The organism is Lawsonibacter hominis, assembly GCF_014287895.1.
Lineage (GTDB): Bacteria > Bacillota > Clostridia > Oscillospirales > Oscillospiraceae > Lawsonibacter_A > Lawsonibacter_A hominis.
This window is the reverse complement of sequence record NZ_JACOPP010000015.1, coordinates 1-57,087: the sequence shown is the minus strand read 5'-3', so window position 1 is coordinate 57,087 and position 57,087 is coordinate 1. Positions and strand designations below refer to the sequence as shown.

At 63.8% G+C, this 57,087-nt stretch carries 49 protein-coding genes and 1 pseudogene (1 of these 50 only partly in view); 22 read left to right on the top strand and 28 right to left on the bottom strand.

All coding sequences use genetic code 11. The annotated features are described in order from the left end of the window. The 6 genes from H8S57_RS11235 to recJ all read right to left on the bottom strand — a co-directional run. Positions 1-1,211: the 5' portion of a Mur ligase family protein gene (locus H8S57_RS11235; protein ID WP_243204795.1), read on the bottom strand. Its footprint begins 343 nt before the window's first position; 1,211 of the gene's 1,554 nt are visible here — the first part of the coding sequence; its start codon is at positions 1,209-1,211; its stop codon lies beyond the left edge, outside the window. Positions 1,212-1,234: 23 nt separating this feature from the next. Next, on the bottom strand, positions 1,235-1,939 hold the full coding sequence (gene cuyB / locus H8S57_RS11230) for a cysteate racemase (RefSeq protein WP_186908183.1): 705 nt from the start codon (positions 1,937-1,939) through the stop codon (positions 1,235-1,237). Further along, positions 1,936-3,144: a carboxylate--amine ligase gene (locus H8S57_RS11225; RefSeq protein WP_186908182.1), complete on the bottom strand. Its 1,209-nt coding sequence runs from the start codon at positions 3,142-3,144 to the stop codon at positions 1,936-1,938. Before H8S57_RS11225 ends, cuyB begins: the two co-directional genes overlap by 4 nt. After that, on the bottom strand, positions 3,134-3,346 hold the full coding sequence (locus H8S57_RS11220) for a hypothetical protein (RefSeq protein ID WP_186908181.1): 213 nt from the start codon (positions 3,344-3,346) through the stop codon (positions 3,134-3,136). The genes H8S57_RS11225 and H8S57_RS11220 overlap by 11 nt, the downstream gene beginning before the upstream one ends. Positions 3,347-3,474: 128 nt before the next feature. Beyond that, complete coding sequence (locus tag H8S57_RS11215; protein ID WP_186908180.1) at positions 3,475-5,700, bottom strand: RelA/SpoT family protein; 2,226 nt, start codon at positions 5,698-5,700, stop codon at positions 3,475-3,477. A 46-nt stretch (positions 5,701-5,746) separates the two neighbouring features. Continuing rightward, positions 5,747-7,816, bottom strand: coding sequence for a single-stranded-DNA-specific exonuclease RecJ (gene recJ, locus H8S57_RS11210; RefSeq protein WP_186908179.1), 2,070 nt, complete (start codon positions 7,814-7,816; stop codon positions 5,747-5,749). Positions 7,817-7,896: 80 nt separating this feature from the next. On the opposite strand from recJ, the gene H8S57_RS11205 reads away from it, so the two are divergent. Beyond that, positions 7,897-8,226, top strand: a complete 330-nt coding sequence (locus H8S57_RS11205; protein WP_207723774.1) for an integrase core domain-containing protein — start codon at positions 7,897-7,899, stop codon at positions 8,224-8,226. Between the two features lie 91 nt (positions 8,227-8,317). On the opposite strand, the gene ftsH is transcribed toward H8S57_RS11205, so the two are convergent. Further along, a complete protein-coding gene (gene ftsH / locus H8S57_RS11200) occupies positions 8,318-10,393 on the bottom strand; it encodes an ATP-dependent zinc metalloprotease FtsH (protein WP_186908178.1) in 2,076 nt (691 codons plus the stop codon). Between the two features lie 305 nt (positions 10,394-10,698). Here ftsH and rlmB point away from each other — a divergent pair, with 305 nt between their 5' ends. Next, positions 10,699-11,466 (top strand): 23S rRNA (guanosine(2251)-2'-O)-methyltransferase RlmB, encoded by a 768-nt coding sequence (gene rlmB / locus H8S57_RS11195; RefSeq protein WP_186908177.1) that lies wholly within the window; start codon positions 10,699-10,701, stop codon positions 11,464-11,466. A gap of 73 nt (positions 11,467-11,539) precedes the next feature. Continuing rightward, positions 11,540-13,705 (top strand): hypothetical protein, encoded by a 2,166-nt coding sequence (locus H8S57_RS11190; RefSeq protein WP_186908176.1) that lies wholly within the window; start codon positions 11,540-11,542, stop codon positions 13,703-13,705. A gap of 180 nt (positions 13,706-13,885) precedes the next feature. On the opposite strand, the gene H8S57_RS11185 is transcribed toward H8S57_RS11190, so the two are convergent. Both H8S57_RS11185 and ybaK read right to left on the bottom strand, forming a co-directional pair. Beyond that, positions 13,886-14,728: a DUF4358 domain-containing protein gene (locus tag H8S57_RS11185; RefSeq protein ID WP_186908175.1), complete on the bottom strand. Its 843-nt coding sequence runs from the start codon at positions 14,726-14,728 to the stop codon at positions 13,886-13,888. 90 nt (positions 14,729-14,818) lie between these two features. Beyond that, complete coding sequence (gene ybaK / locus H8S57_RS11180; RefSeq protein WP_186908174.1) at positions 14,819-15,295, bottom strand: Cys-tRNA(Pro) deacylase; 477 nt, start codon at positions 15,293-15,295, stop codon at positions 14,819-14,821. Between the two features lie 81 nt (positions 15,296-15,376). On the opposite strand from ybaK, the gene H8S57_RS11175 reads away from it, so the two are divergent. Then, on the top strand, positions 15,377-16,414 hold the full coding sequence (locus H8S57_RS11175; protein ID WP_186908173.1) for a M42 family metallopeptidase: 1,038 nt from the start codon (positions 15,377-15,379) through the stop codon (positions 16,412-16,414). 459 nt (positions 16,415-16,873) lie between these two features. Continuing rightward, positions 16,874-17,713: a cell wall hydrolase gene (locus tag H8S57_RS11170; RefSeq protein ID WP_186908172.1), complete on the top strand. Its 840-nt coding sequence runs from the start codon at positions 16,874-16,876 to the stop codon at positions 17,711-17,713. Between the two features lie 79 nt (positions 17,714-17,792). Here the strand turns inward: H8S57_RS11170 and H8S57_RS11165 are convergent, their stop codons facing one another. Beyond that, positions 17,793-18,710: a DDE-type integrase/transposase/recombinase gene (locus H8S57_RS11165; protein ID WP_186908171.1), complete on the bottom strand. Its 918-nt coding sequence runs from the start codon at positions 18,708-18,710 to the stop codon at positions 17,793-17,795. Positions 18,711-19,025: 315 nt separating this feature from the next. On the opposite strand from H8S57_RS11165, the gene rny reads away from it, so the two are divergent. Continuing rightward, positions 19,026-20,573 (top strand): ribonuclease Y, encoded by a 1,548-nt coding sequence (gene rny / locus H8S57_RS11160; RefSeq protein ID WP_186908170.1) that lies wholly within the window; start codon positions 19,026-19,028, stop codon positions 20,571-20,573. A gap of 212 nt (positions 20,574-20,785) precedes the next feature. Further along, positions 20,786-21,337: a signal peptidase I gene (gene lepB / locus H8S57_RS11155; RefSeq protein WP_186908169.1), complete on the top strand. Its 552-nt coding sequence runs from the start codon at positions 20,786-20,788 to the stop codon at positions 21,335-21,337. Positions 21,338-21,427: 90 nt separating this feature from the next. Here lepB and H8S57_RS11150 read toward each other — a convergent pair whose 3' ends face one another. Together H8S57_RS11150 and H8S57_RS11145 are read right to left on the bottom strand one after the other, a co-directional pair. Continuing rightward, positions 21,428-22,471: a PTS sugar transporter subunit IIC gene (locus H8S57_RS11150; protein WP_186908168.1), complete on the bottom strand. Its 1,044-nt coding sequence runs from the start codon at positions 22,469-22,471 to the stop codon at positions 21,428-21,430. A gap of 271 nt (positions 22,472-22,742) precedes the next feature. Next, positions 22,743-23,729: a biotin--[acetyl-CoA-carboxylase] ligase gene (locus H8S57_RS11145; protein WP_186908167.1), complete on the bottom strand. Its 987-nt coding sequence runs from the start codon at positions 23,727-23,729 to the stop codon at positions 22,743-22,745. A 131-nt stretch (positions 23,730-23,860) separates the two neighbouring features. On the opposite strand from H8S57_RS11145, the gene H8S57_RS11140 reads away from it, so the two are divergent. From H8S57_RS11140 to H8S57_RS11125, 5 genes and pseudogenes are all read left to right on the top strand, one after another. Then, on the top strand, positions 23,861-24,406 hold the full coding sequence (locus tag H8S57_RS11140) for a biotin transporter BioY (protein ID WP_243204794.1): 546 nt from the start codon (positions 23,861-23,863) through the stop codon (positions 24,404-24,406). Between the two features lie 63 nt (positions 24,407-24,469). Further along, on the top strand, positions 24,470-24,760 hold the full coding sequence (gene yabP / locus H8S57_RS11135; protein ID WP_186908165.1) for a sporulation protein YabP: 291 nt from the start codon (positions 24,470-24,472) through the stop codon (positions 24,758-24,760). Position 24,761: 1 nt separating this feature from the next. Next, positions 24,762-25,022, top strand: a pseudogene (gene yabQ, locus H8S57_RS18045) (spore cortex biosynthesis protein YabQ); the annotation flags it as partial. Between the two features lie 232 nt (positions 25,023-25,254). After that, positions 25,255-25,530, top strand: coding sequence for a septum formation initiator family protein (locus H8S57_RS11130; protein ID WP_186908164.1), 276 nt, complete (start codon positions 25,255-25,257; stop codon positions 25,528-25,530). Between the two features lie 44 nt (positions 25,531-25,574). Next, complete coding sequence (locus H8S57_RS11125; RefSeq protein WP_186908163.1) at positions 25,575-26,012, top strand: S1 RNA-binding domain-containing protein; 438 nt, start codon at positions 25,575-25,577, stop codon at positions 26,010-26,012. 97 nt (positions 26,013-26,109) lie between these two features. Here H8S57_RS11125 and H8S57_RS11120 read toward each other — a convergent pair whose 3' ends face one another. The 3 genes from H8S57_RS11120 to H8S57_RS11110 form a co-directional block, all read right to left on the bottom strand. Beyond that, the gene (locus H8S57_RS11120; protein ID WP_186908162.1) at positions 26,110-27,480 is read right to left on the bottom strand and encodes a penicillin-binding transpeptidase domain-containing protein; all 1,371 of its coding nucleotides are present in this window, start codon (positions 27,478-27,480) and stop codon (positions 26,110-26,112) included. Further along, positions 27,467-29,281 (bottom strand): FtsW/RodA/SpoVE family cell cycle protein, encoded by a 1,815-nt coding sequence (locus H8S57_RS11115; RefSeq protein WP_352408628.1) that lies wholly within the window; start codon positions 29,279-29,281, stop codon positions 27,467-27,469. The genes H8S57_RS11120 and H8S57_RS11115 overlap by 14 nt, the downstream gene beginning before the upstream one ends. A 166-nt stretch (positions 29,282-29,447) precedes the next feature. Then, the gene (locus H8S57_RS11110) at positions 29,448-30,335 is read right to left on the bottom strand and encodes a LysR family transcriptional regulator (RefSeq protein ID WP_186908161.1); all 888 of its coding nucleotides are present in this window, start codon (positions 30,333-30,335) and stop codon (positions 29,448-29,450) included. A 351-nt stretch (positions 30,336-30,686) separates the two neighbouring features. On the opposite strand from H8S57_RS11110, the gene H8S57_RS11105 reads away from it, so the two are divergent. From H8S57_RS11105 to H8S57_RS11095, 3 genes are all read left to right on the top strand, one after another. Beyond that, positions 30,687-31,961, top strand: a complete 1,275-nt coding sequence (locus tag H8S57_RS11105) for an MFS transporter (protein WP_186908160.1) — start codon at positions 30,687-30,689, stop codon at positions 31,959-31,961. A gap of 130 nt (positions 31,962-32,091) precedes the next feature. After that, a complete protein-coding gene (yedF, locus tag H8S57_RS11100; protein ID WP_186908193.1) occupies positions 32,092-32,682 on the top strand; it encodes a sulfurtransferase-like selenium metabolism protein YedF in 591 nt (196 codons plus the stop codon). Continuing rightward, complete coding sequence (locus H8S57_RS11095; protein ID WP_186908159.1) at positions 32,682-32,948, top strand: putative Se/S carrier protein; 267 nt, start codon at positions 32,682-32,684, stop codon at positions 32,946-32,948. Before yedF ends, H8S57_RS11095 begins: the two co-directional genes overlap by 1 nt. A gap of 40 nt (positions 32,949-32,988) precedes the next feature. Here the strand turns inward: H8S57_RS11095 and H8S57_RS11090 are convergent, their stop codons facing one another. The 10 genes from H8S57_RS11090 to H8S57_RS11045 form a co-directional block, all read right to left on the bottom strand. Next, complete coding sequence (locus H8S57_RS11090; protein WP_186908158.1) at positions 32,989-34,137, bottom strand: MFS transporter; 1,149 nt, start codon at positions 34,135-34,137, stop codon at positions 32,989-32,991. A gap of 123 nt (positions 34,138-34,260) precedes the next feature. Then, positions 34,261-36,117, bottom strand: a complete 1,857-nt coding sequence (locus tag H8S57_RS11085) for a glycoside hydrolase family 13 protein (RefSeq protein ID WP_186908157.1) — start codon at positions 36,115-36,117, stop codon at positions 34,261-34,263. Positions 36,118-36,131: 14 nt separating this feature from the next. Next, positions 36,132-38,282 (bottom strand): penicillin-binding transpeptidase domain-containing protein, encoded by a 2,151-nt coding sequence (locus H8S57_RS11080; RefSeq protein ID WP_186908156.1) that lies wholly within the window; start codon positions 38,280-38,282, stop codon positions 36,132-36,134. A gap of 33 nt (positions 38,283-38,315) precedes the next feature. Then, the gene (mreD, locus tag H8S57_RS11075) at positions 38,316-38,828 is read right to left on the bottom strand and encodes a rod shape-determining protein MreD (RefSeq protein ID WP_186908155.1); all 513 of its coding nucleotides are present in this window, start codon (positions 38,826-38,828) and stop codon (positions 38,316-38,318) included. A gap of 311 nt (positions 38,829-39,139) precedes the next feature. Further along, complete coding sequence (gene mreC, locus H8S57_RS11070) at positions 39,140-39,982, bottom strand: rod shape-determining protein MreC (RefSeq protein WP_186908154.1); 843 nt, start codon at positions 39,980-39,982, stop codon at positions 39,140-39,142. Between the two features lie 22 nt (positions 39,983-40,004). After that, complete coding sequence (locus H8S57_RS11065; RefSeq protein WP_186908153.1) at positions 40,005-40,595, bottom strand: Maf family protein; 591 nt, start codon at positions 40,593-40,595, stop codon at positions 40,005-40,007. Between the two features lie 5 nt (positions 40,596-40,600). Continuing rightward, complete coding sequence (gene dut / locus H8S57_RS11060) at positions 40,601-41,038, bottom strand: dUTP diphosphatase (RefSeq protein ID WP_207723776.1); 438 nt, start codon at positions 41,036-41,038, stop codon at positions 40,601-40,603. Between the two features lie 19 nt (positions 41,039-41,057). After that, complete coding sequence (locus H8S57_RS11055; protein ID WP_186908151.1) at positions 41,058-43,139, bottom strand: U32 family peptidase; 2,082 nt, start codon at positions 43,137-43,139, stop codon at positions 41,058-41,060. 234 nt (positions 43,140-43,373) lie between these two features. Next, positions 43,374-43,694 (bottom strand): cell division protein ZapA, encoded by a 321-nt coding sequence (locus H8S57_RS11050; protein WP_186908150.1) that lies wholly within the window; start codon positions 43,692-43,694, stop codon positions 43,374-43,376. A 391-nt stretch (positions 43,695-44,085) separates the two neighbouring features. Next, the gene (locus H8S57_RS11045) at positions 44,086-44,526 is read right to left on the bottom strand and encodes an Hsp20/alpha crystallin family protein (RefSeq protein WP_186908149.1); all 441 of its coding nucleotides are present in this window, start codon (positions 44,524-44,526) and stop codon (positions 44,086-44,088) included. A gap of 277 nt (positions 44,527-44,803) precedes the next feature. Between H8S57_RS11045 and H8S57_RS11040 the strand changes: the two genes are divergently transcribed. From H8S57_RS11040 to H8S57_RS11030, 3 genes are all read left to right on the top strand, one after another. Next, entirely contained in the window at positions 44,804-45,466 is a 663-nt protein-coding gene (locus H8S57_RS11040) for a peroxiredoxin (RefSeq protein WP_186908148.1), read from the top strand. Between the two features lie 101 nt (positions 45,467-45,567). Further along, complete coding sequence (locus tag H8S57_RS11035; protein WP_256174435.1) at positions 45,568-46,545, top strand: DnaD domain protein; 978 nt, start codon at positions 45,568-45,570, stop codon at positions 46,543-46,545. Positions 46,546-46,548: 3 nt separating this feature from the next. Further along, entirely contained in the window at positions 46,549-47,553 is a 1,005-nt protein-coding gene (locus H8S57_RS11030; RefSeq protein WP_186908147.1) for an ATP-binding protein, read from the top strand. A gap of 657 nt (positions 47,554-48,210) precedes the next feature. On the opposite strand, the gene H8S57_RS11025 is transcribed toward H8S57_RS11030, so the two are convergent. Continuing rightward, a complete protein-coding gene (locus tag H8S57_RS11025; protein WP_186908146.1) occupies positions 48,211-48,372 on the bottom strand; it encodes a hypothetical protein in 162 nt (53 codons plus the stop codon). Positions 48,373-48,986: 614 nt separating this feature from the next. Here H8S57_RS11025 and H8S57_RS11020 point away from each other — a divergent pair. Beyond that, positions 48,987-49,871: a LysR family transcriptional regulator gene (locus tag H8S57_RS11020; protein ID WP_186908145.1), complete on the top strand. Its 885-nt coding sequence runs from the start codon at positions 48,987-48,989 to the stop codon at positions 49,869-49,871. 77 nt (positions 49,872-49,948) lie between these two features. On the opposite strand, the gene H8S57_RS11015 is transcribed toward H8S57_RS11020, so the two are convergent. Continuing rightward, entirely contained in the window at positions 49,949-51,196 is a 1,248-nt protein-coding gene (locus H8S57_RS11015) for a M16 family metallopeptidase (protein ID WP_186908144.1), read from the bottom strand. Between the two features lie 576 nt (positions 51,197-51,772). Here H8S57_RS11015 and H8S57_RS11010 point away from each other — a divergent pair. Together H8S57_RS11010 and H8S57_RS11005 are read left to right on the top strand one after the other, a co-directional pair. Then, a complete protein-coding gene (locus H8S57_RS11010) occupies positions 51,773-53,140 on the top strand; it encodes an LVIVD repeat-containing protein (RefSeq protein ID WP_186908143.1) in 1,368 nt (455 codons plus the stop codon). A 35-nt stretch (positions 53,141-53,175) separates the two neighbouring features. Beyond that, a complete protein-coding gene (locus H8S57_RS11005; RefSeq protein ID WP_186908142.1) occupies positions 53,176-54,495 on the top strand; it encodes a GntP family permease in 1,320 nt (439 codons plus the stop codon). A 284-nt stretch (positions 54,496-54,779) separates the two neighbouring features. Here the strand turns inward: H8S57_RS11005 and H8S57_RS11000 are convergent, their stop codons facing one another. Further along, complete coding sequence (locus H8S57_RS11000; RefSeq protein WP_186908141.1) at positions 54,780-55,670, bottom strand: LysR family transcriptional regulator; 891 nt, start codon at positions 55,668-55,670, stop codon at positions 54,780-54,782. A gap of 348 nt (positions 55,671-56,018) precedes the next feature. Between H8S57_RS11000 and H8S57_RS10995 the strand changes: the two genes are divergently transcribed. Further along, positions 56,019-56,948 (top strand): AEC family transporter, encoded by a 930-nt coding sequence (locus H8S57_RS10995; RefSeq protein ID WP_186908140.1) that lies wholly within the window; start codon positions 56,019-56,021, stop codon positions 56,946-56,948. The last annotated feature ends 139 nt before the right edge of the window (positions 56,949-57,087 follow it).

The window sequence follows — 57,087 nt, the reverse complement described above, 5'->3', positions numbered from 1 at the left end:
CAGCCGAAGAGCACCGTCAGCTCCCGGCCGGGGTATTCCTGGCGCACGGAGGAGAGGGCGTTGCGCAGGCTCATGCCGTTGTGGGAGTAGTCTACGATGACGGAGATGGCCCCGTCGGCGCTCTGGTAATGCTCCATGCGCCCGGGCACGAAGGCGCGCAGCAGTCCCCCGGCCACCGCGTCCTCCGGGACGCCGTAGACCTGGCACGCCGCCACGGCGGCCAGGGCGTTGTCCACGTTGAACAGCCCCGGCGTGGAGATGGCCAGCTCCCGCTCATAAGAGGGGGTGCGCACGCGGAAGACGATGCGCCCGCCCTGCTTGCGGATCTGGTCGGCGTACACGTCGGCGGAGGGAAACTTCCGCGAGAAGGTGATCACGCTGGGGCAGGCCCGGGCGGCCGCCCAGATGCGGTCGGCCTTGTCGCTGTCCAGATTCACGCAGGCGGCGGCGGCCTGCCGGAAAATGAGCAGCTTGGAATTCAGATAATCCTCCAGATCAGGGTGCTCCACCGGGGAGATGTGGTCCTCCCCGATATTGAGGAAGACCGCGCAGGCCAGCTCCACACCGATGACCCGGCCGTATTTCAGCGCCTGGCTGGACACCTCCATGGTCAAATAGTCCGCCTCCGCCGAGGCGGCGTTCCACAGGTGGCGCTGCAGGTCCAGCGGTTCCGGCGTGGTGAGCTTGGCGGGACGGCGCTCTACGCCGTCGTCGGTGACGATGGTGGACAGCAGGGCGCTGGCCCGGCGGCCCTGGCCCTCCAGCCAAATATCCAAAATGGACTTGAGGTAATAGGCCGTGGTGGTTTTGCCCTTGGTACCGGTAATGCCGGTGATGCGCAGCTGTCCGGAGGGATGGCCGTAGGCGGCGTCGGCCAGCAGCCCCATGGCCTGCCGGATGTCCGTGACCTGGATGCAGGGCAGGGGAACGTCCGGATAGGGGGTTTGGCTGACGTAGGCGAACGCCCCCTGCTCCAGCGCGGAGCGGAGGTATTCCGCTTTGAATCGCGCGCCCTTGCAGAGAAAGAGCGTGCCGGGGATGACCCGCTTGGAGTCGCAGGACACCAGAGCCACGGGGCGGGTCAGGTCGGCGGCCAGGGGGGAATCGCCGCAGAGCAGGCCGCGGCGCTGGAGCAGCTGATAATAGCCGCCGAGCGGCAGACGGGGCCGGTCCATCATGTACGTCACCACCAGTTGAAAGAATGATCGCATGGGCGGGGAGGGCGCCGCAGCGCCTATACCATGCGCAATTTATAGCCGCAGGCGGTGATGCACCGCTCGGCCAGCACGTCCATGGCGTCCAGATAATAATCGGGCAGGCTGTGATAGGTGCGGTAGACGGACAGCTCCGTGCAGGCGAGGATGGCACTGTCGCACCCGGCGCCGCGCAGCCAGCGGTCGATGACGGCAAATTTCTCCCGGCTGCCCTTCTCGCCCCGCTTGATCTCATCGTAGATGATGCCCATGACCAGCTTCTGCACCTCGGGCGGGGGAGCGACGGCGAGGATGCCCTGCGCGGCGCATTCCTTCTGATAGACCCCGGTCTGCACGGTGCCGTCGGTGGCCAGGACGCCCACCTTCCGCTTCCCCGACCGGGCCAGTACGGCCACGGTCTCCCGGGGCATGTGGATCAGGGGCGCCTCCAGCTCCTTCTGGAGCCGGTCGGCAAAAAAATGGGAGGTGTTGCAGGGGATGGCCAGCACGGTGCAGCCGCTGCGCTCCAGCAGACGGGCGTCGGCCAAAAGCCGCTGATAGCAGCCCTCCGCATCCCCGCCCAGGATGGCGGTGGTGCGATCGGGCATACCGGTGTCGCTGAGGATCAGGGTGGGCAGGTGTTCCTGGTCGCAGGCGGCGTCGGTGCGGTCCAGGATGCGCTGGTAAAAATCCTGGGTGGCCTGGGGTCCCATGCCGCCTAAAATGCCAAGGCGCTGTTCGCTCATTTCGCCTTCTCCATACTGGAGGCGTACCAGCCCACATAGCGGCGCTGCCCCTTGAGGATGCGCAGCTTATGGAAGAAGCCCCGGTCGGCAGGATAGAACAGCGGATTGACGGAGGCGCCCGCCTGATCCAGGCTGCGCATCTCCCCGTGGTAAGCCGGGTTCACGTAGTCGTAGGCCACCGCCTTGGGAATGACCCACCAGAGATGGCGGTTTTCCACTACCGTCAGGGGCGCGCTGGTGTGCTCAATGCGGTCCTCCACCAGGTACCTGGCCAGGTTGTACCCCGCGCCGGTGACGTAATAGTTGCTGCGGCCCTGGCGGCAGTTGATCTCAAAGGCCTTGAATTTTCCGTCCCGCTGGTCGTACTTGATATCGAAGTTGGAGAAGCCGGTAAAGCGGATCGCCTCCAGGAACGCCCGCAGCTTTTCACACAGCTCCGGCGAGCGCTCGGTGATGATGACGGCGTGGTTGCCGATGGCATGGTCGGTATGCTCCTCCAGCAGCACATGGCCCACGCACATCAGGCGGACCTTGCCGTCCGCGCCGGAGTAGTTGGTGACCACCCGCATAAAGCTGTCGTCTCCGGGGATAAAGTCCTGGAGGATCAGGGAATCCTCATACCCCGCCCCGTAGATGTCGTCGATGACCTGATCCACCTCCGCGCGGGTCTGGAGCACGTAGGCCTTCTTCTGGGTGGGGAAGGGATGCTTCCAGTAGGTGTCCGACTCGGCGGGCTTGACTACAAAGGGGCCGTCGAAGGGCAGGGTGAAGTCGTGACCCATGCCCTTGTGATAGACCACGGTGTCGGGATAATCGATGCCGTACTGCTCGCAGAGCTGATAAAAGCGCTCCTTGTGGATGAGCGTCTCCAGCAGGTCCAGCGGCACATAGGGCGCCACGACGTTGCCCGGAAAGCGGGGCAGGTTGGCGGAGATGGCGTTGAGGTAGTTATCCCCGCAGCCCAGCACCAGAATGGTTTTGTCCGGGTGCGCCCCGGCCACCTCGGTGACGTTCTCCAGCACCGTGTCCGCCCGGTCGTTGTGCGCGCGCACCCGGTAGTCGATGATGGTGCTGCCGGCGCAGACGCTGGCCGGGTACATGCCGTATACCACGCTTTGGATGCCGTAGGCCTCGTGGAAGGCGCGGGCCATGCTGTAGGCGTTGATATCGGAGCCGAGCAGCACGGGGATGAATTCAGTTGCCATGTTGGAATGCCCCCTGAAAGGTGATTTCATACCAGCTGCCGCCCATGGGGCGCACCCGGCTGGCGGGGTAGGCCTGCTCCAGCGCCTGGGCCTCCCCTTCCTGGAGCCGCAGCTCCCGGCGGCAGATCTCGCCGCCGGAAAAGCAGTCGGAGATCAGGCGCTCCAGGCGCTGCCCCTCCGGCTTTCTCTCTATTGTAGTCATGTTCCGATCTCCTTAGTAGGAATTTCGCTCTGAAATCGTCTCCCGCGCCGCTGGAAAACCGTACGGCGCCCAGGGGGAGGCGGCGGGCGTTCTGCCGCGCGGCGGGCGCAGCGTGCGCTTCCGGTCGGTCATCCCGCGGCCCGCTTCACCTGGTAGACCCCCTGGATCTGCCCCAGCTTGTTGATGACGGCGGAGAGCTCCTCCTGGTTCTTGACCTCCAGGACGATATTGACGCTGGCGTAGCCGTCTGGCATGGAGCGGGCGGAGAGGCTGGTGGTCTTCACCTTGGCGGCGGAGAGCGCCATGGCCACGTCCAGGGTGAGCCCGTCCCGGTCCTTGGCCGAGATCTCCAGGGAGGTCTGATAGCTGGCCAGCTCCCCCGCCGCCCAGGACACCCGGATCCAGCGCCCCGCCTCCTCGGGCTTGCGGCGCTCGGCGGCGGCGTTGGGGCAGTCCTGCCGGTGGACGGACACGCCGAAGCCGCGGGTGATAAAGCCCACCACGGGGTCCCCGGGCACGGGCGTGCAGCACTTGGCGAACTTCACCAGACAGTTGTCCAGGCCCTCCACGATGATACCCGATTCGCTCTTCCGGCCCGCTCTGGGGGGCGGGGCGGAGGCGGCGCCGGTGGCGGGATGGATCGCCTCCTGGGCGGCGCGCTCGGCGGCCTGCTGCTCCGCCTGGACGCGGCCCAGACGGGCGATCTCGTCCTTGATGCGCACCACCGCCTTCTGGGCGGACATGCCGCCGTAGCCGATGGCGGCGTACAGCTCGTCCAGAGTGCCGAAGCGCGCCTTTTTCAGCACGAAGGGCAGCACGTCCTCGGCGGTGATGGCCGCCAGGGAGAGGCCGGCGTGCTTCAGTTCCGATTCGAAGCAGGCGCGGCCGGTGGCGATGTTCTCCTCCCGGCGTTCCTTTTTGAACCACTGGCGGATCTTGTTGCGGGCCTCGTTGGATTTGCAGATTTTCATCCAGTCCCGGCTGGGGCCGTGGGCGGACTTGGAGGTGATGACCTCTACGATATCGCCGTTTTTCAGGGCGGTGTCAAAGGGCACCATGCGGCCGTTGACCTTGGCGCCCGTCATGTGGTTGCCCACCGCGGAATGGATGTTGTAGGCAAAGTCGATGGGGGTGGCCCCGGCGGGCAGGTTGATCACGTCGCCCCGGGGGGTGAACACGAACACCTCGTCGGCGAACAGGTCCACCCGCATGGTGCGCACGAATTCCTCCGCGTCGATGTCCTGCTGGCTTTCCAAAAGCTTGCGCACCCACTCGAAGGCCTCCTCGGTGCCCAGCTTCTCGTTGGCCATGCCCTGCTTGTACTTCCAGTGGGCGGCGATGCCGTATTCCGCCGTGTGGTGCATTTCCCAGGTGCGGATCTGTACCTCGAAGGGCAGCCCCTCCCGGCCGATGACGGTGGTGTGCAGGCTCTGGTAGCCGTTGGGCTTGGGGGTGCCGATATAGTCCTTGAAGCGGCCCAGCACCGGCTTGTAGAGATCGTGGATGACGCCCAGCACATTGTAGCAGTCGGGGATATCATCCACGATGACCCGGAACGCGTACAGGTCGAAGATCTCGTCCATGGTCTTGTTCTGGGCGTACATCTTGCGGTAGATGGAGTAGATGTGCTTGACCCGGCCGTAAATGGTGCAGCGGATGCCCTCCTCGTCCAGCCGCTCCTGGATGCGCTTTTGGATGCCGGAGAGGAATTCCTCATGGGCGGAGGAGCGGGCGGCCAGTTCGTCGGCGATCTCCTGGTAGCCGATGGGGTCCAGATATTTCAGGGAGGTGTCCTCCAGCTCCCATTTGATGCGCTGCATGCCCAGACGGTGCGCGATGGGGGCGTAGATCTCCATGGTCTCCAGGGCCTTCTCCTTCTGCTTGCGGGGGGTCTGGTAGGCCATGGTGCGCATGTTGTGCAGCCGGTCGCAGATCTTGATGAGGATCACCCGGATGTCCTTGGCCATGGCCATGAGCATCTTGCGCAGGTTCTCCATCTGCTCCTCTTCCTTGGAGGTGTACTGCACCCGCGTCAGCTTGGTGACCCCCTCCACCAGATCGGCCACGGTGATGCCGAAGAGCTTGGCGATCCCTTCGTGCGTGACGCCGGTGTCCTCGATGCAGTCGTGGAGCAGGGCGGCAATGATGGAGTCGGTGTCCAGCTCCAGCTCGGCCACAATCTCCGCTACCGCCAGGGGGTGGGTGATATAGGCAGAGCCGTCCTTGCGCAGCTGTCCGGCGTGGGCGTTATCGGCGTAATTGAACGCGTTGAACAGGCGCTGGGTGTCCAGCGCCGGGTTATAGGTCTTGATCTTGTCTTCCAGGGCGTGATAGCGCTCCAGGATGGGGTCCATAACAGGCCACCTCCGGCGAACGCGTTGCGCAGACGCGCGGGACGCGTTAAGGTTCCAGAATGCTGCGCAGCTTGCGCATGATGACGGACTGCTCCAGGTCCACCTTGCCGTCCACAGCCGTCAGGCCGATCTGCAGGTGGTCGGTGGTGCGCTCCAGACGGATCAGGCCCCGCTCGTCGAAGACCTCCAGGCACACCAGGGTGCGCATCACCGTCTCCCGCTGTCCGCAGGCACGGGCAATGTTCCGGGCCAGCCGGGGTGCGGTCTCCTCCAGCGGGCCGTGAGCGGTGTGCCCCTTCAGGTAGCGCCACAGGGAGACGAAGTCCTCCCGGCTGGGCAGCAGGGCGGCGGCCTCCGAGCGGGAGAGCGGCTCCCCCCGGCGAAATTTCTCATAGAGGGCCCGCTCGGCCTGGGCCCGGGTCAGAGCGGGGCGCAGGTCGCACAGCTGCAGCTGCACGGTGCGCCAGCCCCGGTACTCGTTGACCTGGGGGGTAAAGGCCACGTCCACCCGGTCCCCGCAGGACAGACCCGCCTGGGCCAGAGTGGCGGAAAAAAAGATGGCGTCGAAGCTCCTGCCGCCGCAGGCGAGCTTGAGCTTCAGGTGCCGTCCGCCGCCCACCTCGCTGGCGGCGGAGACGGTGCAGCCCGACAGGGAAAACACCGGCTTGGGGTTGCCCGCGCCGTAGGGCTCCAGCAGATCCAGACCCTCCACCCCATCCAGGGTGAGCGCGCCCGCGTCCTCGATCTCCGCGTCGATCTCCAGCGTGGAGACCATCTCCGCTCCGCCGGTCCGCAGGCGTACATACTCCGCCATGCACGCGGCAAAGGCGGGGATCTGTTCCTCCCGGATGGTAAAGCCCGCCGCCAGGGCGTGGCCGCCGAAGCCCTCCAGCAGGCCGGCGCAGTGCTCCAGCGCGGCAAACAGGTTGAAGCCCCCGAAGGAGCGGCAGGAGCCCTTGCCCCGGCCGTCCTGCAGGCAGATCATAAAGGTGGGACAGGAGTATTTTTCCGCCAGACGGGAGGCCACAATGCCCACGACCCCCTGGTGCCACGCCTCGCCGGAGAGCACCAGCGCGTACCGCTCCTCGCCGGGCAGGGCCTCCACCCGGGCGACGCATTCGGCATAGATGGCGGCCTCGATGGCCTGGCGCTCCCGATTGAGCTGGCACAGCTGCGCAGCCAGAAGAGCGGCCCGACCCGGGTCTTCGGTGAGCAGCAGCTCGCCCGCCAGGCTCGCGCAGCCCATCCGCCCGGAGGCGTTGATGCGGGGGGCGAGCACGTAGCCCACGGACATGGAGCTGATGGACTTTTCCTCCAGTCCGGCCTCGTGGAGCAGGGAGCGCAGGCCGGGACGCCTGGTGTGCTGCAGGGCCTCCAGGCCCAGGCGCACCAGGCAGCGGTTTTCTCCGGTGACGTTCATCACGTCGGCCACGGTGCCGATGGCGGCCAGATCCGCATACTCCGCCAGCAGCGCCGCCCGCCGGGCTGGGCCGCCCAGGGCCAGCACCAGCTTGAGCGCCACCCCAACGCCGGCCAGGTACTTGAAGGGATAGGGACAGCCGGGACGGTGGGGGTCCACCACCGCCGTGCAGCGGGGCAGCGTGTCCTTGCACTCGTGGTGGTCGGTGACCACCACGTCCACCCCCAGGCGTTGGGCGTACTCCGCCTCGTCCACGGCGGTGATGCCGCAGTCCACCGTGACGATAAGGGAAACGCCCTGCCGGTGCAGGGTATTCACTGCGTCCCGGTTCAGGCCGTAGCCCTCCTCCATCCGGTCGGGGATGTAGGAAATCACCGCCGCGCCCTCGCTGCGGAGAAAATCGGTGAGCAGGCAGGTGGCGGTGATCCCGTCCACGTCATAGTCCCCGTAGACGGCGATGCGCTCGTCCCGCTCCAGCGCCAGACGCAGGCGCCCGGCGGCCTTGTCCATGTCCAGCATCAGCAGAGGGTCGTGGAGCAGTTCCTGCCCGCAGGCCAGAAAGGCTCGGGCCTTTTCCGGAGTGTCCTGACCCCTGGCGCACAGAGCCAGGGCCGCCAAAGGGGGGATGCCCGCCCGCTCCAGGGCGGCGCGCGCCTCGCTGTCACAGTGTGTCCGGTTCCATTGCTTATATTTCATGGGCGCGCGTTGTCCCTCCCGATCAGTCAAATCAAAATTACCCTTTATTATAGCAAATTTCGTAAAGGGTGACAAGGGCTTTGGACATTTCCGCGGCGGAGACAGACAATGGTTTTAAGTTCACCAACCGTTTTTCCAACAGCAAGCGGCACCTACCCACCCTGTTTGAAGCTGCCGCCGCTAAACCAGGCATCCGGCACAAACTCATCCGTCCTTATACACCCCGCCACAACGGCAAGGCGGAACGCAGCCACCGGGAGGACCAGAAACGGTTTTACTCCTGCCACAACTTTTACTCGCTGGATGACTTCGCCAAACAACTTGCTGTCCACAACCGCCGCTCCATCAACTTCCCCATGAGGCCCCTTCACTGGCTTTCTCCCGCAGAGTTCACTGTCCAATATCTTTGACAAACCTACAATTCGCGTACGGAAGAATACAAAAGGCACGGCAAGGCGCAAACGCGGCCCCGGACCAGCCGGTCCGGGGCCGCGTTTGCGTTTATTCCGTTCGCTTTCCCTCGGGAGAGATCTCACCGCCCAGGGGGATGGGGTCCGGAGCGGCAGAGACCGTGGGCGTGTGCTTCTCGCGCTTCTGCTCCGGGTCGGGATAGCGGTCGGCCAGAGCGGGGTCCCGGCCCTCCAGGATGGCCACCATCTCCGCGCCGGTGATGGTCTCCTTCTCCAGAAGATAGGCCACTACCTTGTCCATATCCTCCCGGCTCTCCTCCAGCGTGGCCACAGCCTGCTTGTAGCAGCGGTCCAGGATCTCCTTCACCGCCCGGTCCATGGCGGCGGCGGTATCCTGGGCGCAGTCCATGCCGTAGCCGCCGTCCAGGTACTGGTTGCGCCTGGAGGCCAGGGCCATCATGCCGAACTCGTCGCTCATGCCGAACATGGCCACCATGTTCCGGGCCACGCTGGTGGCGTCCTGGATGTCCTGGGCAGCGCCGTTGGTCATGGTGCCCAGGACCACCTCCTCCGCCGCCCGGCCGCCCATGGAGACGGCGATCTTGGCCAGCAGCTCGTCCCGGGTGCGCAGCTCGGTCTTGTCCTCCTCGGGCATCAGCAGGGTATAGCCCAGACTGCCCTGCGTATGGGGCACGATGGTGATCTTCTGCACCGGTTCGGTATTCTTCTGCTTATAGGCCACCATGGCGTGGCCCACCTCGTGATAGGCCACCAGCTTCTTTTCAAACTCGGTGAGGACGCTGCCCTTTTTCTCGCTGCCGGCAATGACCAGCTCGAAGGAGACCAGCAGGTCCTCCTGATTGACGGCCTTTCGTCCCAGGCGCACCGCCCGCAGCGCGGCCTCGTTGACCAGGTTGGCCAGATCCGCGCCCACGGTGCCCGCGGTGGCGATGGCGATCTTTTTCAGATCCACGTCCTCGGCCAGGCGGATATTGCGGGTGTGGACCTGGAGGGTGGCCAGCCGCCCGGCCAGGTTGGGCCGGTCCACGATGATGCGCCGGTCGAACCGCCCGGGCCGCAGCAGCGCCTGATCCAGCACCTCGGGCCGGTTGGTGGCGGCCAGAAGGATGACGCCCTTGGTGGGGTCGAAGCCGTCCATCTCCGCCAGCAGCTGGTTGAGGGTCTGCTCCCGCTCGTCGTTGCCGCCCATGCGGTTGTCCCGGGACTTGCCGATGGTGTCGATCTCGTCGATGAAGACGATGCAGGGGGCCATCTTGCTGGCCTCCTTAAAGAGGTCGCGGACACGGGAGGCGCCTACGCCCACGAACATTTCGACAAAGTCCGAGCCGGAGATGGAGAAGAAGGGCACGTTGGCCTCTCCCGCCACCGCCTTCGCCAGCAGGGTCTTGCCGGTGCCCGGCGGGCCCACCAGCAGGGCGCCCTTGGGCAGCTTGGCGCCGATCTCGGTGTACTTTTGGGGATTGTGGAGAAAGTCGATGATCTCCACCAGACTCTCCTTGGCCTCGTCCTGCCCGGCCACGTCCTTAAAGGTCACGCCGGTGGATTTTTCGACATAGACCTTGGCGTTTGCCTTGCCCACGCCGCCCAGGCCGCCGCCCATCTTGCCGGCCATATTGCGGAACAGGAAGGAGAAGAGCACCACCATCAGCACCATGGGCAGCACGTAGCTGATGAGCAGGCTGACGATGGGGGAGAGGGGCTCCTCATAGGGGGAGCCGTACTGGACCACGCCGTACTCCTCCAGCAGGGGGATCAGGCCGTCATCCCGCACGTTGGCCGTGGTGGGAGGCGCGCAGTAATAGGTCTTCTGGGTGGTGTTCAGGGTCTCCAGCGGGGGCAGGCCCAGCTGGCTCTCGGGGCTGGGGCTCTCCGCCGGGGCGGCGCTCTCTTCGGCCGGTTCGGTCTTGGGGTAGATGGTGTACTTGGCGCTGGTCATCTCCACCGCTTCCACTTTGCCGTCCATCACCATCTGGCGGAATTCGCCGTAGGTGATCTCCTGCGTATGGGCCGAACGGGCCATGGAAGTGGCGTAGTTTACCAGTACGGTGATGACCAGGGCCCACAGGATGATGGAAATGATGGCGGTGGCGTTGCGCTTGCCGCCGGCCCCCCCGCCTCTGCCGCCGCTGTTACGATTATCGGGCATGAAATGTATATCCTCCTTGGAACGAATCGCTCGCAATTATTTTCGGTATGGAACGAAAATGCGGTAAGACTGTTATAGCACACACCACCCCAAAAAACAAGGAAACCGGCGGGGAAACCTGTAAACTTTCTATGAAATCGGCCCGCCGGGACGGTATTCCGCCGAACCAAACGGCGCTTTGCGGCGGCCGGCGGCCGCGGGCGCGCCGCCTTGCTTTTCTGTTACAGGCGCATTTTTGGCTTTTTCTGTACGCCGTCTTGTGGTATACTGTTGCCGTTATCACACGGGGAAAGGCGGGACAAGCCATGAAGGAGCGCAGGATGGAGGCCCAGGCCGAGGCCGACGGCATCATCGAAGGGCGCAACGCCGTGCTGGAGGCCCTCCGGGCCGGTACCAGCATCGACAAGATCTATCTGGCCCGCGGCGAGACCGACGCCGCTCTGGGGCATATTGCGTCCACGGCCCGGGACAAGGGCATCGTGGTGGTGGAGGCCGACCGCCGCAAGCTGGACGGCATGAGCCGCACGCACGCCCACCAGGGCGTGATCGCCCTGGCGGCCGTGCGGGAGTATGCCAGTGTGGACGATATTCTGAACGCGGCGCGTGAAAAGGGCGAGCCGCCCCTGATCGTGGTGTGCGACGAGCTCTCCGATCCCCACAACCTGGGCGCGGTGATCCGCACCGCCGAGTGCGCGGGGGCCCACGGGGTCATCATCCCCAAGCGCCGCAGCGCGGGACTCACCGCCGTGGTGGCCAAGACCTCCGCCGGGGCGGTCTCCCATGTTCCAGTGGCACGGGTGGCCAATCTGCCCGCTCTGCTCCGTCAGCTCAAGGACGAGGGCGTCTGGGTCTTCGGCACCGACGCCGGCGGGGACCGGCTGCTGTACGAGGCCGACCTGAAGGGTCCCGCCGCCATCGTCATCGGCAGCGAGGGCTCCGGCATGGGGCGTCTGGTGGGTGAAAACTGTGATTTTCTGGTGCGGATCCCCATGCGGGGAAAGCTGAATTCGCTCAACGCCTCTGCGGCGGCGGCCATCCTTTTATACGAAGCCGTGCGCCAGAGGATGCTCTGACGATGATCTTCACGTCCGCCTCCGCCGTGCACCCACGGCTGGAACCGGACTGGAATAACGGGTGATATGACACATGGCAAAGGACCGGGACGACGAACTGAATAAAGGCCCCTCCAGCGGGGAAGAGACGTTTTCCCTGGAGGAGATCATGGCGGAGTTCGGCGCCGGGCGGGGCAAGCGCCCCGTGGGCGACGACACCATCCCTTTTCCCACCGTCCCCTCCGCCGCCTCCCCCGCCCCCACCGGGCGCAGGCCCGGCAAGGTAGTCTCCTTCCCCGGCGCCCCCGCGCCCGCTCCGGCGCCGCCGGAGGAAAAGGTGGTGAAGTTCCCCGCCGCCGCCCCCCCGCCGGAGGAGCCGGCGGGGGCGGAAGCGCCGCCCGGGGCCGAAGTGCCCGCCCCGGCCTCGGACAACCCCATTGCGGAGGGGCTCAACCGTCTGATGCAGAAGGCGGACGATTACGCGGGGCATATGTTTGAGGAGGAGGGCGCCGAGCAGGACGAGGCCGTCCGCCGGGCCGAGCGGTATATCCCAGGCACCGACGAGGAGGCGCCGGAGCAGGCGCGGCGGGAGCGCCGGAAGCGCCGTGCGCCGCCGCCCGCCCCCGACCTGCCCCCGGCGGACCTGGCCCGCCGTTACCACAAAGGGCTCAAATCCCTGCGTGTGCGGAGCGTACTGGCCTTTTTGCTCTGCCTGCCGATGCTCTACCTGACCCTGGCCCCCCTGTTCCCCCTGCCCCTGCCCGCTCCGCTGACCCCACGCCTCCAGACGCTGGCCCTGGCCGGGCTGCTGGTGCTGGTGCTGCTGCTGGGGGTGGATGTGCTGGCCCGGGGGCTGTTCCGGCTCTTCCGGCTGGAGCTGGGCATGGATACGCTGCTGGTGTTTTCCTGCGCCGCCACGCTGGCCGACGCGCTCACCCTTCCGCAGCTGGACCCCCGGGACGGGCAGCTGCCTTACTGCGCCGCCGCCGCGCTGGCGGTGGCGTTCCTGCTGCGGGGCACTTGGCTCAAGCGGCGGGGACAGCGGCTGGCCTGCCGCACGGCGGCCTCCGCGTCCGAGCCCTATCTGGTCACCCTGGACGAGGGGAAATGGAACGGACGGGATACCTATTCCAAGTGGTCGGGCGCGCCCATCGGCTTCGGCCGCCAGATGCAGGCCGCCGACGGAGCCGAGCGCATCTTCCACCGCTTCTGCCCGCTGCTGTTTGTGGCCTGCCTGGTGCTCTCCCTGGTGGCCTCCGTGGGCATGGGCGCGCCGGAGCGGCTGCTGTGGTGCCTCTCCGCCACCCTGGCGTCGGCCTCCTCCTTTTCGGGGGCCCTGTGCTTTGGCACGCCGTGGCATAAGCTCTCCCGCCGCCTGTCCAAGTCCGGGGCCGCCATCGCCGGATGGGACGCGGTCACCAGCACGGGCGCGGGCAGCGGCATCCTGCTCACCGACGCCGATCTTTTCCCGCCCGGCTGCGTCTCTCTGAACGGCATCAAGGTCTTCGGGGACTTTTCCGTAGACAAGGTGGTCTCCGCCACCGCCACCCTGATCCGGGATTCGGGCAGCGGGCTGGACAAAATCTTTCACGACCTGCTCCGCTCCCAGGGCTGTGTCTACCGCCGCGCCCAGGACCTGTGCTGCTACGAAGGGGGCGCGGGGGCGCTCATCCGCGGGGAACAGGTGCTGGTGGGCTCCTCCGCCTTCATGCACCTGATGGACGTGGAGCTGCCTCAGGGCCTCAATGTAAAAAACGCCGTCTTTTGCGCGCTTGACGGGGAGCTGGCGGGTATTTTTGCCCTCAACTACTCGCTTCACGGGCTGATCGAGCCCTCCCTCAACGCCCTGATCCGCAACCGGATCACCCCCGTGCTGGCCACCCGGGACTTCAACCTGATCCCCGCCATGCTCCGCCAGCGCTTCAAGCTGCCGGTGGAGAAGATGGAGTTCCCGGCGGTGGAGCGGCGGCGGGAGCTGTCCGGAGCGGAGCAGTCCCACAGCGATATCCTGACCGCCGTCCTCTGCCGGGAGGGCCTGGGGCCCTATTCGGAGGCAGTGGTGGGGGCCGCCCGGCTGCGCCGGGCCGTGCGCTGCTCCGCGGTGCTCGCCTGCGTCGGCGCGGCTGTCGGCGTGCTGCTGGCCTTCTATCTCACCTCCGTGGGGGCCTACTCCTCGCTGTCTCCTTCCAACCTGCTGGTATTCCTGTTCATGTGGCTGGTGCCCACCCCGCTGATCTCCGGCTGGGTGGACCGGTATTGACCCGGACAGAAGAGGCTCCCCGGACGGCTTGGGCCGTCCGGGGAGCCTCTTCTGAGTCTCTGGAAGCGCCGGCTCGCCGCACGCAGGAGTTGTCCGCCAGAAGCGGACAACTCCCCAGGCTGCCGAAGACCCCTCCCGCAGGAGCGCCCGGGGCGGAGCCGGCCGGTATGGGGGCGCAAGTCAGTCCAGCGCGGCCAGAGCGGCGGTAAAGGCTGCCTCGCCGGCGTCGGCGTTCTCCGCGATCAGGAAAAGCACATACCCGTCCTGCACCAGCAGGCGGGCGTCCTGCACCTTGGGCAGATTCTGGGACAGGTACCAGGAGAACGTGTCCTCCTGGCTCTGGCGGTAGGCCTCCAGAGCGGTCTTGACGGCCTGCGTGTCGGCGCCCTCGGCCAGTTTGCCGAGAACCAGGGTGTCGGGGCTGACCATCATGGGGAAGAAGCCGACAGCCTGCTCAAAGGCGTCGGCGGGCAGGCCGTAGGTCTCGGCCATCCCCTGCGCGTCGGTCTTCATGCCGTAGCCCATGCCCGACGCATCCATGATCTGATAGGCCAGCTTCACCAGCGGCGCGTTGTTGGGGGTGGTGATGGCAAGGCCGTCTTCCGCGGCTTCCACCGTGTACCCCTCCAGCCCCTCCAGAAGCGCGGCGGGCAGGAAGGTGACGCCCTGCACCACCCGGGCGGTCACGCCTTCGGCCGCCGTGTCGTTGACGGTGACCGATCCGGTGGCAAAATCCACGCTGATCACGTTCCCGTCCAGATAAAACGCGCCGGTATTCTCCTCTTCGTACCAGGCGGCGGAGCCGTGATCGGACTCGGCCACCAGGCGCATGGGCAGCAGCCCCTGGCCGGACACGGCGGGGACCCCGGCGGTGTCCAGCGCCTGTCCGTTGACGGTAATGGCGCCAGCGCAGGCCGTGGGCTTGGGGGAAATGAGCCGCTCGGGCTCACCGGCCAGGGCGCCGATGGACAGGGCGCCGGTCAGGGTCACGGCCAACGCCAGTGCGGGAAGCTTTTGGTTCATATTCTGCATTCTCCTTGTCGTTCAAACTACCGGGCTTACCCGGCCATGTTACATCAGACGGACCGGGGCGCAAAAAGTTCCCCCGGGCGTTTATTTCCCCACCGGGGCGAAGCTGCCCCGGCTCAGGCGGCACAGGTCGCCCGGCGCCAGCTCCACCTGGGCGCCGATGCGCCCGGCGCTTACCGTCATGCTCTCCCGTCCCCGGGCGCTCTCGTCCAGCACGGTGGTAAACTGCTTTTTCATCCCCAGCGGGGAACAGCCCCCGTGGACGTATCCGGTCAGCGGAAGCAGCTGGGCCTGCCGGATCATCTCGATGGATTTCTCCCGCACCGCCCGGGCCGCCGCCTTCCGATCCAGCTCGCTCAGCACCGGCACCACAAACACGTAATACTTCCCCGTGGCCCCCTGGGTCACCAGGGTCTTGAACACGGCGCCGGCATCCTTGCCGATCCGGGCCGCCACCGAGACCCCGTCCACCGCCCCGTCGGGACAGGCGTAATAGTGGGGGATATAGGGGACCTTCTTCTGGTCTAACAGCCGCATCACGTTGGTCTTTTCTTCCGCCATGTTTCTCGCGCTCCCGCTTGTAATTTCGGCCCGGCCGGGCTATGATTGGGATATCATACTACAAATAAGGAGTCAATGCAAATGCATCTGGAAGACTGCAGGGAGTTTCTCATGAACACCGCCCGCCGCCTGCTCGCCGCCGACAGCCCCAGCGGCTTTACGCAGCAGGCCGCCGCGGTGGTGGAACAGATCGCGGAAGAGCTGGGCTATCCTGTGCGGCGCACCAACAAGGGCAACGTGATCCTCTCCGTGCGTGGGCGGGAGCGCGGGAAAACGGTCGGCCTGTGCGCCCACATCGACACGCTGGGGCTGATGGTGCGCTCCATCACCGCCGACGGCATGCTGATGATCACCAAAATCGGCGGGCCGATCCTGCCCACCCTGGACGGGGAATACTGCCGCATCTACACCCGGGACGGGCGGATGTATACCGGCACCATCCTCTCCCTCTCTCCGGCGGCGCACGTATTCGACGACGTGCTGACCCGTCCCCGGGACGAAAAGAATTTGGCGGTGCGCATCGACGAACCGGTGCGGGACAAGGCCGGCGTGGAGGCGCTGGGCATCTGCGCCGGGGATTTTGTGTGCTTCGACCCCAAAACCCAGGTCACCGGCAGCGGCTTTTTAAAGTCCCGCTTCATCGACGATAAGGGCAGCGCCGCGTGCCTGCTCACGCTGCTCAAGCTCCTGCGGGATACGGGAGCCGCCCCCCGGTACGACACGGAGCTCTGCTTCACTGTACACGAGGAGGTCGGTCACGGCGGCTGCGTCATGCCGGCGGTGGACGAGCTGCTGGCGGTAGACATGGGGTGCGTCGGGGAGGACCTGAACTGCACGGAGTACCAGGTGTCCATCTGCGCCAAGGACAACAACGGCCCCTATGACTACGGTATGGTGTCCCGGCTGGTGGAGCTGGCCCGCGCCAACGGCGTGGACTACGCCGTGGATATTTATCCGCATTACGGCTCCGACGTGGCCGCTTTCTGGAAGGCGGGCAACGACACCCGGGGCGCCCTCATCGGCCCCGGCGTCCACGCCTCCCATGGCATGGAGCGCACCCATTTCGACGGCATGAAGCATACCATCCATCTGGTGTGGCTTTATCTGGAGTGCGCATAAGGCGCGCACAGTGCGCTCCATCGCGCCGTCAGGCGCGCAGCCCGGCGGGATTCACTCTCGCCGGGCGGATGCAAGGCACGGGGTCCCCGCGGGATCACATCCCGCGGGGCGCGCACCCATTTCGACGGCATGAAGCATACCATCCATCTGGTGTGGCTTTATCTGGAGTGCGCATAATACGCGCACAGTGCGCTCCCAGCCCGCTTTTTCGGCAGGACTCCGCCGGGTTTATTTCACGGCATGCCTATCGCAGCAACGCCCAGGGATGCAGCAACGACCGCCGCCGTGCGGGCAAGCGTGTTTTCGACTTGCGGGCCATGATTCGGGGGTAATCCCCGTACAATCAGGGGAAAAAGGCGGCTTTACGCCCGGGGGTTGCATTTTGTTTCCAAATAGATTACAATATAGTAACAAAAAATATCGGTTGGAAACAACTGTCTGCCGTAAGGAGTGATTCCCATGCGCAAACAGCTTTTGGCTCTGCTGCTCTGCCTGGCCGCCCTGGCCGGCGTTTCCGGCCCGGCTCTGGCCGCCGGGGAAGCCGCCTCCGCAGAGCCATCCGTACCCCAGATCTACGTCGACGGCGCGCTCTACGAGCACGCCTACACCGCCGTCATCGAGCATGTGACCTATGTATCCCTGCCCGCCCTGGCCCAGGTGATCCGTCCCACTGTGACGGCGAGCTGGGAGAACGGCCGCGCGGTGCTCCGGGACGAGGGACTGGAACTGACCGCCAAGCCAGGCGACCTGTACCTGTGTGTCAACGGCCGGTATCTTTACATCGCCGGCGGCGTGCAGGTCGGCTATGACGAAAACGGCGGTGCCGTATGTACGCTGGTCCCGGCCCGCACGCTGGCCCAGGCCCTGGGCGCCGCGCTGACCTGGGACGGAGCGATCCAGATCTCCACCGCCGGGGCCGTGCTTCCGGTCTCCGGCGCGGAATTTTACGATGCCGACGCCGTCTTTCTGCTCTCCCACATCATCTACAACGAGAGCGGAAACCAGCCTATGGAGGGCCGGATCGCCGTGGGGAACGTGCTGCTCAACCGGGTGGCCCACCCCTCCTTCCCCGGTACGCTGTACGACGTGGTCTATCAGCCGGGCCAGTTCTACCCGGAAAAGACCGGCTGCATGGAGAAGACCCCCAACGCCGAAAGCGTCGCCGCCGCCAAGCTCTGCCTGGAGGGCGCCGTGGTCGTGCCCAACGCCTATTGGTTCAACGGCGTGGGCAAAAGCTGCTGGGCCTCCCGCAACAAGACCTGCGTGGCGGTCATCGGCGGCCATGCCTTCTACGGATGACGAAAGCACGCTCAGCGCCCGGCCTAAGGCCGGGCGCTGTTTTTTGCTTCCGCCGCGGAAATGTCCAAATGTAGGTTTGTCAAACATATTGGACGGTGAAGTCAATAGGAGAAAGCCAGTGAAGGGGCCTCATGGGGAAGTTGATGGAGCGGCGGTTGTGGACAGCAAGTTGTTTGGCGAAGTCATACAGCGAGTAAAAGTTGTGGCAGGAGTAAAACCGTTTCTGATCCTCCCGGTGGCTGCGTTCCGCCTTGCCGTTGTGGCGGGGTGTATAAGGACGGATGAGTTTGTGCCGGATGCCTGGTTTAGCGGCGGCAGCTTCAAACAGGGTGGGTAGGTGCCGCTTGCTGTTGGAAAAGCGGTTGGTGAACTCAAAACCATTGCCTGTCTGGACACACTCCACCCGGATGCCTCGGCAGGCATACCACTTCCGCAACTTTTTCAGGAAATCGGCAGAGGAATAAGTGGACTGCTCCGGGTAGGCAGCCAGAAAGCGCAGACGTGTGAACTCGTCAATGGCGGTGTACTGGTACAAACGCAGTTCCGGGTTGGCGATACAACAACGTGGGACTACCTTCACATCTACCGGTACCCGTTGCCCTGGATACGTTATCTGCTCATAGGGCTTTGGCTTGTAGACTGGTTTCTTCTCGGCCTGCCCCAGCTTGCGCATGACCCGGAACAGGCTCTCTGGACAGCGGGTGTAGCCTCTGAGCCGCAGACGGTGCCACAGTTCCACCATGCCCAGTTCGGGATTACGGCGGCGCATATCCCGGATCAGCTTCAGTTCTGCCTGGGTGTGTTGGTTTGGATGACTATGGGGCCGCCGGGATCGGCAGGCTAAAGAGACTGCTGTTCCATCCCAGCGGGTCTTCCAGAAGCAGATGTACGACCGGCTCTTGTTGTACTTCCGGCTGGCGCGGCTGACCCCGTAGTTCTCCGCGTATTTCATCAGGGATTGCCGATACGCCATGTCTTGTGCTATACGCTTGCTCATGAAGGATATGGCCCCCTCTCATCAAGTTGTTGTGTGGTAACTCAACTTTATCCGATGAGGCCATTTCCTTCATCCTTTTTATTCGACTGTCCAATATGTATTGTACTCTTACACCTTTTGTATTCTTCCGTACGCGAATCTTCTTGACAGGAAAGCATCGGCGACTTAAAATAGATTTGGTGTAATATTTTGAAGCGCGAGGGGTAAGCGCTTCAAATTTTGTGCGGATGGACGAGCCGTTCCGATCCGCGTGCATCATTTGATTACGATCCTACGATAAAAGAAAATCTGAAAACGGAGGTGTATTCCCAACTCATGCTGCCGTATATCCTGACGGGCGTGATTTGCTTCGTGGTCGCGGCTGTCCTGTTTTTTGTGGTTGGCGTCCAATACCGTAAGAAGGTCGCAGAAAAAGAGATCTCCAGCGCGGAGGAAGAGGCCAAGCGCATCATCAACGAATCCATCAAGAGCGCCGAGAGCAAGAAGCGGGAGGCGCTGGTAGAGGCCAAGGAGGAGATCCTGCAGGCCCGCAACGAGTACGAGCGGGAGGTCAAGGAACGCCGGGCCGACCTGCAGAAGCAGGAGCGCAGGCTCCAGCAGAAGGAAGAGACCCTGGACCGCAAGACCGACAACATCGAAAAAAAGGAAGAGACCCTGCAAAACAAGCTGGCCGAGCTGGAGACCGCCCGGGAAGAGGTCGCCACCCTCAAGAAGACGCAGATGGAGGTGCTGGAGCGCATCTCCGGCTTTACCGCCGAGGAGGCCAAGAACTACCTGATCCGCCAGCTGGCCGACGACGTGACGCACGAGTCCGCCATGAAGGTGCGGGAGATCGAGGCCCAGTTCAAAGAAGAGGCCGACACCAAGGCCCGGGAGATCCTGTCCCTCGCCATCCAGCGCTGCGCCGCCGATCACGTGGCGGAAGCCACCGTCTCTGTGGTACCCCTGCCCAATGACGAGATGAAGGGCCGCATCATCGGCCGCGAGGGCCGCAACATCCGCACGCTGGAGACCATGACCGGCGTGGACCTGATCATTGACGACACGCCGGAGGCCATTACCGTCTCCTGCTTCGACCCGGTCCGCCGGGAGATCGCCCGCATCGCCCTGGAGAAGCTGATTCAGGACGGACGCATCCATCCCGCCCGCATCGAGGAGATGGTGGAGAAGGCAAAGCGGGAGGTGGACGCCACCATCAAGGCCGAGGGCGAGCGCGCCGTGTTTGAGACCAACGTCCACGGCCTGCACCCGGAGCTCGTGAAGCTGCTGGGACGCCAGCGCTACCGCACCAGCTACGGCCAGAATGTGCTCAACCACTCCATCGAGGTCTCCCATCTGGCCGGCCTGCTGGCCGCCGAGATCGGGGCCGACGTGACCGCCGCCAAGCGGGCGGGCCTGCTCCACGATCTGGGCAAGTCCATCGACCATGAGGTGGAAGGCTCCCACGTGCAGATCGGCGTGGAGCTGGCCCGGAAGTACCGGGAGAACGAGGACATCGTCCATGCCATCGAGGCCCACCACAACGATGTGGAGCCCCGCACCATCGTGGCCTGCCTGGTCCAGGCGGCCGACGCGATCTCCGCCGCCCGCCCCGGCGCACGGAGAGAGAACCTGGAAAACTATATCAAGCGCCTGGAGAAGCTGGAGGAGGTCACCTCCTCCTTCCCCGGCGTGGAGAAGTCCTTCGCCATCCAGGCCGGCCGTGAGGTCCGCATCATGGTGGCCCCCGACAAGGTCAGCGAGGATCAGATGGTGCTCCTGGCCCGGGACATTGCCAAAAAAATTGAGGAAGAACTGGAGTATCCCGGACAGATCAAGGTCAACATGATCCGGGAGACCAAGGTCATCGAGTACGCGAAATAAGAAGCACGCAGGCTGTGAACAGGGCAGATAAGACCGGAGCGGATGAGCGCACGCCGAGGGGGCGCGAAACGCCGCCTGTTTGCGGCCGGAGCGTGATCCGGAAGCGCGCGGCGCCCGGGACCGGGCGGCGGCGCAGAACCGCCCAAAACCGCAGCAGGCGCCCTGGTAAGCACCGGGGCGCCTGTTTTTCCGAACAGCAAAGGAGGACCGCCATGGCGGCAGAACAAAAGCAGGGCAGCGTTGCACAGGAGGGCTACGAGTGGCTCCAGGTGCTGATCTGGGCGCTGGTGGCCATCGTGCTGGTGTTTACCTTTCTGGGGCGCATTACCCCGGTGGACGGCCACTCCATGGAGCCGACCCTCCGGCACGGGGATCTGATGCTGGTGCGCAGCATCGGCTATGCGCCGGAGGCCGGGGATGTGATCGTGCTTACCAAGAAATTTGACGCCGCCGACGGACCCATCGTCAAGCGGGTAGTGGCTGTCGGCGGGCAGACGGTGGAGATCGACTATGACGCCGGGGCGGTCTATGTGGATGGACAGGCGCTGGACGAGCCCTACCTCAAGGAGGCCATGCGGGAGCCCTGGTATGAAAACAGCGCCTGCGTTACGGTACCGGAGGGTTCCCTCTTTGTCATGGGGGACAACCGCAACGGCTCCAACGACAGCCGGGACGTGACCCTTGGCACGGTGGACGAGCGCTATGTGCTGGGCAAGGCGGAGCTGGTGTTCTTCCCCTTCCGGGATTTTGGAACGATTGATTGAAACGCCTGCGCCGGTGGACCTAAGGTCCACCGGCGCAGGCGCTTTGCAACTGAAATGGAGAAACGGCCGGGGGTTCCAAAGGGACCGCAGTCAGTTCAGCGTCAGGTCCCCCTCGCGGATCCAGCCGATCTTTCGGAACAACAGGCCGAAGCCCCAGCAGACCACGGCGGGCAGAAGAACGCTGATCAGGAGCAGTCCCGCCCAGTCAAGCAGGGTGATCGCCCGCCCGCCGGCCACCCAGCCGGAGTAGACGCCGATCTGGCCTACCAGACCGCAGGTCCCCATGCCCGAGGAAATGGCGGGGCCGTTCATCTCCAGATGGAAAAGGCAGGTGGCGATGGGGCCGGTCACGGCGGAGGTCAGAATGGCGGGCAGCCAGATGCGGGGATTGCGGACGATATTGCCCATCTGGAGCATGGAGGTGCCCAGTCCCTGACTCACCAGGCCGCCCCAGCGGTTTTCCCGAAAGGAGAGGACCGCAAAGCCCACCATCTGGGCGCAGCACCCCGCCACGGCGGCGCCCCCCGCCAGGCCGGTGAGGCTCAGGGCGTGGCAGATGGCGGCGGAGGAGATGGGCAGGGTAAGAAAAATGCCCACCAGCACCGATACGACGATCCCCATCAGGAACGGCTGCAGCTCGGTGGCCCACATGATGAGCTGCCCCAGGGCAAGGGCGAGCGCGCCGATGGGGGCGGCGATGAGCATGGAAAGACCCGCGCCTGAGAGGATGGTGACCAGGGGGGTGACGAGGATGTCCACCGGCGTCTCCTTGGAGACCAGCTTTCCCAGCTCGCAGGCCGTTACGCTCACCGCCAGCACGGCCAGCGGCCCACCGGCGCCCCCCAGCGCATTGGCCGCCCAGCCTACCGCCGCCAGCGAAAAGAGCACCAGCGGCGGGGCCTGAAGGGCAAAGCCGATGGAGATGGCCATGGCCGGACCGGACACCGCCTTGGCAAACGCGCCGATCTCCACCAGCCAGACGGCCCCCAGCTGGCCGCCCAGGGTATCCAAAATGGTGCCGATGAGCAGGGACGCAAACAGGCCCTGCGCCATCGCCCCCAGAGCATCCACGCCGTACCGCCTGGCGGAGACGACCACATTTTTTCGCTGCAGAAAAGACTTCCAGGTTCCCATGGCGATCCCTCATTTCCGATCTGAAGTCAATAGGACAATATATGTGTCAAGACACATATATTGTCCTATTATAGCGAACGGATCAAAAATGTCAAGGCATTACCGCATCATTCAACACGTGCGGATCGGCGCGAAAATTTGTGCCGCAAAAAGGCGCGAAACCGCAGGAATACTTTTTGTATTGCAAGGTTTTGCAACGCATTTGTGGGGCAAATTGGCCGCCAAGACGTGCGTGGGGAATTGTGCGGTGATGCCTCAAGTCCTTCCGGCCCTATTCATAGCCCAAAAGGCCCCGGACGGAGACCTCGCCGGAGGAAAGCGCCTCTTGCTCCCCGTTGTCCCAGCGGACCAGCAGCGCAAAATCCTCGTTCACTGCTTCGGCGGTCCCCGTGCGGACCTGGCCGGGACGCAGTACCCGGACCGCTCGCCCCGCCGTCACGCACAGCGCGCGGTAGCGCGCCAGGTAGTCCGCCTTTTGCGCCGGAAAGGCCCGGTACAGGTCATCCAGGGCGGAGAGCACCTCTGCCGCCAGTTGGGAGCGGCGGGGGGCCTGCCCCAGGGCCTGGGCCAGGGAGATGGCGACCGGGGCCACCTCCGGGCCGAAGTCGGCCGCGTCCTGGCTCACGTTGATCCCCACGCCCACGATCACATGCCGCAGGGCGGCGGTCTCTGCCTCCAGCTCCAGTTCCGTGAGGATGCCGCAGAGCTTTCTGCCCTCCAGCACGATGTCGTTGGGCCACTTGATCCCGGCGCGGACGCCGCAGCAGCGTTCCAGCGCCCGGCAGACCGCCACCGCCGTCCAGGCCGTGAGCATCCCCGCGTCGGCCAGCACGCATTGGGGCCGCAGCAGCACGGAGAGGTAGAGCCCCTTTCCGGCGGGAGAGACGAACGAGCGGCCCAGCCGCCCCCGGCCCCCGGTCTGTTCCTGCGCCAGCACCGCCAGGCCGTCGGGGGCGGTGTCGGCGCGGCGCTTGAGCTCATTGTTGGTGGAATCTACCGTGTCCAGACAGAGCAGCGCCGCCCCCACGGTCCGGCCGGCCAGCGCCCCGGCCAGTTCCCCGGGCGAGAGCAGGTCCGGAGAGTCCTCCAGCCGGTAGCCGCGGTGGGGCGCGGAGGAAATGACGTAGCCCTCCTGCCGCAGCGCCTCCACGGCCTTCCACACCGCCGCCCGGCTTACCCCCAGCGTTCGGCTCATTCCCTCGCCGGAGCAGGGAGCATCCCCCGCCTTCAGCAGCGCCAGCACCTGATCCCGCAGCACAGCGCCGCCTCCTTTCGTTTTTTTGTATCGTATCAGAGAAACCGGGTCCTGTCAACTTATCGGAAGTGACAGTTTACAATTGACGAAATGTAAACTAAAATATAAAAAAGGTTTACAATGGAGGGATGAAAATGAGGAACCATACCCGTATGCTGATCCTGTGCGCCCTGTTTGCCGCGCTGACCGCCGTAGGCGCCTTCCTGCGCCTTCCGGCAGGGGCCATGTCCATCACCCTGCAGTTTTTCTTTACCGCCATGGCGGCCCTGCTGTTGGGGCCCAGGTGGGGCGCCCTGTCCCAGATCGTTTACGTGGCGCTGGGATTGGCGGGCCTGCCGGTGTTTACCCAGGGCGGCGGTCCGGGATATGTGTTTCAGCCCAGCTTCGGCTTTCTGCTGGGGCTTATTCCGGCGGCCTGGGTCATGGGAAAGCTGGCGGGAGACGGAACGCGGCCCTGGCGGACGGCGCTGGCCTGCGCGGCGGGGGACGGCGTGCTTTACCTGGTGGGCATCCCCTACATGTACCTTATTTTCAACGGCTACCTGGGCCGGGGCATGTCCCTGTCCGCCGTGCTTTGGGCGGGCATGCTGGTTTACCTGCCCGGCGACGCGGTGAAGATCGCGGCCGCCGCGCTGCTGGCAAAGCCGCTGCTCCGCGCCCTGCCCCGGCAGCAGGCGTAATATCCTGCCCCCCTGTCCCATATACATCAATGAGATCATAACGGGAAAGGTGGGGTCATCCGAATGCCGTATGAGGAGAACAGGACCCGGGCCGAGGCGGCCCATCACATCGTTTTGGAAGAGCGGGAGCAGCTTTCCGTCTCCGGCGTGGAGGAAGTGGAGAGCTTCGACGAGAATACCATCGTCATGTACACCAGCCGGGGCACCCTGATCGTCCGGGGCCAGGGGCTGCACATCGAAAAGCTGAGCCTGGACGGGGGAGACCTGAAGGTGGAGGGGGACATCGATTCCCTGACGTACGAGGATTCCGGCCGGGAAAAGGCCGGGGGCCTGCTGGCCCGCCTGTTCCGCTGAGATGGAGATCTCGGTCTCCGCCCAGGCTGCCCTGCTGGCCGGAGCGCTGCTGCTGGGAGCGGCGGTGGGGCTGCTGTACGACTTTTTCCGCATCCTCCGCGTCCGCATCCCCCTGAAGCTGCTGGGCGCCCTGCTGGATTTGGTGTTCTGGCTGGCGGTCACCGCGGCCCTGTTCGTCTATGCCGTCGCCGCCGGAGACGGGGCGGTGCGCATCTACCTGGTCTTGGGCGTGTTGGGGGGCGCTACGGTCTACTTCTTGCTGCTCAGCCGCTGGGCCCTCAAGCTGGGCTACCTGCTGGCGGATTTTCTGGGGGTGTTGTGGCGCCTGGCCACACTACCGGTTGTGGCCGCAGGACGTCTATGCAAAAAAATCGGAAAAAGAGCAAAAAAAACCTTCCATTATCGGCGCAAGTGGTATAAAATAAAGCTGATATCTAGGGAAATGGAAGAAGCGCACCGGCAAAATGCCGACGCGGCGGCAGGAGGGAAGGGCCATGAAAACCAAAAAAGCGTCCATCCTGACCAAGCTGGTGGTCCTGGCCCTGCTTATCGGCGTGGCAAGCGCCCTGTTGAACCTGCGGGGGCAGATTCAGCAGGCTCAGTCCGACCTGACGCAGGCCCAGGCGGAGGTAGCCGCCCAGAAGCAGGTCAACGCCGACTTGGCAGACGCCGTGGAAAACAGCGGCGACCCCCAGCGGCAGGCTGATATCGCCCGCAGCAAGCTGGGGCTGGTGGAGCCGGGCGAGTATGTCTTCTATTTCACCAATTAGTGCGTTTACCCCGCGCAGATTGATAAGGAGGATATGTCTGTCAGATGGAGTTCGGTGTTGGTTCGGTTGTAGAGGGGAAGGTCACAGGCATCACAAAGTTCGGCGCTTTCGTCGCCCTGCCGGAGGGCAGGTCGGGTTTGGTGCATATCTCTGAGATCGCCTACTCCTACGTAAATGATGTAAAGGATCATCTTAAGGAAGGGCAGCAGGTCAAAGTCAAGGTCATCGGCATCGACGAAAACGGCCGCATCAACCTCTCCATCAAAAAGGCAATGGATCCCCCGCCCCGTCCGGCGGGTCAGGGCCGCCCCATGGGCCGCCCGGCGGGCCAGAGCGGCGGCGGCTTCCGCGGCAAGAGCGCTCCGGCGGAGCCGGCCACCTTTGAGGACCGGCTCAAGCAGTTCATGGCCTCTTCAGACAGCAAGCTGTCCGAGCTGCGCCAGGCGGAGCGGCGCAATTCCCGCAGGGGCGGGCGCAAGTAAACGCCCTTTCCCGGCGGCACAGACCGAAAACGAGAAACGGGACCAACCTTCGGGTTGGTCCCGTTTTTGAGGGCAAGCGGAGCCGGCCGGGAAAGGGTCAATACCCGTTGACCAGCGCGTCCAGCACCTGGGCGGCCACGGAGCCCGCCGTATCCGCGCCGGAGCCGCCGTTTTCCACCAGCACCACAAAGGCGTAGGGCGTATCCGTCCCCCGCAGGAATCCGGCGAACCAGGCGTGGGGGTTGCCGCCACCCACTTCCGCCGTACCGCTCTTGGCGCACACGTCCATATTGGGGAAGCGGCCGGCCCCATAGGTCTCGGTCACGTTGCGGTGCATCATCTCGGCCAGGGTGGCCGCTGTGGCTGGGGCGACCAGGGTGCCAGTGCTCTTTCTGCGGTAGAAGCCGGAGGGCAGTCCCAGGGCGTTTTCCGTCTTGAGGACGAGCTGGGGCGCCGCCGCGCTTCCCCCGTTTGCGATGGCTCCCATGTAGACCATCAGCGCGCAGGGGTTGACCAGGTCGTCCCCCTGCCCCACGCCGGCCCAGCCCAGCGCCCCCTGCGAAAGGCCGCTGAAGGCAAAGCTCCCGGCGGCGGTATTCAGGCCGCTGACGGAATAGCGCGCCGTCAGGCCCGCCTGCCGGGTGTAAGCCTCCAGCACCGCGTCCCCCAGCTCGGCGGCCAGAAGGGCGAACACTCCGTTGCAGGAGCTGGAGAGCGCTGCGTAGATATCCAGCTCCCCGTGCGCGTGAGGACAGGTGACGGCCTCACCCGCCACGTCGGTGGAGCCGGTACAGGTCCAGGTGCGCGTGAAGAGATCGGGAATGTTCTCAATGGCCGCGGCCAGAGTAATGGTCTTATACACCGAGCCGGGCACAAACGTACCGGACAGGAAGCGGTTGAGATAGACTCCGTCGTAGGCGGGATCGTCCTCCACATGCTCCGGGGGATCCAGGGGATCGAAGGAGGGGGCGGAGACCATGCACAGGACTTCCCCCGTCTGATAGTTGTACACGCCCACGGCCCCCTTGCGCCCGCCCAGCGCCTGATAGGCGATGTAGTTGAGCCGGGCGTCCAGGGTCAGGTACAGGTCGTTGCCCCGGCCCAGGGGGGAGTAGGCTCCGGTGAGCAGGTTGTAGCCCGAAAGCCGGTCGGCAAAGGCGGTCAGGGCGCCGGTGCCGATGTTGCCGCCCCGGTCCCCCACTGCATGGAGGGTGGCTTTCCGTACCGTGGCGTTTTCGTAGTAGGCGCGCCGCCCGGCGCCGTCCACCCAGGAGAGCACGTCGTCGTCCCGGTCCAGCACCCGGCCCACGGCCAGCTCCCCGCTGGAGTTGAACAGATGCCGGTTGGCGGCGTAGGAGGCCCAGCGCCCGCCGTTCAGCGCCCAGCGCCCCACATACAGCGCCAGCCCCGCGATCAGGGCGGCGGCCAGGAGCAGGCACAACAGGGCCCGGCGTTCAATCTTCTTCATCATCCGCCTCCTGTTCCCAGCCCTCCGTGTCCCGGGGGGCCAGCGCCGCACCCCGGCGGTCCTCCCGCCGGGAAGGCAGGCGGATGGCAAAGCTGGCGTTCTGGCGGGTGTCGGTGGCTTTCAGAAAGGCCAGCAGGCCCCAGGAAGCCAGCATGGACGATCCGCCGTTGGACACGAAGGGAAACGTGACCCCGGTGAGGGGCAGCAGGTCCACCGCGCCGAACACGTTCAGGCAGGTTTGAAAGACCATCATGGAGGTGGCGGCGCAGGCGGCGATGGTGTAAAAGCTGCTCCGGCCCGCCCGGCAGGCGCGCACGGCGAAGACCGCCAGTGTGAACACGGAGAGCACCGCCAGCGCCGCGATGATCAGGCCCCACTCCTCACAGAGCATACCGAAGACCAGATCGGTATCCGCGGCGGCCACCCGGTGGAGCCAGCCCTCCCCGGGCCCCACCCCCACCAGACCGCCGGAGGCGGCGGCCGACATGGCGCGGGTCTGCTGGTAGCCCCCGGCGGAGGCGTTCTCCCAGGCGTGGCCCCAGGTGGCAAAGCGCCGGAGGATATAGGGCTTGAGGGAGAGCATGGTGAGCACGGCGAACACGCCGCCGCCCGTGATCAGGGACAGGGTGGCGAAATCACCGGAGCGGAGATAGGCGATGACCAGGAAGGTTACGAAAAAGATGGCGGCGGTGCCGAAATCGCTCATCAGGGCCAGACAGCCCAGGCACACGCCGGTCAGGACGATGAACAGGCCCAGGTTCCGCTTGCGGAAGAGCCGCTCCAGCGTGGCCGAGCCGGCAAAGATATAGCAGATCTTGGCCAGCTCCGAGGGCTGGAGGGAGAGCGCGCCCAGCCGGATCCAGTTGGCCGCGCCGTACTGAGGGGCGGATCCCAGCACCAGGGTGACGGATACCAGGCCGATCGCGGCGGCGGCCATGAGCCAGCGGATGTGCTTGGCCCGCTCCAGATCCCGCAGAAAAACGCCCAGTATCAGGAAGAGGACCAGGCCCAGCAGCAGGGCGAGAAATTGCTTGAACAGCGCCGACGGCGCGGAGGAGGCGGTGATGGCCAGGGACAGGGTGGACAGGAAGAACGCGATGGTCTCCATCTCGAACCCCACCCGCCGCAGCAGGCGCATGGTGAGAAAGTAGAGCCACATCACCAGCGAGAGGCAGAGAAAGGCGCCGGGAAGGTTGAGCGTGGCCTGCGCCCCGGCGGAGAGGATCAGCTGCAGCGCGCACAGCACCTGAAACACCGTCAGCAGCACCAGCCCCAGCCAGGGAGAGGCGGGCTTGGCGGCACGGCGGCGGTGGCGGCGCTGGGCCTTTTCCTCCGGAGACACGGGCAGCAGCACGGTCTCCACCCCGCCCAGGCCCAGAACGTCTCCGTAGGCCACCGGGGCGCTGCCCTCCACCGCCGCGCCGTTGACGGTGACGCCGCCGGTGGAGCCCAGGTCGTGGACCGTCCAGGTGTCGTCCTCGCGGCGGATCAGGGCGGCGTGCTGGCGGGAGACCACCGGATAATTCAGCACCACGTCGCAGGCGCCGCCCCGGCCCAGGATGTTTTCCCAGTGGGTCAGGGGCTCCCCCGACCCGTTGGGCAGGGTCAGGTAGGCCCACACCTCCGGCAGATGGGGCACCGTCAGCAGGGAACGGATGGAGCGGATAAGGATCAGCAGAGCCAGTACCGGGAACACAAAGCGTACGATGGACGTAAACCAGCCGCACAGCTGCGGGTTGGCCGCCAGCCAACCGGTCAGCGCGTCCATCCGCTGCTGGGGCAGGGCAAACAGCGCTTCCATCCGGACCCCCTCCTTTCCCTGAGCGGTGCAAAGCGGCCGTTTACCGCATAAAACGCCGCGGGCTTCCCAAAACCGGTTTGCTTCTCTGAAAGTTGTTTGATTATAACACAGATACGGTGGATAAAAAAGCGGAAGCCGTCCGGCTTCCGCTTTTTTTACGAAATCTTCATTTTTTCGCCAGGAAGTCCCGCACCGTATCCACCAAAAGGGGCAGGGACGGATTGGCGCTGCCCCGCCGCCAGCTCAGGCTGTGGCTGGACAGCGGCACGCCCACCAGGGGGACAAAGGTCACCCGGCCGCGGGTCAGATACTCGAAGTCGTTGGTCAGGGTACTGATCCCCAGGCCGCAGGCCACCAGCATCAGCAGGGTGGGCACATGGCCCACCTCCGCCACGATCTCCGGCACGAAGCCGGCTTCCGCCGTGATCCGCCAGAGAAAGTCGTGTCCGGGCTGGGAGGCGGAGCGGGCCATGGCGATAAACTTTTCCCCCTTCAGATCCTCCATCCGCAGGCTGCGCTCCAGGGCCAGGGGCGAGTGGGGCGGGACCACCACGCACTGGTGGTCCCGGCGCAGCACCAGGCTCTCCACCTCCGGCGGCATCGCCTCGGAGCCGAAGTTGAAAATGGCGTCCAGCTCCCCGTCCAAAAAGCGCCGGATCAGCTGGGAGTGGCTGTATTCCCGCAGGAGCAGGCGTACCTCGGGATAGCGCCGCTCCATGGCCTGATAGATGTCCACCGCCTCGGGATGAAACGCATCCCGCAGGATGCCCAGGGTGAGCGTGCCCGCGTACCCCTTCTGGGCCAGCTGGGCGGCGCTGACGCTGCGGCGGTAGCCGTCCAGAATGGCGGGGCACTCCCGCAGGAACGCCTCCCCCGCCGGGGTGAGGGACACCCCCCGGGAATTGCGGTGAAAGAGCTGGACCTCCAGCTCCTTTTCCAGGGCCGCGATCAGCCGGCTCAGGGCAGGCTGCGCCATGAACAGGTCGTTCGCCGCCTGCGTAAAATTGAGCCGCTGTGCCAGGACCAGAAAGCTCTCGATCTGTTCCAGGTTCATCCGTGCACACCTCGTCTCCTGCGCTGTTTGCTTCAGTATAGCAGATTTTTCGGGGGGTGTCATGGCTTTCTATGTAAAATCGGAATGGCAGCTATGCTTTTTTCGTTATAGAATCGGCGCATTGCTGAAATCCCGGGGTCCCATTTTGCCCTTTTACACAAAAAAGCCGTCCGGGTGGCGCAAAACGAGAGGGAAGAGGGGGCCCGCACCAGCCGGTCAAGCGTTTTGCGCATGGGAGCCATACGGAATCGGTATTTTACGTCCGCCGCCGCCTGCGATAAAATACAGGCGTTTACGGGCGGTGTGGGAAGGAGCCGCCCGGAGGTCTACGAATAAAAGGAGGAATCTGGTTTGAACGCACAAAATAAAACCACCAAGGTCACTGCCAACTTTGGCGCCAAGGGTTGGCTGCTGATGCTCTTTTCCTTCGCGTGCATCTTCATCGACAGCTCTCTGATCAACGATTCCCTGAACGTTACCCGCGAGGTGTTCGCCGGCACCACCGGCATGAACTACGGGGTGTTGTCCATGTTCTCCACCGTGGGCGGCTGGATCGCCGTGGCGGGCGGCGTGCTCTGGGGCTATATCGGCGCCAAGAAGTCCGCCCGTTTTGCCTGGACCTGCTCGCTGGCCATCACCGCCATCGCCTGCTTCGCCTGGGGCTACGCCGCCAACTACGTGGTGTACTTCGTCTGCGTGTCCGTGGCCATGGTGGGCGGCATGGGCTTTGCCTACATTGCCAACGGAAACGTCATCGGCAACTGGTTCCCCAAGAAAAAGGGCCTGGTCATGGGCTGGGTTACCATCGGCTTCCCCCTGTCCGCCGCTACCACCACGGCCCTGGCCTCCATCCTGGTCGGCATGGGCGGCACCCGCGCCGTCTATACCTTCTACGGCGTCGCCTGCACGGTGCTGGCCGTGCTGTGCGCCGTCTTTGTGCGGGACTATCCCGAGCAGGCCGGCGCCTTCCCCGACAACGACCGCTCCTTCGACAAGGCGCAGGCGGAGCAGGAGCTCAAGGCCGGCCTGGAGTACATGAAGACCTCTCCCTGGACCCCCGGGAAAATGCTCTCCTACAAGCGCACCTGGATGGCCGGCTTCTCCCTGGGCGTCATGGAGCTGCTGTCCCTGGGCATCATGACCAACTTCTTCGCCCGCCTGTCCAGCATTGGCTACCAGCCCGGTGAGATCATCGGCATGCTGGCCATCGCCGGGATCGCCGCCTGCTTCGGCAGCCCCCTGTGCGGCGTGCTGGATGCCAAGGTGGGTCCCAAGAGGGCCATCATCATCACCTTCGGCATCGGTGTGGTCTCCCTGATCCTCAACCTGACCGGCATCCGCGCCTGCATCTACCTGTCGCTCCCCTTCCTGGCCCTGATGCTGGGCGGCGCGTCCAACTATCTGGTGTCCTTCACCAGCACCGTCTGGGGCCGCTATGACTTCCCGCTGGCCTACAAGGTGCTCAAGCCCATCGTGGCCGCCATCGGCGCCATCGGCGTTTCCCTGGTCGCCATCATCGGCGAGGCTTCCTCCTACGCCACCGCTTACGCGGTGCTGGCCGTTCTGGCCGTCGTGGCCGCCGTCGTCATGGCCGTCACCAAGGACGACTTCGTGGGCCGCAACTAAACGGGCTGTTTCCGCCGAAACCCTCTGAGGGGCGCTGCCATTCGGGCAGCGCCCCTTTCGTTTGCTTGACAGGGGGAATGCGGCGGTTATAATGAGAGGAGAAGCAGATACGGAACGGAGATGCATGGATATGAAAATGATCGACGCCAGAGGAAAAAACTGTCCCATCCCGGTAGTCCTGGCCCAGAAGGCCATCGCTGCCGGCGAGACGGCCTTTACCGTCCGGGTGGACAACGCCGCCGCCGTGGAAAACCTGAAGCGTCTGGCGGAAAGCAGGGGCTATCAGGCACATCCCGTAGGGGACGGGGAAGGGTTTGCCGTGACGTTTGCCGCCTCCGGCACGCCGACGGCGCAGGCGGCAAGCCCTTCCCAACACGCCGCCGCCGGGGATTGGACGGTCTTCGCAGGCCGGGACTGCATCGGCGACGGGGACCGGGAACTGGGGAGCAGCCTGATGCGCATGTTCTTTTATACCCTCACCCAGGGAGACGAGCTGCCCGGAACGATCCTTTTTATGAATGCGGGGGTAAAGCTGCCCACCCTGGACGCCCAGGTGGCGGAGCACCTGAACGCTCTGCAGGAGCGGGGGGTAAAGGTGCTGGTATGCGGCACGTGCCTGAACTTCTACGGCCTGGCCGATCAGTTGAAGGCGGGCACGGTGAGCAATATGTATGATATCGTGTCCTGCATGGCCCGCTCCGCCAAGGTGGTCACCCTCTGATGGATTACGTTATGGCCGCATTTTCCTCCACCTATGCCGCCCTGCTGGCCCAGCGTGCGGGAGCGGAGGTCGCCGCGGTCCAGGTCATGCCCGTGCTGCGGGAGGTGTCCCAGGGCTGCGGCATCGCCCTGCGCCTCCCGCCTGAGGCACTGGAGCGGGTGCGCGGCGCGCTGGCCGCCTGCGGGCTGAAGCCGGAGGAGTACGCCTTTTACGCGGTTTCGGGGCAGGGGGATGCGCGGTCGGTTCGGCTCCTGCCCGGCGGTTAGTCCCGCCGTGCCGGGGAGACCGGGAGCGCGGCCGCGGGCTTCAGGATGCGGACTGGCCTGCGCCTGCCCGGAACAGCACCAGAGCGGCGGCGCAGCAGGCTGCGCCCAGCAGCAGCGCCCGTTCCACGCCCTGGCCGGCCAGCGCCCCGAAGGCGGGGTAGAGACACATGCTCCCCACGTCCATGAGCATGGCGTTGCAGGAGAGCTGGGCGGCCCGCCCCGTCGGGTGGGCGCGCTCGTTCTGGATCGACAGGGACAGGGGCGTCAGCAGGGACTGTACGGCCCGCAGGGCCGTGACCCCCAGCACGGCGGCGGCGGGGGCGGGAGACAGGACCGGCAGCAGGCAGGCCGCCGTTCCCGCGGTCAGGAGGGCCGCCGCCGCCCTCCGCTGCCCCAGACGGCGGGACATCCGATGGGAGAGGCCCCCCAGCAGGCCCGCCGCCGTCATGGCGGCGTGGAGGGCGCCGAACCACTGCTGGGGGATGCCCGCGCGTGTATAGAGGAGCGGGCTGAGAAAGACGGTGACGCTCTGGCCGGTCTCTTCCGCCAGGCAGAAGGCCAGCAGCACCGGGGCGAGGGCCAGGGTGCGCCGGGCCGCCTGGGCAAAGGACAGGGGCTCCGCCGTCCGGGTCTGGGCGGCCCGCTCCCCCTCCGGCTCGGCCAGGCCCAGGGTGAGCAGGGCGGCGGCCGTGTAGGAGCCGACCGTGAGCAGGGCGGCCAGGCGGTAAGTTCCGCCCCAAAGGGGCCAGGACAGAGAGGCCGCCAGCACCCCCAGCGTCTGCACTGCCTGGCTCAGGGCGTAGGCCCTGCGGTGCCCGTCGTCCCGGCAGCAGGCGAACAGGAAGGCGCTGTCGCATCCGGACAGGCCGGACAGGCTGACTGCCAGCAGCGCCCGCTCCGCCAGAAAGGCCGCGAAGGTCTCCGCGCGCCAGAAGACTACCTTGGATGCGGCGAAGACGAACGCGCACAGTACGATGGTGCGCCGGTGCCCCAGCCGGTCGGCCAGCCACCCCCAGGGCAGTTCCAGAAGGAGCATCAACGCCAGGGAGAAGCTTTCGATCCCTCCGATCTGTACCAGATCCAGACCGCTCTCCTGCCGGTAAAGGGTGGCCACAGGACTGTAAAAGACCATGCCCTGCAAAAAAAGAACAGCAAAAAGGAGCGCAATATTGCGCTGATTCCGAATCATAATCGTTCCTCCTGAATTGAAACAAGCTTCGCGTCCGCTCCATGGGCGGGGCGGAGCGTCGGATTCAGAAGAACCTCAGTTCGGACAGCGCATATCGTGCTCCTTTTGTGTAAGATGAGGACATTATACCACGCCGGAGGCGGATTTGCAACGCTCCCCCGTCAGCAGGCGGCCGGTCAGGGGGGGCAGGGGAACCGTATCCGTAAAGCGCTCCCCGCTCATCCGGTCCCGGAAGGCGCCGTCCAGGGGCAGCTGCTCCGGAGCGTCCCCGGCGTTGACGGCAGCGATCACCGTCTCCCCTTCCCAGGTCCGGGAGAAGGCCAGCACCCGCCCCTCGGCCCGCAGCCAGCGCAGGTCCCCCCGGCGCAGGGGGAGAAGGGACTTTCGGGCCTGCCCCAGCGCGGCGTACCAGGCGGTCAGGGCCTTGTCCTCCGCGCCCCAGGGGAAGGTGCGGCGGTTGAAGGGGTCTTCGAAGCCCTCCATCCCGGCCTCGTCCCCGTAATAGATCGTGGGGGCGCCGGGAAACGCGAACAGCACCAGGGCCCCCAGACGCAGCCGGGCCAGGGCCAGGGCGCGCTGGCCGGCGTCCATGCGGAAGTCGGCCCGCCAGGCCTTGGTGTTCTCCCGGCAGTCGGAGCCCACGCCCAGCAGGGTGAGGATGCGGGGGGTGTCGTGGGTGCCCAGAAAGTTCATCGCGGAGGCAAAGGCGAAGGGGGGATAGTTCTCCCGCAGGGTCTCCATGGCATCCCGGAAGCAGGCCGCGTCCGCGCCCAGCAGGAAGGAGATCAGGCCGTTGCGGAAGGGGTAGTTCATCAGCCCGTCGCAGTGTCCGCCCAAGATATGTCTGCGGCGGACCCCATAGGCGATCTTGGTGGAGCCGTCCTCCCACACCTCCCCAATGACCACGGCGTTGGGGTCGGCCGCCCGGACGGCCTGATGGAGCTCGCGGATGAAGTCGTCGGGCAGCTCGTCGGCCACGTCCAGCCGCCAGCCGTCCGCCCCGGCCTGCAGCCAGCGGCGCACAATGCTGTGTTCCCCCCGGATGATATAGTCCCGGTAGGAGTCCTCCCCTTCGTTGACGGCGGGCAGGGTATAGATGCCCCACCAGGAGTCGAACCGGTCGGGCCAGTGCTGGAAGTGGAACCAGGGGTAATAGGGACTCTGCCGGGACTGGGCCGCCCCCGGCTGGGGGTAGAAGCCGTCGCCGTTGAAATAGCGGCTGACAAAGCCGGTGTGGTTGAACACACCGTCCAGAATGACCCGCATCCCCCTGGCGTGGGCAGCCCGGCACAGAGCGGAAAAATCCGCGTCACAGCCCAGCATGGGGTCTACGTGCTCATAATCGGCGGTGCCGTAGCGGTGGTTTTCCGCCGCCTCGAAAATGGGGTTGAAATACAGGGTCTCCACGCCCAGGGACTGGAGGTAGGGCAGCTGCTCCAGCACGCCCTTCAGGTCTCCGCCGAAGAAGTCCCGGTTGCGCACCTCGCCCCGGGCGTCGGGGCGGTATTCCGGCTCCTCCTGCCAGGCGGCATGGACGCTCCGGCCGCCCACCATGCCGCCGGGGTCGGGGATGCGGCTGCGGCGGAAGCGGTCGGGAAAGATCTGATAACAGGTCCCCTCTCCAAACCAGGCGGGCACCTGCTCGCAGCCGTCATACACCGTCAGCTGGTATTCCCCCAGCGTCCGGGTCCGGCCGTCCAGCCCCTCCAGGCGGAAGGAGTAGAAGATCAGACCCACATAATCCCCCGTGGGCAGGGAGCCCGCGAACACGTCCCGTTCGCCGTCCCGGCCGCTCCAGGGCAGAAAGATGCGCACCAGCTCATTGGCCCGGCTTTCAAACCGGGCGGTGAGCACCGCCCGGGAAAAAGCCTGAGCGCGCTCCGGCCGGAGCGCGAAATGCACCACGGTTCCGGCGCTGACCGCCCCGTAGGGAGATTTATACCGCTCGTCCCGGGGATCGAAGAGAAGGGTATCCGTCATCCAATCATTCCTTGTCAGCGCAGGAGCGTGTTCTCCGGGTCCACGGACTCCAGAGTGTCCTCGGCGCTGAAGTAGTAATCCAAGATCTCGGCGGCGGCCTGGGCCAGATTGCTGCCGGACGCGCCGCCCTCCACCACGATGGTCATGGCGATCTGAGGGTCGTCATAGGGGGCGAAGCAGACAAACACGGCGTCTGCCTCTACATTGGAGGCCACCTGGGCGGAGCCGGTCTTGGCGCCCACCTCCACCGGAAGGCCCGCAAAATAGCGGCTCACGCTGCTCTTGGCGTCGTTTGCCACCTTCCACATCCCCAGCTTCACCGCTTCCACGTTGTCCGCGTCCAGCTCCAGGGTGTCCAGCAGCTGGGGCTCATACTCCAGCACGGTCTGGCTGTAATCGCTGGACTTGACGGCGCGCAGCAGATGGGTGGCGTAGTGGTTGCCGCCGTTGACCAGGGTGGCGATATAGTTGGTCAGCTGGAGCGGGGTGCAGGCGGTGTTGTCCTGGCCGATGGCAACGTTGAGCAGGTTGCCGCCGTACCAGGTCATATTCAGAGCCTCGCTGGTCGCGGGGCCGGCCACCCGGCCCTTGCTTTCGGACAGCTCAAAGCCCGTCTTCTCCCCCAGCCCGAACATCTTGGCGTACAGGTCGATGCGTTCGATGCCCAGCCGGTGGCCGATGGTGTAGAAATAGATGTTGCAGGAGTCCCGCAGAGCGTCGGCCAGGTTCTCCTGTCCGTGGGTGCCGCCATACTGGCGGTAGATCCAGCATTGAGGGTGAAAGTCGCCGTAGGGGTATTTCTCCTCCTCCGGCAGGGTAAAGCGGCCGGTGTCCCGGATCGTTTCGGAGGGGGTGGTCACCCCTTCCTCCAAAGCGGCAATGCCCACCAGAGGCTTGAAGGTGGAGCCGGGGGAGTACAGGCCCATGGAGGCCCGGTTGTAAAAAGGCTCCAGCGGGTCGCTGCTGACCTGGGCGTAAAGGGCCTGGTCGGAATATACGGTAGCCAGGTCGTAGGTGGGGTAGGAGGCCATGGTGAGCACGCCGCCGTCGGACACGTCCTGAATGACGACGGCGCCGCCGCCGGTATCTGCGGATTCCAGGCTGCTGATGGTATCCGCCAGGACCTGCTCCGCCTTGGCCTGGAGCTTCACATCCAGGGTGAGCAGCACGTTGTCGCCCGGCTCCGGCTCATGGGTCTCCCCGGTCAGCGGATCAGTGTACCAGCTTTCGCTGACCACCTTGCCGCTGGTGGAGAGCTCCTGCTCCCGCACGCCGGCCTCCCCGCGCAGGTAGGGCTCGAAGGCGCTCTCCGCCCCGTCGATCCCTACCGTGTCGTTCATGTTGTAGCCCAGTTCTTTATAGTAGGCCCAGGTGTCGGCGTAGATGGGGCCCACCCGGCCCAGCAGGTGGGCGGCGTGGGAGGTGGCATATTCCCGGACGGTGGCGGCCTCGATCTGCACGCCGGTCAGGCCGTGCTCTTTAACGGTGGAGATGAAGTCGATATCCACGTCCTGGGCAAAAATGTAATCGCTGTAATCAATGTTTTTTTGCCGGAGGTTGATTTCGTAGAGCACGCCGATGAGGGCGCGGGCTTCCCCGTCGGAGAGGCTCTCGTCCACTTCAAAGTAGCCCCGCAGGGCCTGCATCAGCGCCGCCGCCGAGGGGTCGGTCTCCCCTGCGGGAAGAAAGCCGCGGCTTTGCAGCGGCAGGGCGTCCACCAGCTTGCCCAAGCTGGTGCGCACCACCGTCTCCGCTGCGCTGCTGTCGGCGGCGCGATAGGACAGCGCGGTGTCGCTGGTGTAGGAAAAGGGGCCGCTTTCGGAGATGGGGAGCGTATCGCTCCACTCCACCTTCTGTTCCCGGCAGATCTCCAGCAGGGCGAGCAGGTTGGCGTTGCGCTGCGCCTCCTCGCCCATCCGGGAGAGATCCAGCGTCACCTGGTAGACGGCACGGTTGGTCACCAGGACCCGGCCGTAGCGGTCCCGCATCTCCCCCCGGGCGGCCTCCACCGTCTCCCGGTTGGCGATCTTGCGGGTGGACAGGCCCCGGTAGTAGTCCAGATTGGTCACCTGCAGGTTCCACAGCACCGCCGCGAAGGCCGCCACCAGCAACGCCAGAAGCGCCGCGGTGAACAGCGCCCGTCTTTGAAATTGTTTTCCTTCCAAGTGCGCTCACCTCCAGGCAGCAAAGTCCCCCCGCTACAGCACGGTGCGTTTGGGGACCCGGTGGAATACCCACAGGTACAGGGCGTAGACCGGGAAAACGAACACCATGGACCAAAGCGCTTCCGGTACGGCCACCCGCAGCAGCGCGCCCAGCGAGGCGCTTCCCCGCAGCAGATGGACCGCTACCCGGACGGCGTCGATGCACAGCAGCGCCCCCAAGGAGCACAGCAGGCAGCCTACCAGATTCTGCCGCAGGGCGTACTGGGCCAGGGCGCCCGCCGCCATGCCCAGTAGGCAGAGCCCCAGGGTCATGGCGCCGTTGGTGCCGTGATAGGCCGCGTCGCACAGGATCCCCACGAACAGCCCGTAGCCGGCGCCTCCGGTGGCGCCCTCCAGCACGGCAGCGGCCACGGCGGCCAGGGGCATCAGCATGGGCGTCACCCCCAGCACCGGCAGGCGGTTGAGCACGTAGACCTCCAGAAACCAAATAGGCAGGATGGCCAGGGCATACACGCCCCATTTTATCATAAAATCGCTGCGGGTCATAAACGCCCTCCTTCCCGCTGCCTTCCCGATTAGCTTGTCGAAAAACCCTCCCGCAGGAAAGCCTCGCAGAGTTCCGTCGCCATCTCCGCGCTAAGACCCGCCCCGATGGGGCGGTTGCGCTCCGAAACGCGCCTGCGGGCGCAGGCAGGCGGCGGAATAAAATCAAAATCCGTCATTTCCGGGGACATGCGCCTCGGAAATGACACTTCACACGCAAGGCGGGCCGACTTTTCCGCAAGAAATCGAGGTCCGCCTTGCGTGTGATCCTCCTCGAAAAAGGTGCGAAGCACCTTTTTCGACCGCTTGCGACGTCACTCCACGATGGTAAATTCTTTGATCACGAAGACCTGCTTGAGCCCGTCCAGATCGGTCTCCGGTACGATGACGGCATAGCGCGTCATGCCGCTGGCCTCGGTATGGACCTCCTCCACATGGCCCACCGCCAGCCCGGCGGGGTATACGCCCCCCCGCCCGGAGGTGGTCACCAGATCCCCGGCGATGAGCTCCGCATTCTCCGGCAGGTAGCTCAGCTTGAGCTTGCCCTCCCCCATCAGGGCAAAGTCGCCCTCCAGGATGGCCGCCCCGCCGGTGCGGGCCAGCTGTCCGCCCAGCTCCAGGCCGGAATCCGCCACGGTGGCCACACTGGCCCAGTTCTCCCCCACCTCAAGGACGATGCCGACCAGGTTCCAATATTCGTCCACGACACAGTCGTCGGCTTCCAGGCCCGAGGAGCTGCCCTTGCTGATGGTGAGCGTGGACTCCCAGTTGGAGGTGGAACGGGCGGTGACGGTGGCCGATTCCAGATCGAACTCCCGCTGGCTGGGCCGCAGGTCCAGCAGGCTGCGCAGCCGCTCGTTTTCCTGGAGGGCGGCTTCCGCGGCCCGGGCCTGTTCCTCCAGCTCGGCCACGCGGAGCTTGAGCTCTGCGTTTTCACTTTTGAGCTGTTCCCGCTCAAAGGCGTCGGCGTATTGTTCCTCCGTCCAGCCGGCCAGGGCGCTGATGCCGTTGCGCACCGGGGTGGTGACGATCCCCACCAGATTGGACAGCGGGTCCGCCGTCCCTCCCAGCAGCATGGAGACCACCGCCGTCACCAGCGCCAGCAGGACGGCGGCAATGAGGATGAGGACCCCATTGTGCCGGAAAAAGTCTTTCACGTGTCGCCCTCCCTCTCAACGGTCACAGCTCGCTCCAAAGCCGGGCGCAGTCCACGCCCAGCCGGGCCAGGATGCGCCCCAGACGGCACACCGGCAGGCCCATCACGTTGTAATAATCCCCCTCGATCCCCTCCACGAACAGGGCGCCCCGCCCCTGGATTCCATAGGCGCCCGCCTTGTCCATGGGCTCGCCGGTCGCAATGTAGGCGCAGATCTCCGCGCTGGACAGGCTCCGAAAGGTCACGGCCGTGACCTCGTGCTCAGTCAGACGCTGCGCGCCGCATACCACGGTCAGGCCGGTGTAGACCTGGTGGCGCCGGCCGGAGAGGGCGGAAAGCATGGCGAATGCGTCCGGCCCGTCGGCGGGCTTGCCCAGGACCCGGCCGTCCAGGGCCACCACCGTGTCGGCGGCGATGATCAGGTCCCCGGCCGCCGCCGCGTGCTGCACGGCTGCGGCCTTTCGGGCGGAAAGCGCTTCCACCAGCGCCGGGGGCGTCAGGCCGGGGGACGCCGTCTCATCCGCGTCGGAGCAGACGATGCGGAAGTCCCGCAGGCCCATCTGCTCCAGCAGCTGGCGCCGGCGGGGGGACCGGGAGGCCAAAACGATGCCCATGCGCCTCACTTCCCCGTGGAGCCGAAGCCGCCCGCGCCCCGCTGGGTGGCGGGCAGCTCGTCAAGCTCCAGCACGCAGGCCCGGGCTACGGGCACCACCATGAGCTGGGCCACCCGGTCGCCGGGCTGGACCGTATAGGGCGTGTCAGACAGGTTGGTCAGCCCCACCCGGAGCTCTCCCCGATAATCGCTGTCGATGACCCCCACTCCGTTGGACAGGGCGATCCCGTGCTTGATGCCCAGGCCCGAGCGGGCGAAGACCAGCGCCACCCAGCCCGCGTCGGGCAGCGCGATGGCAAGCCCCGTGGGGATGTTCACCAGGGCGCGGGGGGCGATGGTCACCGGCGCGTCCAGCAGGGCGGCCAGGTCCATGGCGGCGGAACCGGGGGTCTGGTAGGCGGGCAGCGGCGCACGGGGGTCCAGCCGCTGGACAAAAAGCTTCATCTGCATATTGGCGTTCTCCTTATTCTACGTCCCGGTAATAGAGGCCTCTGGTATATTCGGCGGGAGCCCAGCGGTCGTTTTCCAAATACCGCCGGGTCACCTGCACGCACTCTTTGGGGTTTTCCGTGGTAAACAGCAGCCGCTGGGCCCACAGGCCGATGCGGCGGTAGTCGGCGGCCTTGTCCGCCAGGAAAAGCTTTTGGGAATTCAAAAGCTCATTGCGGCAGCCGGGGGCCTGGATCACCGGGAAACGGGCCCCCCTCCGGTCGGTAAGCACATTGGGGTTTTCACAGCCGCAGTGCCCGGCGCGGTTTTGAATGATGCAGTTTTCCAGGATCATCAGGGGCAGCCGCCCGTAGGTTATCATCTCTATGTCCATGCACTTGGAGATATCCCGGATCTGGGCCAGCTTCAGCTCAAAGGAGACGGCGGCGGACCGGAGCCCCAGCCGTTTGAGCTGCTTGAGCGCCTGGGAGTTGTACACCTCCAGGCCAAAATCCCCCCGGAGGGTGAAGCCCAGTTCTTTGACGCAGGAGAGCATGCCCAGGTTCCCCGCCAGGGCGTCCTCCACGCCCAGCGCGCGGGCCCTGCGCAGCTGTTCCAGCAGCTGCGGCCACTCCCGGTCCCAGGCCACCCGGGGCAGGGTGACGCCGATGCGGGTGTTTGGGGTCCCGGCGGCCTTGTCCGGATGGGCGCACAGCTCGTCCAACGGGAGGTAGACCAGCGCGGGCGAGAGGGAGAGCAGCTCCGCGGTGAGCTGTTCGGCGTACCGCAGGGAGAGCGTGAGCACGGGGGGGTCCTTCCGGTTTTCGTACCGGGCCCCGGCATGATAGGTCCCGCCCCGCCGGGGTGGCGGCTGACAGCGCTGCCCGCTCAAGGCGTCCAGGGCCTCCCGGCGCAGGGCGTTCAGGGCTGCCAGGGGGAGGGACAGGCCCGGTTCGACCAGGGCGCGGACCTTCTCGCAGCGGTAGGGGGTGCCACCGGTGCGGGAGAGCTGCTTCTCCACCGTCGGGGCGTCCAGGGCGCGGGTATGGGCGGCCTCAGGCACGCTGCCCTCGGCGGTGGCCACCCGGCCCTGGGGGTCCTCCACCCCGACCCGGGCGGGCTCGCCGGGACGGATCAGAGCGTAGAAGGTCACGGGGACCCGGGCGGCCTCTCCGCTCTGGTAGGTATTACGGGCCCGGGCAAACAGCTCGCGGGGCTCCTTGCCCGCTTCCTCCCGCACGCCGAACATCTCCGGGCCCTGCCGGTCCAGATAGTATCCCTGGGTGAAGCCCTGCCGGGAGAATGCGGCCTCCAGCTGGGCCAGCTCCTCCGCCGTGGGCTCCCGGTTCTCCCGGATGGCGGCGGCGTAGATGCCTGTGACAATGGCCACGTACTCCGGGCGCTTCATGCGCCCCTCCAGCTTGACGCAGGCCACCCCCATCTTGCGCAGTTCCTGGAGGTGCCCCGCCAAGGACAGGTCCTTCAGGGAGAGCGGATAGGCGTCGGCCCGCTCCGCCCAGCCGTACTTCAGACGGCAGGGCTGGGCGCAAAGGCCCCGATTGCCGCTGCGTCCCCCGATGACGGAGGACAGAAAGCACTGCCCCGAGTAGCACATGCACAGGGCCCCGTGGGCGAAGACCTCGATTTCGATGGGGGAGCGCTCACAGATGTAGGCGATCTGGTCCCGGGACAGCTCCCGGGCGAGCACCGCCCGCTGAAGCCCCAGATCAGCGGCCTGCTTGACGCCGTCCAGATTGTGCAGCGTCATCTGGGTGGAGGCGTGGAGGGGCAGATCGGGGGATACCTGCCGCAGCATCCGCAGCACGCCCAGATCCTGTACCAGCACCGCGTCCGCCCCGATGGCCGAGGCGTCTGCGGCGTATTTGGCGGCTTCGGGCAGCTCCCGGTCGGTGAGCAGGGTGTTCAACGTCAGATAGACCTTGGCGCCCCGCAGATGGCAATAAGAAACCGCCGCCGCAAATTCCTCCCGGGAGAAATTCTTTGCATTGCGGCGGGCGTTAAAATCCCCATATCCCAGATAGACGGCGTCCGCGCCGTTCTGCACGGCCGCGGCCACCGCCTCCATGGAACCGGCAGGAGAAAGCAGCTCTAACATAAGGACCTCCGGGGTGATCGAATTTCCGGATTTGGTAAGGCGGCGGCCGCCCCGCCGCGGAAGCGGCGGAGCCGGACGGGATTCACTCCCGTCCGGCGATAAGCTCGAATCAAAGGGGCCCCCGCGCGGCCGGTCGCGCGGGGAACAGCGCCTCCATAGAACCGGCAGGAGAAAGCAGCTCTAACATAAGGACCTCCGGGGCGATCGAATTTCCGGACCTGGTAAGGCGGCGGCCTATTTGGCCTTTTGGTTCTGAAGCTTAAAAATCTCGCGTTTGGCCTCGGAGAGCTCCAGCTTCATCTTGGTGGCCTCCTCCAGGTACTCCTTGAGCTGACGGCGCAGGTTCTCGGCGGTCTCCACTTCCTTGAAATACTCGTCGGCGATGTTTACCGCAGCCAGAACGGCGCCGTCCACCATGGAGACCTTCGCGCCGTCCAGCACCTCCTGCACCTTGGCGTCCACATGGCTGGCGACCCTCTGGACGTAACGCACATCCTCGGCGGCGACGAGGGTATACTCCTGCCCGGCAATGGTTACGGTGACGCGGTTCTTCATGGAAAGCCCTCCTGACCATACGAATCTAGTTTCATTATACTGCATACGGCGCAAAGCCGCAAGCCTGGAACACACAGGCGTCTTCCGGCGCAAGTGCTTTGGGCAAGGCGGCCGGAACGCGCCGTATCATTTGCGCGCGGGTGGAAGGGCGCATGAGAACCGGCCCTGAAGTACGAAATTGCGGACGGATGCAGCCGCCGTTCAAACAAATGCGGCAAAACCGCGGGAATCAACCGAAAAGCGGCTGCGCCCGTTCGTATTATTATAGCATAGCTGCCGTAAATTAAAAATAAAATCTTCATGAACTTTGCGGGTTTTGGTGGAAACGCTCGAAAATGTCAAAGGGCCGGGGCACGAGTTTTGCTCGCGCCCCGGCCCCGCCGGAAAGACCTTATTCGATTGCGATGCGGTTGGGCTGCTGCGCGGTCTTGACGTCCCGCTTGGGGATGTGCAGCGTCAGAACGCCGGACTCGTACTTGGCGCGGATTTCCTCCGGCTTCACATCGCCCACATAAAAACTGCGGGTGCAGACTCCGGCGTACCGTTCCTGACGGATGTATTTGCCGTCCTTGTCCGTTTTGTCCTTATCCAGGCCCTTGGCGGCGCGGATGGTCAGATAGCCGTTCTCCAGGCCCACGTTCACCTCGTCCTTCTGAAAGCCGGGCAGATCTACGGCCAGCTCGTATTCCTCCGGTCGCTCTTTTACGTCGGTCTTCATCAGGTGCTTGGCATGCTTGCCGTACAGCGCATCGCGCCCGCCCCAGAAGGCCCGGTCGAAACCGGAATCAAAGAAGTCGTCAAACAGGTTCTCACCAAAAATGCTGGGCAACATAAGTCATTCCTCCATTCGTCGTCTTACCTTATGCCCTGCGGAGGGGCCGCTCCGGTCCCTCTTTCTTGGTACGCCCTTATCATAGACCGGCGGATTAGCACTGTCAATATGAGAGTGCTAACGTTTACAAAAAAACAATATATTATGCAAAGAAAAGTCACAAATTCCGGGGAACTGCTCCGCTGGGGCCTGGAAGCGGGCTTGGCGCGCGGGCGCATCCGGCACGATGCGCCCATCTTCTGCATAAGATAGCGGTACAGAATGGAGGTTATTCCGCGTGGAGAACAACTGTATCCGCATCGGCATGAAGGCGCCCGATTTTTCCGCAGCCACCACCTTCGGGCCCATCAAGCTGTCCGACTATCAGGGCAAATGGGTCGTTCTTTTTTCTCACCCCGGCGACTTTACGCCGGTCTGCACCACCGAGTTTCTTGCCTTTTCCAAGGCGCAGCCCCAATTTGAAGCCCGCGGCGCCCAGCTGCTGGGACTGAGCATCGATAGTAACCCGTCCCATCTGGCGTGGGTCTACGCCATCTACGTGGCGACCGGCGTACAGGTACCATTTCCAATCATTGCGGACCGCACCGGCGAGATCGCGCGGCTCTACGGGATGATGGCGCCCGATGTGAGCCGTCAGGAGACCGTGCGCAATGTGTTTTTCATCGACCCGGAGCAGACCATCCGGGCCATTTTGGTCTACCCGCTGACCAACGGCCGCAGCATACCGGAGATCCTGCGGCTGCTCACCGCGCTTCAGACCACGGACCGGGAGCATGTGGTCACCCCCGCCAACTGGCAGCCGGGACAGCCGGCCCTGGTGCCGCCGCCCCGGACCTATGACGAACTGCTCTCCCGGCAGAACAACCCGCAGGCCCAGCATCTGGAGTGTGAGGACTGGTTCCTGTGCAGCCGGCAGATCCCGGGCGAGGCAAAGCAGTAGCGGAGGGCGGCAGAACGGAATGCCCGCAGATGTTTTTTGTGTACAACAACGGAAGGTTGTGATATGATAGAAACACAATACCTGCGGAGGGAGGGACGCCCGTGGCACAGGAGCTGCTGCTGCCTGGAGAGATCGTATCGATGACCGGTCCGGCGGCGGACCGGCTGCTGCGCGCCGGGAACGGAGACGCGGCGCTGCTCTACCTGTGGCTGCTGCGTCACGGGCGTTCCGCCGCACCAGACGCGGCCCGGAGGGCCCTGCGCTGGGACGGGGTGCGGCTGGACGCCGCCCTGGAGGCGCTGGCGCAGCTGGGCCTGGCGGAACAAAGCGCCCAGCCGGCTCCTCCTCCGGCGCCGCCGGAGCCGGAGGGGCCGCCGGAATACTCCGCCGCCGACATTACGCGGGAACTGGAGGACGGACGCTCCGGCTTTCCGGGCCTGGTCGCCGAGGTCCAGCGGCGGCTGGGGAAGATCCTCTCCACGGCCGGGCTCAAGAGCCTGTTTACCCTGTACGACTACCTGGGCCTGCCCCCGGAGGTCATCTGCCTGCTGGTGAGCTGGTGCGTGGAGGAATTCCAGCGCAAGTACGGGCCCGGGCGGGTGCCCAGCATGTCGCAGGTCCAGAAGGAAGGCTTCCTTTGGAAGCGGCAGGGGGCGGATACGCTGGAGGCCGCCGAGCAGCACCTGAAGCGCCTGGCGACCCTGCGTACCCGGGAAGGGGAGATCCTGCGCCTGCTGGATCAGAAGCCCCGCCCCCTGGTGGAGAAGGAACGGAAAAAGATCGCAGCCTGGACGGATATGGGCTTTGGGGACGAGGCCCTCCGCCTTGCTTACGAAAAGACGGTATACAAAAAGCAGGGCATGGACTGGGATTACATGAACGGGATCTTGTGCCTCTGGCACAAAAAGAACCTGCATACCCTGGCGGAGATCGAGGCGGGAGACCGGCCGCGGCCGGTCCGGGCGGGGGCGGCGGAACCCGGGCGCTCCGCCGCCCCAGGCGAGGCGGACGCGCGGGTACGGGAGGACCTGGAGCGGATGCGGGCCTTTATGAAAAAACAGCGTGAGGAGGGGGGATAAGCCATGGCCTACGAGGCGAGCGTTCTGCGCCGGGCCGCCCGGCGTCTGGAGGAAGCCCGGGAGGACCGGGCGCGGGAGCTGGAGCGCCGGCGGGCGGAGATCTACCGGCGCCTGCCCCGGGTGGCGGAGATCGACAGGCAGCTGCGGGGGACCATTTTGCAGATCATTTCAGCCTCCCTGCGGGAGGGCCGGGACCCGGCCCCCGCCATCGGCGTGATCCGGGACCGGAACCTGGACCTGCAGGCCGAACGCACCGCCCTGCTGACCGGTGCGGGCTATCCGGCCGACGCCCTGGACGAGCGTCCCGCCTGCCCCAAATGTAAGGATACGGGGTGGATCGGCGTGGAGATGTGCACCTGTTTGAAAACGCTCTGCGCCCAGGAGCAGATCCGGGAGCTGTCCAAGCTGCTGGAACTGGGAGAGCAGTCCTTTGACGCGTTTTCCCTGGACTACTATAATGCCCAGGCCTGGCCGGGGGAGGCCGTCTCCCCCCGGGAGAACATGGAGTTTATCTATGAGGTGTGCCTGAATTACGCCCAGAAGTTTGGAAAATTCTACTTCAAAAACCTCTTCCTGACCGGCGCCCCGGGGCTCGGGAAGACCTTTTTGTCCGCCTGTATCGCCCGCACCGTGTCGGAAAACGGCTTTTCCGTGGTCTATGATACGGCGGTGAATATTTTCGCCCGCTTTGAGGAGCAGAAATTTGCCCGGGACAAGCTGGACGCGGAGGAGGCCCGGGACGAGACCCGGCGGTATCTGGGCTGCGATCTGCTGATCCTGGACGACCTGGGCAGCGAGCTGACTACCCCCTTTGTCCAGTCCGCCCTGTATACCCTGGTCAACGCCCGCCTGATGGCGGACAAGCGGACGGTGATCTCCTCCAACCTGTCCATGGACGAGGTACGCCGCCGCTACACCGGCCAGATCGCCTCCCGGCTGGAGGGGGAATACCGGGTGCTCCCCTTCTACGGCGAGGATATCCGGCTTTTGCGCAAGCAGCGGCTGTAACGCCGTAAAAGGCCCCGGGGAACGCAGGTCCGTTCCCCGGGGCCGCTCTGTTTGCCGATCCGGTCGCATGGGGAGCGGCGGAGCGGGGGATGGGTGGCCCCCCTTGGCCGCTTGCGGTGCGCCCGGTCGGGACTTGTTCTCCTCCCGCATCTGACGGAACAATTTGAGATCGATCAGATGGCTGCGGTATTGCTTCGTCCTGCGGGCGGCATCCGACTCGCCTATCCCTGCCATTAACCCCGGCTCAATGGGCGGCATCTCGCAATTAGAGGATACGTACGGCTTCTCCGGATCGCCCCGGAGATACAGGGCCGGCGCTTCCCGGTACCGGTCACGCAGGTAGTTGGAGCAGGGTCTGCTCTCCGGCGTATCCGGAAAAGCTGGGGATATCGGATTGCTTGGTGAAGGAGATCAAATCGGCGTCTGAGATGTAATCTGTAAAGGGTGGTTTTTACCACCTAATATACAACGGCTGGCGGCTCATTTGTGGTGAATGCCCCCCGCTAAAAGGAGGATGTGCCTATAATGTGTAGCAGAACGGACAACGCTTTACGCCCGGCCTTGACAAATGCCGTCCGTTCTGTTCGCGGGTAATCAAGATGTGCGACAGCTTAGAGCGCTGCCGCACATCTTATTATCGACCCGACAAACCGGAATTTATTTATCTCTCTCAATAAATCCCAAAATTGAAAAACCCAGTCCAATGAACACAGACAGCAGAGATGCTAACTGCATAATCGCCCACTGCGCCTGCACAGAAATGTAAGCCATGCTAAATCCGAACAAAATCAATGCTATTCCAAATACCATTTTCTTCATACTGTTTGCCTCCTTAACTTCAAGTTTGTGTATCCGTCTAAATTATACCTCTGGCATTCAAAGAAGGCAGTCATGTGTTTTCCAGTCCCCTATGTAAGGGCGCACTTACTCACCACCGCCCAAGGGGCGACGGTGGTACTGCCTAACGGCAGTCGTGCGCTCTCCGAGGGGGACGAAAGGCAAAAACACACCCACGCCCATCTGAGCGCAAGCGTGTCCCTTTTTGGCTTGTTATGCCCCTCTGAGCAAGTGGCAAAGCTATCCGAAAAGAAAATGTTACAATTGGCAAAAAGACCCCTTGACAAATCTTCTCCTGCAAATAAATAGGTGGCGTCCCTTGTACGCAGAACACGGCGGTATGCCCCCGTGCTTGCAGTTAAGGAAATCTGGTTTTATCCCCCTTCGGCATATGTCCCGATTTCAAACACGCCTTGCGCTTGCGTGTACCTGCAGTAATTCCCGTTGCGGTCAAAACCAGATACGCACCGGCGTCCGGTTTCCGTACAGGTTTTTTGAAAAAATTCATGGGAGGGGATTTTTGCAATATACAACAACCAGAGGTTGCGATATAATAAAACCCAGGAAGGGGAAGCCCCGGAAAGGAGGTCCCACCCGTGAACCTGATCCAGATCAAGTATTTTTTAGCGGTGGCCGAGTGTCTGAACTTCACGGCGGCGGCGGCACGGCTGTTTGTGTCCCAGCAGTGCGTCAGCAAGCAGGTGGCCAAGCTGGAACGGGAGATCGGCGTGCGCCTGTTCGAGCGCAGCACCGCCAAGGTGGCCCTCACCGACGCGGGCAAGCTGCTTCAGGGGGAATGGAGCGCCATGCTGGAGCGCTGCGATCAGGCGGTGGTCCGTGCCCGGGCGGTGCAGGACGCGGGGCGGCCCTCCATCCGCATCGGCCTTTTGGAGCTGTGCGGCGTGGTGGACTTTGTGTTGCCCCGGCTGAGCGCCTATAATGAGGCCCATCCCGGCGGAGAGCTGGAGTATGAGATCGGCGGCTTTCTGCAGGTGCAGGAGTGGCTTTTCATGGGTCAGGTGGACGCCATCGTCACCTTCAATTATGAGGTGGCACGCCTGCCCGACCGCTACCAGTTCCGCAATCTGCGGGATATGGACGTCTTTATCATCCTCTCCAGGCGCCACCCCCTGGCCCGGCGGGAGCAGGTCACCCTGTCCGACCTGAAGGGCCAGGTGATCTATGCCTTTGCGCCCAACTATTCCACCTACGCCAGCGACACGGTGCTGACCCACTGCCGCAAGCTGGGGTTTGAGCCGGAGTTCAAGTATTTCAACAGCATCAACGCCATGGAACTGGCGCTCCAGGCGGGCAAGGGAGTCAGCGTGGCATTCCGGGAGTTTTACCGCAACCAGGGCGGCGAGCTCCTGTTTTACCCCACCCCCGTGCTGGAGGGCTGGCAGCAGCCCTCGATCTCCGTGTGCTGGAGTCAGGAGAACACCCCGCGGCTGGAGGAGTTCATCCAATGCCTGGAGGCCTGAAAAGCGGGCGCTGCAGCTGACAAAACCGGGCGGCATGTGGCCGCCCGGTTTTTTGCAGCAGGCCTGTTTTTGACTGTTTACTGCAGCAGCGCCCAGTAGGCGTCGGCACTCCCGACCCGGCCGACTGCCGAGAGGGAGGCGTTCTGAAACTGGAACAGCTCCTGGGCCAGCCGGCGTACGTCCTCCCGGGTGACCGCGTCGTAGCGGGCGATGACCTCGTCTTCGTCCAGTACCCGGCCCACCAGCAGCGCCCCCCGGCCCAAACTGCTCATGCGGGACTGGGTGGACTCCAGCCCCATGAGCACATTGGCCTTGGACTGCTCCCGGGCGCGGGAGAGCTCCTCCTCCGTGACCCCATGCTCGGCAAAGTCCCGAATGACGGAGAAGACCGTCTCCAGCGCCGCTCCCTCCGTCTCCCGGCCCAAGGCGGTATAGACCCCGAAATAGCCGGTATCGTCATGGCAGGTGCCATAGGAGTAGATGGAGTAGCACAGTCCGCGCTGTTCCCGGACCTGCTGGAACAGACGGGAGGACATGCCGCCCCCCAGGATGGAGGAGAGCAGCTGGAGGGTAAAGCGCCGCTCGTCGGCAAAGGGCAGGCCGGGGAAGGCCAGGGTCAGGTGGTTTTGCTCGATGGCCTTGCGTTTGACCGTGACGGCAGGGGTGTAGCGCCCCGGCGGGGAGGGGGGAAGGGGCCTGGCCTCCATGGCGGAAAAGCGGGCGCGCAGGGAGTCCACGTCGGCCTGGGCAAAGCTGCCCGCCAACGCCACCACGATCCGTTCCGGACCATAGTGGGCGGCCTTGTAGTCCCGCAGCCAGGCTCCGCTCATTTTCTCCAGGGTGGCCTTGCGGCCCAGGATGGGGCGGGCCAGAGGGGTGCCCTGAAAGACCGCCGCCGCCAGCCGCTCGGCGCACAGATCCTCGGGGTTGTCCTCGTACATGCCGATCTCCTCCAGGATGACGCCCCGCTCGGTGGCAACGTCGGCCTCGTCGAACCGGGAGGAGAAGAACATGTCGCACAGGATATCGGCGGCCTGGGCGAGGTGGGTATCCAGCACCCGGGCGTAAAAGCAGGTGCACTCTTTGGTGGTAAAGGCGTTGATCTGTCCGCCCACCGCGTCCATTTCCCCGGCCAGCTTCTCGGCGGTGCGGTGCTGGGTGCCCTTGAACAGCATATGCTCAATAAAATGGGCGGCGCCATTGGCGCCGCTTCGCTCGTGACGGGAGCCGGTGCCCACCCAGATGCCCAGAGCGGCCGAGCGCACATAGGGCACCCGCTCGGTCAGGATGCGCACCCCGTTGGGAAGGGGGATCGTTTCGTACATGAAAAGACCTCTTGTAATTGAATTTAGGACCCGCGCAGGGCGATCAGCAGTAAAACCACCGCCGTGCAGAGCAGGACAAGGGCCAGGTAACCCAGGACTTTTGTTTTTGTCATCACGCCTCGCTCCTTCTGGTTCAAATGGGGTCGTGCTGCGGTTCCGGCGCGGCCGTCCCGCAGGGGGCGGACCGGACGTGCCGGGCAAGGGGCACGCGGCGGCGTCCGCGGTTGAAGCCTGCAGGGCGGGAGCAGACCGTGCCGCTCAAGCGGTATCATAACCGTATCGCGGCTATTATACCATATCCGCAGGCGCTTGTCAGCCGGGAAATTCCGGGTCTAGCGCTCCCTGAGCCAGTGAGGGCAGGTGGTTGTTATAGCTTGGTACATAGTGGTTTTACCTACTGGCTGTAATATATTACAGAGTCAGGTGTTCTAATGAAGAAGTATGTAAAAGCACAATTAATTATAACATATTTGTTATCCTTTCCCATCATAACTTTGGGATTGGATTTTGTTTTGTGCATTTTATAAAATTCTTTCTGGAATCAATCCCACAAAAATGATAAAGGAGGACAAATCCATGGGTATACCATTCTATGCGAAGAACGCGGAAAATCAGGGCTACATCAAAAACATGGAAGTGGCAGGATATCACGACCTCAACGGTATCATGGCTTTTCAGATGGCCTTGCACAAGACTGAGGATGGCTGCTACTACCTGTATTGTGGTTCCTTCAAGGGCGCGGGCGTTACGATCCTGAACGTAACAGATCCTGGGAACATCCGTTTTGTGGACTATTTCGAAGTGTGTGATCCTCAGGTTTACAAAAAGCAAAGTACTCCTAAGATCCAGATAGCAGAGAATTTGATGGTTGTGGCACTGGGGGGTGGCATTCCGTACCTTCATGGCTGCAAATGGGAAGATAAATGCATCAGCGGTATCAATATTTACAGCATTAAGGATCCCGAGAAGCCGGAACTGCTTTCGCACTGGGAAACCGGATTTGAGGGAGGTATGGGTGTACACAGATTTATGTACAACGGCGGCCCCTACCTGTATCTGACCGCTGACTGTCCGGGTTACATTGCTGAAATTCTTCGGATTCTTGATATCTCCGACCCCAAGGAGCCCAGGGAGATTGGTCGTTGGTGGAAACCGGAACAGTTTGCTGATGGACAGATCGACGGAACTTATCCTGTGGGTCACATGGATGAAAAAGATTGGCCTCATCTTCATGGGCCGGCCTATGTTCAAGATGGTAAGGCTTATTGTGGATATTGGGCCGGTGGCGGTGTCATTTTGGATATGAAGGATGTGACGCGTCCCAAGTTGCTGGGACAAATTATGATGCAGCCTCCCTTCTCCGGAAAACGCGCTGGCGCCCGCTGTCATACGTTCTTGCCCCTTGCCGGGCGTAATTTTGCGGTTCTTAGCAATGAGGGCGAGCGTTTCATGAGCTGGAACAAGGAATTGCTGTCCAAAGAGTACGATGTTGTTCAGGGTGGGGCACAACCTATGAACAACTTGCACATGATTGATGTATCCGATCCCTCTGATCCGACGCTCGTTGCCGAATTCCCCTATCCGGAGGTTCCTGCTGATTTCCCCTACCCCAACTTTAATAACTGCGGCATCGGTTGCCAAGGCCCCTTTGGCCCGCACAACCTTCATGAACCCATGGGTAAGCCAGGGCTGGAGGAGAATCCGAACCGGGTTTATTGCTGCTATTTCCATGCTGGATTACGTGTATATGATGTGTCTGATCCCTACTATATCAAGGAACTGGCCTATTTCATTCCGCCCAATCCTGAACGCCCTTTGTTTGACGTGCCGCAGCCCGGTCCCTTGCTGGGCACTACCGAAGATTGTGTGGTGGACGATAGGGGCTATATCTACGTAGACACCTTCCATGACGGCGTATATATTTTGCGGATGAAGCTGGACTGATTTGGGAGACTATAAAAAGAGAGGAAGGAAAACAGATGAACATAATCGGTCTAATTGGTATTTTTGTAGCATTGGCGCTTCTGATCATCCTGGTGTATAAAGGCGTGCATGTGGTGGTAGCCGGAGCCTTGGCCGCCATCCTCGTGGCTGTGACCAATGGCCTGGGTGCTACCAACGGATATGGGACAATCTACCTCAGCGGTATGGGCGGGTTCATTACCGCCAACCTGCCTATCTATTTGTGGGGAGGAATTTTTGGCGAACTCTTCAACGCCAGCGGAGCTGCCCGTTCCATAGCGAAAGCAATCTCTCGGTTGCTCAAGGGCAAGAAAGAGCACACTGGGGTGCTGACCAGCATTCTTATCGTCTTTATTGCCGGTACCTTGATGTCCTATGGCGGAATCAGCGGTATTGTGCTGATGTTTGTGCTCATGCCCCTCACCCTGGAGATACTGAAGGAGAGTTGTATTCCGCGGTATATGGCCCCGGGCATCCTGCTGGGCGCCTTGGCTACAGCGGCCCTGTCCATGCCTGGTAGTCCCCAGATTCAGAACTCCGGCCCCATCCAGTACTTGGGGACCAGTTCTATGGCAGCTGCTGTTCCAGGTTTCATTGGCGGGGCGGTGGTGATCGTGCTCAACATTTTGTTCCTGAATTGGGCGGCCAATCGTGAAATTGCCGCTGGGCGGGTTTTCCTGGCGGCAGAGGACGATATCCCAGTGGAAGAAAATGCAGCTTTGCCCAATCCCGTTGCGGCACTAGTACCCCTGGTGGTAACTTTCGTTTTGTTCAATCTTTTCAAAATCTATATCGGCTTTTCCATCATTGCGGGCATCCTGGCCGGTATTCTCCTGTTTTGGCGCTATCTGGCGGGCGTAAGGGCCATTTTGAAGCTGCTTGGTGGCGCTGTGGCCAGCGCCAGTGTACTATGCCTATCCAGTGCGGCCCTAGCGGGTTTCGGCTCTGTGGTTCAGGCGACTGAAACCTTCGGCCAGTTCAGCACCGCTGTTACCTCAATTCAGGGACCGCCGCTATTCATCGCTATGTTTGCTATTGTGCTGGTCACCGCCATCTGTGGCTCTGGTCCTGCGGCCATCGGTGCGGCACTGCCCATGTTCAAGGATACCTTTGCGGCCATGGGCGTAAATATGTCCGCGCTGCACCGTATCGCAGCCTTCTCAGCCACGACGTTGGATACCCTTCCCACAAATGCCGGTTTTATTGCTGCCACAGGCCTTGCCAAGGCGGAGACCCGGCAGTCCTATAAGTATGTGGGCGTGTGTACGGTAATCAATACAACTATCGCCACTGCGGTGGTTACCCTAATACTCACGCTGGCCCCCGGTCTGGCCTGACGCTCCCTTGATCAACCGGTTGCAGAAAGACTGCCGTTTGGGGCTGCACTGCAGAATTCTGGCGTGGCCTGCGTATGGAGGGTACTTTACAGACGGCGGTATTCAGCCCCCGGCACAACCCCTTTACCCTACCTGCGGGCGCAGGCGGGCGGCAGGACAAAATTGAACTACGCCATCCCCGGCGGCAGGTTCGCCGGGGATGGCGTTTCGCATGACGGGAGGCAAACTATTGCATAAGAAGCTATGCTTTGGTTGTTATACGGCTTCTTTTGCGACAGTGTTCTTTAGTCAGGACGGCAATACTGGGACAGAAGAGTGAGTTCATTCAAAAAGAGGGGGAACAGTGGGTTCGAACAAGTGGGGAGCCAGGCCAGTACGATGCGATTTGCGCTGTTGAGCGGAAGATATCCAAACGCAGCGTTGGTGCGCTCCCGAGACCAGCCGTCCACGATAGCCACTCCTTGGAGATTCTGTACTCCAGCTACCAGAGAGTCAATGTTGGGAACGGTAAGGAGTCTGGGCGAAAACCCGTAAGGTGCGCAGTACTGGGTTACCAGGTCTCCGGCGTGAGGATTCTCATCCATAACTACCAGGAAGCGCTCGGCTCGAAAATCCCACGGGGTCAGCCCGTCATTGCCGGCCAATGGGTGACGCTTGGCATAGAGCAGCAGCCGGAAACTTTCTGCCAGAATCCGGGTCTGTGCCTGGGGCATGCGAAGCAGGGAATCCTCAATGGTCAAAATTGCATCTGCCCGGCCATTCTCCAGAGAATTGCGCAACTCCTGAAAGTCGGAAAAGACAGTGTTCATGGTAATGTTGGGGTAGGTTCGTGCAAAGCGTTCGTCTAAATTCAGGATAAGGCTGGAAAAATCCAGCCCCGATAAAAGCCCCAATTGGATCGTTCCGGACTCGTCGCTATTGATGGATTGAGCCGCCTGCACCGCAGCTGCAATCAGCTGCTTGGACTGGCAAAACGCCTCGTAGAACAGCTTTCCTGCTGAAGTCAGAGTAGTCCTGCGATTTGTTCGGTCAAAGAGGGGAAAGCCCAGTTCGCGCTCTAGCGCAGAGATGACACGGCTGATGGCGGGCTGGGAAATGTAGAACTTTTGAGCCGCTCTCGTAAAGCTGCCGCTGTCGGCTACAGCCAGAAAATAATCAATCTGAAGGTCGTTCACCAGTGCGCACCCCTTTTCTGATTCAAAGGTTAGATTCCAATAGCGGCAAGAAAATTAAGAGCTTTTCTTGACGGCGGCATTTCACATTGCTACCGGTCGCATTCAGTGGCTTTCACTTGAACTTCGCCACCGAGAAAAGTTACATTGTGCGGCGAGTAAGCTATCTGACGATTGAAAGGAATGGATTCATTCCGGCCCTTTTGACAATAGCATTATACCACCCCTTCCAAGGCAGCGCAAGGCGCGCATGGCTTTTGGCTTTACAGGAGAGGCGAAACTTGCTATACTGATCCTCAGAGAAATCGTCGTTTCTGCGCGAACGAACGGAAGGATAAGGTCGGATCGCAAATGCGGGAGAATCTGTTTTTGGTGGCCTCTCAGGTGGGGACGCTGTTTTTGATGATGGCGGTGGGGTTTGTGCTGGCCAGGCTGGGCAAGCTGACCCGGGACAATCTGCCGCGGATGACCTTTTTGCTGCTCTATGTCGTCATCCCCTGCCTCATCGTGAACACGCTGCAGACGGGATGCAGCCCGGAAGTGCTGCGCTCCATGGGGGCGGCGGCGCTGGTGACGGCGGGGCTGTACGCCGTCTACTGCCTGCTGATCCTGCCCTTTTTCCGCCGTCAGCCGCCGGATACCCGCGCGCCCCTTCAGTTCGGCGTGGTCTACGGAAACGTGGGGTTTATGGGCATACCGCTGATCCGGGCCGTGCTGGGTACGCCCGGGATGCTCTATGTGACGGTGATTTTTATCGTCTTTAATGCCTACAACTGGAGCCATGGCATCCTGCTGATGGGGGGAAGGCGCCGCTTCTCCCTGAAGCGCGCCGTCCTCAACCCCGGAATCCTGGCTACCGCCGTGGGCCTGCCCCTGTTCCTGCTGGGGATACGCCTTCCGCCCGTCGTGGGCAGCGCGGTGAGTTTCCTCGGAGACATGAACACCCCTCTGGCCATGATCGTCATCGGGGCGCAGATGGCCTTTGCCGATCTGAGGGCCACCTTCCGGGACCGCCGGCTTTATCTGGCCGCCTTCCTCAAGCTCGCCGCCATGCCGGCCCTGACCCTGCTGGTGCTGTACCCACTGGGACTGGACCCGGTGCTCTATTCCGCTCTGATCATTCTGGCCGCCACGCCCACCGGCGGTACCGCCTCCATGTTTGCCCAGCAGTTTGAACGGGATGCGGTCGCCGGAGCCCAGGTCGTCACCCTCACCACCCTGTTCTCCATCCTCACCCTGCCCGCCTTCGCCCTGCTGGCGAAACTGGCGGGCGGGGCCTGAGCGCAGATCGCAGCGCCGCCCCCTCCGGATCAGGCCGGAGGGGGCGGCGCTACGGGTCGAAAAAGTGGCCACTTTTTGAAGGAACTGCGGCCTGCTGCGCGTGCTCGTCGTCCGCCATAGGCGGACGACGAGCACGCGC

What these genes read in the sequence shown, in the direction of transcription:
- cuyB (WP_186908183.1), bottom strand. Translation starts at nt 1,939, where the DNA reads ATGAGCGAACAGCGCCTTGGCATTTTAGGCGGCATGGGACCCCAGGCC.
- H8S57_RS11225 (WP_186908182.1), bottom strand. Translation starts at nt 3,144, where the DNA reads ATGGCAACTGAATTCATCCCCGTGCTGCTCGGCTCCGATATCAACGCC.
- H8S57_RS11220 (WP_186908181.1), bottom strand. Translation starts at nt 3,346, where the DNA reads ATGACTACAATAGAGAGAAAGCCGGAGGGGCAGCGCCTGGAGCGCCTG.
- H8S57_RS11215 (WP_186908180.1), bottom strand. Translation starts at nt 5,700, where the DNA reads ATGGACCCCATCCTGGAGCGCTATCACGCCCTGGAAGACAAGATCAAG.
- recJ (WP_186908179.1), bottom strand. Translation starts at nt 7,816, where the DNA reads ATGAAATATAAGCAATGGAACCGGACACACTGTGACAGCGAGGCGCGC.
- ftsH (WP_186908178.1), bottom strand. Translation starts at nt 10,393, where the DNA reads ATGCCCGATAATCGTAACAGCGGCGGCAGAGGCGGGGGGGCCGGCGGC.
- rlmB (WP_186908177.1), top strand. Translation starts at nt 10,699, where the DNA reads ATGAAGGAGCGCAGGATGGAGGCCCAGGCCGAGGCCGACGGCATCATC.
- H8S57_RS11190 (WP_186908176.1), top strand. Translation starts at nt 11,540, where the DNA reads ATGGCAAAGGACCGGGACGACGAACTGAATAAAGGCCCCTCCAGCGGG.
- H8S57_RS11185 (WP_186908175.1), bottom strand. Translation starts at nt 14,728, where the DNA reads ATGAACCAAAAGCTTCCCGCACTGGCGTTGGCCGTGACCCTGACCGGC.
- ybaK (WP_186908174.1), bottom strand. Translation starts at nt 15,295, where the DNA reads ATGGCGGAAGAAAAGACCAACGTGATGCGGCTGTTAGACCAGAAGAAG.
- H8S57_RS11175 (WP_186908173.1), top strand. Translation starts at nt 15,377, where the DNA reads ATGCATCTGGAAGACTGCAGGGAGTTTCTCATGAACACCGCCCGCCGC.
- H8S57_RS11170 (WP_186908172.1), top strand. Translation starts at nt 16,874, where the DNA reads ATGCGCAAACAGCTTTTGGCTCTGCTGCTCTGCCTGGCCGCCCTGGCC.
- H8S57_RS11165 (WP_186908171.1), bottom strand. Translation starts at nt 18,710, where the DNA reads ATGAGCAAGCGTATAGCACAAGACATGGCGTATCGGCAATCCCTGATG.
- rny (WP_186908170.1), top strand. Translation starts at nt 19,026, where the DNA reads ATGCTGCCGTATATCCTGACGGGCGTGATTTGCTTCGTGGTCGCGGCT.
- lepB (WP_186908169.1), top strand. Translation starts at nt 20,786, where the DNA reads ATGGCGGCAGAACAAAAGCAGGGCAGCGTTGCACAGGAGGGCTACGAG.
- H8S57_RS11150 (WP_186908168.1), bottom strand. Translation starts at nt 22,471, where the DNA reads ATGGGAACCTGGAAGTCTTTTCTGCAGCGAAAAAATGTGGTCGTCTCC.
- H8S57_RS11140 (WP_243204794.1), top strand. Translation starts at nt 23,861, where the DNA reads ATGAGGAACCATACCCGTATGCTGATCCTGTGCGCCCTGTTTGCCGCG.
- yabP (WP_186908165.1), top strand. Translation starts at nt 24,470, where the DNA reads ATGCCGTATGAGGAGAACAGGACCCGGGCCGAGGCGGCCCATCACATC.
- H8S57_RS11130 (WP_186908164.1), top strand. Translation starts at nt 25,255, where the DNA reads ATGAAAACCAAAAAAGCGTCCATCCTGACCAAGCTGGTGGTCCTGGCC.
- H8S57_RS11125 (WP_186908163.1), top strand. Translation starts at nt 25,575, where the DNA reads ATGGAGTTCGGTGTTGGTTCGGTTGTAGAGGGGAAGGTCACAGGCATC.
- H8S57_RS11120 (WP_186908162.1), bottom strand. Translation starts at nt 27,480, where the DNA reads ATGAAGAAGATTGAACGCCGGGCCCTGTTGTGCCTGCTCCTGGCCGCC.
- H8S57_RS11115 (WP_352408628.1), bottom strand. Translation starts at nt 29,281, where the DNA reads ATGGAAGCGCTGTTTGCCCTGCCCCAGCAGCGGATGGACGCGCTGACC.
- H8S57_RS11110 (WP_186908161.1), bottom strand. Translation starts at nt 30,335, where the DNA reads ATGAACCTGGAACAGATCGAGAGCTTTCTGGTCCTGGCACAGCGGCTC.
- yedF (WP_186908193.1), top strand. Translation starts at nt 32,092, where the DNA reads ATGAAAATGATCGACGCCAGAGGAAAAAACTGTCCCATCCCGGTAGTC.
- H8S57_RS11095 (WP_186908159.1), top strand. Translation starts at nt 32,682, where the DNA reads ATGGATTACGTTATGGCCGCATTTTCCTCCACCTATGCCGCCCTGCTG.
- H8S57_RS11090 (WP_186908158.1), bottom strand. Translation starts at nt 34,137, where the DNA reads ATGATTCGGAATCAGCGCAATATTGCGCTCCTTTTTGCTGTTCTTTTT.
- H8S57_RS11085 (WP_186908157.1), bottom strand. Translation starts at nt 36,117, where the DNA reads ATGACGGATACCCTTCTCTTCGATCCCCGGGACGAGCGGTATAAATCT.
- mreD (WP_186908155.1), bottom strand. Translation starts at nt 38,828, where the DNA reads ATGACCCGCAGCGATTTTATGATAAAATGGGGCGTGTATGCCCTGGCC.
- H8S57_RS11065 (WP_186908153.1), bottom strand. Translation starts at nt 40,595, where the DNA reads ATGGGCATCGTTTTGGCCTCCCGGTCCCCCCGCCGGCGCCAGCTGCTG.
- dut (WP_207723776.1), bottom strand. Translation starts at nt 41,038, where the DNA reads ATGAAGCTTTTTGTCCAGCGGCTGGACCCCCGTGCGCCGCTGCCCGCC.
- H8S57_RS11055 (WP_186908151.1), bottom strand. Translation starts at nt 43,139, where the DNA reads ATGTTAGAGCTGCTTTCTCCTGCCGGTTCCATGGAGGCGGTGGCCGCG.
- H8S57_RS11050 (WP_186908150.1), bottom strand. Translation starts at nt 43,694, where the DNA reads ATGAAGAACCGCGTCACCGTAACCATTGCCGGGCAGGAGTATACCCTC.
- H8S57_RS11045 (WP_186908149.1), bottom strand. Translation starts at nt 44,526, where the DNA reads ATGTTGCCCAGCATTTTTGGTGAGAACCTGTTTGACGACTTCTTTGAT.
- H8S57_RS11030 (WP_186908147.1), top strand. Translation starts at nt 46,549, where the DNA reads ATGGCCTACGAGGCGAGCGTTCTGCGCCGGGCCGCCCGGCGTCTGGAG.
- H8S57_RS11025 (WP_186908146.1), bottom strand. Translation starts at nt 48,372, where the DNA reads ATGAAGAAAATGGTATTTGGAATAGCATTGATTTTGTTCGGATTTAGC.
- H8S57_RS11015 (WP_186908144.1), bottom strand. Translation starts at nt 51,196, where the DNA reads ATGTACGAAACGATCCCCCTTCCCAACGGGGTGCGCATCCTGACCGAG.
- H8S57_RS11010 (WP_186908143.1), top strand. Translation starts at nt 51,773, where the DNA reads ATGGGTATACCATTCTATGCGAAGAACGCGGAAAATCAGGGCTACATC.
- H8S57_RS11005 (WP_186908142.1), top strand. Translation starts at nt 53,176, where the DNA reads ATGAACATAATCGGTCTAATTGGTATTTTTGTAGCATTGGCGCTTCTG.
- H8S57_RS10995 (WP_186908140.1), top strand. Translation starts at nt 56,019, where the DNA reads ATGCGGGAGAATCTGTTTTTGGTGGCCTCTCAGGTGGGGACGCTGTTT.